This window comes from Massilia eurypsychrophila, assembly GCF_002760655.1.
GTDB lineage: Bacteria > Pseudomonadota > Gammaproteobacteria > Burkholderiales > Burkholderiaceae_D > JAFCUW01.
The window spans coordinates 1-56479 of the sequence record NZ_PDOC01000028.1 but is presented as its reverse complement, the minus strand read 5'-3'; the positions used below and the strand labels follow the sequence as shown (position 1 = coordinate 56479).

The 56479-nt window shown below is 61.6% G+C and carries 58 protein-coding genes, 1 tRNA gene and 1 other RNA gene (1 of these 60 cut by a window edge); 41 read left to right on the top strand and 19 right to left on the bottom strand.

Features of this window, described 5'->3' with window-relative positions; translation table 11 throughout:
• From CR105_RS24780 to CR105_RS28020, 5 genes are all read left to right on the top strand, one after another.
• Positions 1 to 1641 carry the 3' portion of a type VI secretion system Vgr family protein gene (locus CR105_RS24780; protein ID WP_229414112.1) on the top strand. Its footprint begins 510 nt before the window's first position, so the window shows 1641 of its 2151 coding nt (coding positions 511-2151); its start codon lies beyond the left edge, outside the window; its stop codon occupies positions 1639 to 1641.
• A 48-nt stretch (positions 1642 to 1689) separates the two neighbouring features.
• Positions 1690 to 2838: a DUF2169 family type VI secretion system accessory protein gene (locus CR105_RS24775; RefSeq protein WP_099793242.1), complete on the top strand. Its 1149-nt coding sequence runs from the start codon at positions 1690 to 1692 to the stop codon at positions 2836 to 2838.
• Entirely contained in the window at positions 2835 to 4121 is a 1287-nt protein-coding gene (locus CR105_RS28025; RefSeq protein ID WP_131021826.1) for a PAAR domain-containing protein, read from the top strand. Before CR105_RS24775 ends, CR105_RS28025 begins: the two co-directional genes overlap by 4 nt.
• Before the next feature lie 576 nt (positions 4122 to 4697).
• Complete coding sequence (locus CR105_RS24755; RefSeq protein WP_099793234.1) at positions 4698 to 5123, top strand: hypothetical protein; 426 nt, start codon at positions 4698 to 4700, stop codon at positions 5121 to 5123.
• Positions 5124 to 5224: 101 nt separating this feature from the next.
• Positions 5225 to 5605, top strand: a complete 381-nt coding sequence (locus CR105_RS28020) for a hypothetical protein (protein WP_143752812.1) — start codon at positions 5225 to 5227, stop codon at positions 5603 to 5605.
• Between the two features lie 88 nt (positions 5606 to 5693).
• Here CR105_RS28020 and CR105_RS24750 read toward each other — a convergent pair whose 3' ends face one another.
• From CR105_RS24750 to CR105_RS24705, 10 genes are all read right to left on the bottom strand, one after another.
• Entirely contained in the window at positions 5694 to 6581 is an 888-nt protein-coding gene (locus tag CR105_RS24750) for an MBL fold metallo-hydrolase (RefSeq protein ID WP_099793232.1), read from the bottom strand.
• A 160-nt stretch (positions 6582 to 6741) separates the two neighbouring features.
• On the bottom strand, positions 6742 to 8511 hold the full coding sequence (locus CR105_RS24745; RefSeq protein ID WP_099793230.1) for a PhoH family protein: 1770 nt from the start codon (positions 8509 to 8511) through the stop codon (positions 6742 to 6744).
• A gap of 237 nt (positions 8512 to 8748) precedes the next feature.
• Positions 8749 to 9219 (bottom strand): peroxiredoxin, encoded by a 471-nt coding sequence (locus tag CR105_RS24740; RefSeq protein ID WP_099793228.1) that lies wholly within the window; start codon positions 9217 to 9219, stop codon positions 8749 to 8751.
• A complete protein-coding gene (locus tag CR105_RS24735) occupies positions 9212 to 10198 on the bottom strand; it encodes a polysaccharide deacetylase family protein (RefSeq protein WP_229414111.1) in 987 nt (328 codons plus the stop codon). The genes CR105_RS24740 and CR105_RS24735 overlap by 8 nt, the downstream gene beginning before the upstream one ends.
• A 59-nt stretch (positions 10199 to 10257) precedes the next feature.
• Positions 10258 to 11169: a formyltransferase gene (locus CR105_RS24730; RefSeq protein WP_099793226.1), complete on the bottom strand. Its 912-nt coding sequence runs from the start codon at positions 11167 to 11169 to the stop codon at positions 10258 to 10260.
• Entirely contained in the window at positions 11169 to 12155 is a 987-nt protein-coding gene (locus tag CR105_RS24725) for a glycosyltransferase (protein ID WP_099793246.1), read from the bottom strand. The genes CR105_RS24730 and CR105_RS24725 overlap by 1 nt, the downstream gene beginning before the upstream one ends.
• Positions 12156 to 12172: 17 nt before the next feature.
• Complete coding sequence (locus tag CR105_RS24720) at positions 12173 to 13312, bottom strand: DegT/DnrJ/EryC1/StrS family aminotransferase (RefSeq protein WP_099793224.1); 1140 nt, start codon at positions 13310 to 13312, stop codon at positions 12173 to 12175.
• A gap of 108 nt (positions 13313 to 13420) precedes the next feature.
• Positions 13421 to 13795 carry an EamA family transporter gene (locus CR105_RS24715; RefSeq protein WP_099793222.1) on the bottom strand — a complete coding sequence of 125 codons (375 nt, stop codon included), beginning with the start codon at positions 13793 to 13795 and terminating at the stop codon, positions 13421 to 13423.
• Positions 13792 to 15453 (bottom strand): glycosyltransferase family 39 protein, encoded by a 1662-nt coding sequence (locus CR105_RS24710; protein ID WP_099793220.1) that lies wholly within the window; start codon positions 15451 to 15453, stop codon positions 13792 to 13794. Before CR105_RS24710 ends, CR105_RS24715 begins: the two co-directional genes overlap by 4 nt.
• Positions 15453 to 15836, bottom strand: a complete 384-nt coding sequence (locus CR105_RS24705) for an Mth938-like domain-containing protein (RefSeq protein WP_099793218.1) — start codon at positions 15834 to 15836, stop codon at positions 15453 to 15455. Before CR105_RS24705 ends, CR105_RS24710 begins: the two co-directional genes overlap by 1 nt.
• Before the next feature lie 248 nt (positions 15837 to 16084).
• On the opposite strand from CR105_RS24705, the gene CR105_RS24700 reads away from it, so the two are divergent.
• Together CR105_RS24700 and CR105_RS24695 are read left to right on the top strand one after the other, a co-directional pair.
• Positions 16085 to 17314 carry a pyridoxal phosphate-dependent aminotransferase gene (locus CR105_RS24700; protein ID WP_099793216.1) on the top strand — a complete coding sequence of 410 codons (1230 nt, stop codon included), beginning with the start codon at positions 16085 to 16087 and terminating at the stop codon, positions 17312 to 17314.
• Between the two features lie 21 nt (positions 17315 to 17335).
• Positions 17336 to 18658, top strand: coding sequence for a homoserine dehydrogenase (locus CR105_RS24695; protein ID WP_099793214.1), 1323 nt, complete (start codon positions 17336 to 17338; stop codon positions 18656 to 18658).
• A gap of 131 nt (positions 18659 to 18789) precedes the next feature.
• Here CR105_RS24695 and CR105_RS24690 read toward each other — a convergent pair whose 3' ends face one another.
• From CR105_RS24690 to CR105_RS24680, 3 genes are all read right to left on the bottom strand, one after another.
• Positions 18790 to 18975: a hypothetical protein gene (locus tag CR105_RS24690; protein ID WP_099793212.1), complete on the bottom strand. Its 186-nt coding sequence runs from the start codon at positions 18973 to 18975 to the stop codon at positions 18790 to 18792.
• A gap of 93 nt (positions 18976 to 19068) precedes the next feature.
• Entirely contained in the window at positions 19069 to 20532 is a 1464-nt protein-coding gene (locus CR105_RS24685; protein WP_099793210.1) for a sensor histidine kinase, read from the bottom strand.
• A gap of 1 nt (position 20533) precedes the next feature.
• Positions 20534 to 21226 (bottom strand): response regulator, encoded by a 693-nt coding sequence (locus CR105_RS24680; protein ID WP_099793208.1) that lies wholly within the window; start codon positions 21224 to 21226, stop codon positions 20534 to 20536.
• Between the two features lie 140 nt (positions 21227 to 21366).
• On the opposite strand from CR105_RS24680, the gene CR105_RS24675 reads away from it, so the two are divergent.
• From CR105_RS24675 to CR105_RS24645, 7 genes are all read left to right on the top strand, one after another.
• The gene (locus tag CR105_RS24675) at positions 21367 to 22431 is read left to right on the top strand and encodes a porin (RefSeq protein ID WP_099793206.1); all 1065 of its coding nucleotides are present in this window, start codon (positions 21367 to 21369) and stop codon (positions 22429 to 22431) included.
• Positions 22432 to 22470: 39 nt separating this feature from the next.
• On the top strand, positions 22471 to 23433 hold the full coding sequence (locus tag CR105_RS24670; protein ID WP_099793204.1) for a tripartite tricarboxylate transporter substrate binding protein: 963 nt from the start codon (positions 22471 to 22473) through the stop codon (positions 23431 to 23433).
• A gap of 37 nt (positions 23434 to 23470) precedes the next feature.
• The gene (locus CR105_RS24665) at positions 23471 to 24571 is read left to right on the top strand and encodes an ABC transporter substrate-binding protein (RefSeq protein ID WP_099793202.1); all 1101 of its coding nucleotides are present in this window, start codon (positions 23471 to 23473) and stop codon (positions 24569 to 24571) included.
• Between the two features lie 73 nt (positions 24572 to 24644).
• Positions 24645 to 26414 carry an ABC transporter permease gene (locus CR105_RS24660; RefSeq protein WP_099793199.1) on the top strand — a complete coding sequence of 590 codons (1770 nt, stop codon included), beginning with the start codon at positions 24645 to 24647 and terminating at the stop codon, positions 26412 to 26414.
• A gap of 19 nt (positions 26415 to 26433) precedes the next feature.
• Complete coding sequence (locus CR105_RS24655; RefSeq protein ID WP_099793197.1) at positions 26434 to 27498, top strand: ABC transporter ATP-binding protein; 1065 nt, start codon at positions 26434 to 26436, stop codon at positions 27496 to 27498.
• A complete protein-coding gene (locus tag CR105_RS24650) occupies positions 27495 to 28544 on the top strand; it encodes an AbrB family transcriptional regulator (RefSeq protein WP_229414110.1) in 1050 nt (349 codons plus the stop codon). The genes CR105_RS24655 and CR105_RS24650 overlap by 4 nt, the downstream gene beginning before the upstream one ends.
• Before the next feature lie 341 nt (positions 28545 to 28885).
• On the top strand, positions 28886 to 29731 hold the full coding sequence (locus CR105_RS24645) for a transposase (RefSeq protein ID WP_099793193.1): 846 nt from the start codon (positions 28886 to 28888) through the stop codon (positions 29729 to 29731).
• Between the two features lie 339 nt (positions 29732 to 30070).
• On the opposite strand, the gene CR105_RS24640 is transcribed toward CR105_RS24645, so the two are convergent.
• Positions 30071 to 30862 (bottom strand): DUF2145 domain-containing protein, encoded by a 792-nt coding sequence (locus CR105_RS24640; RefSeq protein ID WP_099793191.1) that lies wholly within the window; start codon positions 30860 to 30862, stop codon positions 30071 to 30073.
• 2 nt (positions 30863 to 30864) lie between these two features.
• Positions 30865 to 31284, bottom strand: coding sequence for a hypothetical protein (locus CR105_RS24635; protein ID WP_131021828.1), 420 nt, complete (start codon positions 31282 to 31284; stop codon positions 30865 to 30867).
• Between the two features lie 201 nt (positions 31285 to 31485).
• Between CR105_RS24635 and CR105_RS24630 the strand changes: the two genes are divergently transcribed.
• Positions 31486 to 33372 (top strand): MFS transporter, encoded by a 1887-nt coding sequence (locus CR105_RS24630; RefSeq protein ID WP_099793187.1) that lies wholly within the window; start codon positions 31486 to 31488, stop codon positions 33370 to 33372.
• 37 nt (positions 33373 to 33409) lie between these two features.
• Here CR105_RS24630 and CR105_RS24625 read toward each other — a convergent pair whose 3' ends face one another.
• Positions 33410 to 34942, bottom strand: coding sequence for a hybrid sensor histidine kinase/response regulator (locus tag CR105_RS24625; RefSeq protein WP_099793185.1), 1533 nt, complete (start codon positions 34940 to 34942; stop codon positions 33410 to 33412).
• A gap of 7 nt (positions 34943 to 34949) precedes the next feature.
• A complete protein-coding gene (locus CR105_RS24620; protein WP_099793183.1) occupies positions 34950 to 36446 on the bottom strand; it encodes an ATPase domain-containing protein in 1497 nt (498 codons plus the stop codon).
• Between the two features lie 244 nt (positions 36447 to 36690).
• Here CR105_RS24620 and CR105_RS24615 point away from each other — a divergent pair, with 244 nt between their 5' ends.
• The 6 genes from CR105_RS24615 to CR105_RS24590 all read left to right on the top strand — a co-directional run bounded on the left by CR105_RS24615 (position 36691) and on the right by CR105_RS24590 (position 43461).
• On the top strand, positions 36691 to 38928 hold the full coding sequence (locus tag CR105_RS24615; protein ID WP_099793181.1) for a TonB-dependent receptor plug domain-containing protein: 2238 nt from the start codon (positions 36691 to 36693) through the stop codon (positions 38926 to 38928).
• Between the two features lie 11 nt (positions 38929 to 38939).
• Positions 38940 to 40190 carry a sialidase family protein gene (locus CR105_RS24610; RefSeq protein ID WP_099793179.1) on the top strand — a complete coding sequence of 417 codons (1251 nt, stop codon included), beginning with the start codon at positions 38940 to 38942 and terminating at the stop codon, positions 40188 to 40190.
• The gene (locus CR105_RS24605; RefSeq protein ID WP_099793177.1) at positions 40187 to 40681 is read left to right on the top strand and encodes a thioredoxin domain-containing protein; all 495 of its coding nucleotides are present in this window, start codon (positions 40187 to 40189) and stop codon (positions 40679 to 40681) included. Before CR105_RS24610 ends, CR105_RS24605 begins: the two co-directional genes overlap by 4 nt.
• A 143-nt stretch (positions 40682 to 40824) precedes the next feature.
• A tRNA-Pro gene (locus tag CR105_RS24600) sits at positions 40825 to 40901 on the top strand.
• Between the two features lie 297 nt (positions 40902 to 41198).
• Positions 41199 to 41978, top strand: coding sequence for a DUF3800 domain-containing protein (locus CR105_RS24595; protein WP_099793175.1), 780 nt, complete (start codon positions 41199 to 41201; stop codon positions 41976 to 41978).
• Between the two features lie 847 nt (positions 41979 to 42825).
• The gene (locus tag CR105_RS24590) at positions 42826 to 43461 is read left to right on the top strand and encodes a hypothetical protein (protein WP_099793173.1); all 636 of its coding nucleotides are present in this window, start codon (positions 42826 to 42828) and stop codon (positions 43459 to 43461) included.
• A gap of 109 nt (positions 43462 to 43570) precedes the next feature.
• Here the strand turns inward: CR105_RS24590 and CR105_RS24585 are convergent, their stop codons facing one another.
• Positions 43571 to 44050 carry an Arc family DNA-binding protein gene (locus CR105_RS24585; RefSeq protein ID WP_229414109.1) on the bottom strand — a complete coding sequence of 160 codons (480 nt, stop codon included), beginning with the start codon at positions 44048 to 44050 and terminating at the stop codon, positions 43571 to 43573.
• Between the two features lie 295 nt (positions 44051 to 44345).
• On the opposite strand from CR105_RS24585, the gene CR105_RS24580 reads away from it, so the two are divergent.
• The 18 genes from CR105_RS24580 (at position 44346) to CR105_RS24500 (ending at position 55096) form a co-directional block, all read left to right on the top strand.
• Positions 44346 to 44984: a KilA-N domain-containing protein gene (locus tag CR105_RS24580; RefSeq protein WP_099793171.1), complete on the top strand. Its 639-nt coding sequence runs from the start codon at positions 44346 to 44348 to the stop codon at positions 44982 to 44984.
• 165 nt (positions 44985 to 45149) lie between these two features.
• Positions 45150 to 45443 (top strand): hypothetical protein, encoded by a 294-nt coding sequence (locus CR105_RS24575; RefSeq protein ID WP_131021829.1) that lies wholly within the window; start codon positions 45150 to 45152, stop codon positions 45441 to 45443.
• Positions 45440 to 45745 carry a hypothetical protein gene (locus tag CR105_RS24570; protein WP_099793167.1) on the top strand — a complete coding sequence of 102 codons (306 nt, stop codon included), beginning with the start codon at positions 45440 to 45442 and terminating at the stop codon, positions 45743 to 45745. The genes CR105_RS24575 and CR105_RS24570 overlap by 4 nt, the downstream gene beginning before the upstream one ends.
• Complete coding sequence (locus CR105_RS24565; RefSeq protein WP_099793165.1) at positions 45742 to 46356, top strand: hypothetical protein; 615 nt, start codon at positions 45742 to 45744, stop codon at positions 46354 to 46356. The genes CR105_RS24570 and CR105_RS24565 overlap by 4 nt, the downstream gene beginning before the upstream one ends.
• Positions 46353 to 46751 carry a hypothetical protein gene (locus CR105_RS24560; RefSeq protein WP_131021830.1) on the top strand — a complete coding sequence of 133 codons (399 nt, stop codon included), beginning with the start codon at positions 46353 to 46355 and terminating at the stop codon, positions 46749 to 46751. The genes CR105_RS24565 and CR105_RS24560 overlap by 4 nt, the downstream gene beginning before the upstream one ends.
• Positions 46752 to 47073: 322 nt before the next feature.
• Positions 47074 to 47379: a hypothetical protein gene (locus tag CR105_RS24555; RefSeq protein ID WP_131021831.1), complete on the top strand. Its 306-nt coding sequence runs from the start codon at positions 47074 to 47076 to the stop codon at positions 47377 to 47379.
• A gap of 100 nt (positions 47380 to 47479) precedes the next feature.
• Entirely contained in the window at positions 47480 to 48310 is an 831-nt protein-coding gene (locus CR105_RS24550) for a hypothetical protein (protein WP_099793159.1), read from the top strand.
• Between the two features lie 113 nt (positions 48311 to 48423).
• Complete coding sequence (locus CR105_RS24545; RefSeq protein WP_099793243.1) at positions 48424 to 48636, top strand: helix-turn-helix transcriptional regulator; 213 nt, start codon at positions 48424 to 48426, stop codon at positions 48634 to 48636.
• Positions 48637 to 48645: 9 nt separating this feature from the next.
• Positions 48646 to 49020: a hypothetical protein gene (locus tag CR105_RS24540; RefSeq protein ID WP_099793157.1), complete on the top strand. Its 375-nt coding sequence runs from the start codon at positions 48646 to 48648 to the stop codon at positions 49018 to 49020.
• A gap of 279 nt (positions 49021 to 49299) precedes the next feature.
• The gene (locus CR105_RS24530; protein ID WP_099793153.1) at positions 49300 to 50247 is read left to right on the top strand and encodes a ParB N-terminal domain-containing protein; all 948 of its coding nucleotides are present in this window, start codon (positions 49300 to 49302) and stop codon (positions 50245 to 50247) included.
• Positions 50244 to 51776 (top strand): DEAD/DEAH box helicase, encoded by a 1533-nt coding sequence (locus tag CR105_RS24525; RefSeq protein WP_099793151.1) that lies wholly within the window; start codon positions 50244 to 50246, stop codon positions 51774 to 51776. The genes CR105_RS24530 and CR105_RS24525 overlap by 4 nt, the downstream gene beginning before the upstream one ends.
• The gene (locus CR105_RS24520; RefSeq protein WP_099793149.1) at positions 51773 to 52720 is read left to right on the top strand and encodes a PriCT-2 domain-containing protein; all 948 of its coding nucleotides are present in this window, start codon (positions 51773 to 51775) and stop codon (positions 52718 to 52720) included. Before CR105_RS24525 ends, CR105_RS24520 begins: the two co-directional genes overlap by 4 nt.
• Entirely contained in the window at positions 52720 to 53097 is a 378-nt protein-coding gene (locus CR105_RS24515; protein ID WP_099793147.1) for a YdaU family protein, read from the top strand. Before CR105_RS24520 ends, CR105_RS24515 begins: the two co-directional genes overlap by 1 nt.
• A gap of 175 nt (positions 53098 to 53272) precedes the next feature.
• On the top strand, positions 53273 to 53644 hold the full coding sequence (locus CR105_RS24510; protein ID WP_099793144.1) for a hypothetical protein: 372 nt from the start codon (positions 53273 to 53275) through the stop codon (positions 53642 to 53644).
• 155 nt (positions 53645 to 53799) lie between these two features.
• Complete coding sequence (locus tag CR105_RS28550; protein ID WP_180288305.1) at positions 53800 to 53946, top strand: hypothetical protein; 147 nt, start codon at positions 53800 to 53802, stop codon at positions 53944 to 53946.
• A gap of 6 nt (positions 53947 to 53952) precedes the next feature.
• Entirely contained in the window at positions 53953 to 54084 is a 132-nt protein-coding gene (locus CR105_RS29295) for a hypothetical protein (protein WP_267873916.1), read from the top strand.
• A 213-nt stretch (positions 54085 to 54297) separates the two neighbouring features.
• Positions 54298 to 54666, top strand: a transfer-messenger RNA (tmRNA) gene (ssrA, locus tag CR105_RS24505).
• A gap of 178 nt (positions 54667 to 54844) precedes the next feature.
• Entirely contained in the window at positions 54845 to 55096 is a 252-nt protein-coding gene (locus CR105_RS24500; protein ID WP_099793142.1) for a hypothetical protein, read from the top strand.
• Positions 55097 to 55514: 418 nt separating this feature from the next.
• Here CR105_RS24500 and CR105_RS24495 read toward each other — a convergent pair whose 3' ends face one another.
• Positions 55515 to 55724, bottom strand: a complete 210-nt coding sequence (locus tag CR105_RS24495) for a hypothetical protein (RefSeq protein WP_099793140.1) — start codon at positions 55722 to 55724, stop codon at positions 55515 to 55517.
• A gap of 106 nt (positions 55725 to 55830) precedes the next feature.
• On the opposite strand from CR105_RS24495, the gene CR105_RS24490 reads away from it, so the two are divergent.
• Complete coding sequence (locus CR105_RS24490) at positions 55831 to 56019, top strand: hypothetical protein (protein ID WP_131021832.1); 189 nt, start codon at positions 55831 to 55833, stop codon at positions 56017 to 56019.
• Between the two features lie 9 nt (positions 56020 to 56028).
• The gene (locus CR105_RS24485) at positions 56029 to 56382 is read left to right on the top strand and encodes a hypothetical protein (protein WP_099793136.1); all 354 of its coding nucleotides are present in this window, start codon (positions 56029 to 56031) and stop codon (positions 56380 to 56382) included.
• Positions 56383 to 56479: the final 97 nt, after the last annotated feature.

Sequence of the window (56479 nt, the reverse complement as noted above, 5' to 3'; positions counted from 1 at the left end):
CCCATCGAGGGCAAAACGCCTGAAATGGCATTCCAGAGTGCCGCTGGCTCTCTTGAAGATGACGGAGTGCACCAGTGGAGCGCCATGCGGCGCATCGCCGCCGGAAGAGTCACGCTCGGCAGCTTCGACTTCAAGAATATACACCGCGAGCCATCCGTCTTCTTCCCATCGATCCAGAAGCATGGCGGCGATTACGATCTCGAGATATATGAAAACACTGGTGCGTACGGATTCAGTCATGAGTCCAGCAAGCGATTGGCATGCCTGCGTGCTGAGGAGATCGAGGCACGAGACCAGGATTTCGCTGCACAAGGAAACGATCGCACGGCGCAACCCGGCCGTTGGTTCAAGCTGGCTGGGCATTTCAGTGGCGGTTCGCGCAGACGCCAATCCGGTTCGGATCGGCAGCCCGATGACAGGTCGGAGCGGCCCTATCTGGTGCTGCGGGTTCATCACCGGGCGCGCAACAATTACCAAGATGGCCGCGACGCTTTGTCCAGCTACGAAAATAGTTTTCGCTGCATGCGTAAGACTATCCCGTGGCGCCCAACGCGGGGCTGGAACAGCGAGCCGACCAGGATCTTCGGCGTGCAGACGGCAACAGTAGTTGGCCCTCCCGGCGACGAGATTCACACCGACGAATATGGGCGCGTGCGGGTCCAGTTCCATTGGGACCGCAAAGGGGCCTTGGACGCGGCCAGTTCGCCATGGGTGAGGGTGGTCTCCAGTTGGGCCGGCGCCAATTTCGGTCAGATCAGCGTGCCCCGAATCGAGCAGGAAGTAGTGGTCCAGTTCCTTGACGGGAACTGCGACCGGCCGCTGATCATCGGCAGCGTCTACAACTCGCGCAACATGCCGCCGTGGGACCTGCCGGCTTGCAAGACGCAGAGCGGCATTCTCACGCGATCCACGGTGGGGGGTGGACCGGCTACCGCGAATGCACTGCGATTCGAGGACAAAAAGGGCGCCGAAGAAGTCTGGCTGCACGCCGAGAAGAACCTGCGAATCGAGGTCGAGCACGACGAATCTCACTCGGTCGGCAACGACAGAAAGAAGACTGTCGATCATGACGAAACGGTGGAAGTGAAGCATGACCGTACCGAAACGGTCGGCCACGACGAACGTATTTCAATAGGCGCCAATCGGACCGAATCGGTAGGTGCAAACGAATCAATCACCGTCGGTGGTAACCGAACCGAAAGAGTCGGCAAAAACGATGCCGTGCGCATCGACGGCAATCGAAATGAAACCGTGCTGATGGCGAAAAGTGAAACCGTCGGCCTGGCCAAGGCGCTTTCCATCGGCGCCCTTTACCAGACCACTGTCGGGGGCGCGATGAATACCAGTGTGGTGATGTCGAGCTCCGAGCAGGTTGGCCAGCACAAATCGGTGCAAGTCGGGAGCAAATATGGGGTCGACGCGAAAGAACAAATCACGCTCTCCGTCGGTAGCTCCCGAATAAGCATATTGCCGGACGCAATCTATATCGAGGCGAATAACGTCCACATCAAAGGTCACCAGAACATCCACGCTGACGCACCGGCGGATATTTACCTCAACACCGGCACAGCGAGCGACGCTCCGACCATCAGCTTTCCAGCGGATTCCGAAGTGGCCGATGACGGAACCGAATTGGGTTAAGCGCGAAGTGTTTGTCCGTGTCGAAGTAACTCGTCAAGGCGGGAGCGAATGGCCAATATCGAAAACCACACGGGTGTCCCCCATTTCTGGTTTGAGCAGACCGGTCCGGACGGCGAGCGGCTAGATGTGCTGGTGGTCCGTGCCACCTTCGATTTCGCTGCTGGCGGCGAATTGATGACGCTGGCGAGCGAGCAGCACCCGGTCGTGCTGGGAGACACTTTCTCGGGTCCGGTGGCGACGGATCCTCTTCGTGCTGTGGTCAAAGACGACGGCGACTTGCTGCCGTACAAGCCAGGGACAGACATCCTGGTGACCGGTCACGCTAACGCACCAGAAGGGCGAGCGCATATAAATTGGGTCGCTGGCATTCGGGTGGGGAAAGTACAAAAAATTATCCGCTTGCACGGTCCGCGGCAATTTCGTAAACAGTTTTTTGGATGGCGGTTAGGACCGACTGAACCAACGACCCATGTAGCACTCGACTACCGCCTGGCCTTTGGTGGGTGTATCGATATTCCGGCAGCGCTTACCTCGGACGGCGAGCAGGACACTGTTAAACATCCCGGTAATCCTGCTGGCTCTGGATGGCTGCCCAAATCGGCCGCATACGGCAAACTCGACAAGGCAGCCCGAGAGCACGTCGCCAAATGGGTGCGTAACCAAAAGGTAATCGCCGCGCCACAAATCGAAGATGCGCTAAAGCCGGTAGTGCACCCGTATCAATCCGCGGGGACAGATAGTCTTGGGCCGATCGCGAGGTGGTGGACACCACGGCGCGCCTTGCAGGGCGCCTATGACGAGAAGTGGCGCAACGATCGTTACCCGATGGTGCCTGAGGATTTCGACTCGCGCTTCTATCAGAGTGCGCACCCTGACCTTGTGGCCGTTCCCCATTTGACGGGCGACGAAAGCGTGACTCTGTCGGGCTTGCTGCCGCAGAAGCGGGACATGCGCTTGCCGGGTTGGCGCCTTATTGCGGTAGTCACACGGGCGAGCGGCGACAGCATTGTTAGTCTTCCGGTGCTGGACACCGTACGATTCGATCTGGACCGATGCCAGGCATCGCTTGTCTGGCGCGCGCACTACGCGGAGGCTGGCGACCCCGTCACCGAACTCCTGGTGGCGGCTACTACTGCCGTGATCGACTGCGATCAATCGTCAACGAGCGAGCTCTCGGCGCGTGGGGCGGATACGTGAGCGGCGGAAATGATGGTGCTAGCAAGCTGAAGCTATCCAATCCCAATGGCGCTGATGCGAAAGGCAACCTTGCCTTTGAACCGTATGCGGTTGAGGATCAGATAGCGCGTTCAAAGCAACTTGCGGAATACGAGAAGCGGATCCAGCACCTTGAACAGAACATCGCCAAACTCAAAAAGCATCTTGGAGAAGGCGAGAAAAAGGAACCGCAACCTAAATCGGGACGCCAAGGAAAAGCGCGCCATATCGCCCACGCTGAAGGGTGGCAAGCCGTTTGCACCACCCCGGATTTTTGCAAGGTCGGCAAGGATGTAATTGCCTTTAACAGCTTTGCGACACTTGATCATAAGCGTTCAGCCTCACCCAATGTAAAGGCACGCGGCACGGCGATTTACCGCCAAGGCGACGTTCTGCAAAATGTGCAGGCGGACGCTGGCAAGCACGTCGTGTCCGGAACTTCCCTTGGTAGCGGCCACGTCAAGATCTTGGACGGCCATGCTAACGTCAAAGTCAACGGTGTTCCTGTCGCCCGTCACGATAGTCGGTGTTTGATCAACTGCGACGCGTCCGGAGTTGGCGGCGCGCAGGGAAAGCTTGTCACTGAACAGAAGGCAGCGGGTGCGGCTCCTTCGCCGGTGGAATCGACGCTTCCCCCAGGTCAGCGCACAAGCGCAAAACTTGAGGTGCTTAAAAAAGCGCGCGAGGCAGTCGCGGCAGAAAGGCTCAACTTTGATGCGCTCGACGAGTACGTTAATTTTGAGCAGTTACACAAAGTGCTGGACGGGCTTATTCAGAAGATCAGCGCCAAGCCAGGCACCGTCGCTGATCTGGACGCTCAAGTTCGGCGAGGGTTGATCGGCTTTGCGAAGGACGCTGCTCTAGGTATTGGAGAATTGGCATACGAAGGTATAAAAGCTGTCCCGAAGTTCGTTCGACTCACGCGAACGGATGGTGGGAGGCTACATGCTGAACTCGACGCACAGATCCTCGCGGAAAACGTACGACTCGATAACATCACGGCGAGCTCAGTAGGCGAAAGTGCAGTCAATATCGGCAAGGCGATTCTGGTCCCTGTGACAGACCCTTGGGAGAAGGGGCAGCACGTGGAATCCGTTACTCGCGGTGCTGCGGAAGTATTTTCCTTGGCGCTGGGTTGGCTAAGGGGAAGTCGTGGGGTTGGGGTGTCGAAATCCACGGCCCCCCCGTACCATCGAAAATCGTTGGTTCTGCAACGTCTGGGATTGTCCACCCCGTGGTATCCCATTCATCCCATAGCAAGGTGAAAGTTGGCGTTCATGTACTAGCACCGACGAAGCCGAAGTTCAGCGGCAATTGGGATAACTATCAAACCCATGGGTTAAAGGTCAACCCAATGAAGTCGCCGGAAGGGCGAAAGATGGTAGCAGAATTTGAGAAGAAGGGACTCAGTCGAAAGGACGCAATTGCGGAATCGGAAACGCTTATGAAAACCGGTACGTCTATGCCTCTCGCTAACCCCGTTGAAGTAGGTGACAAGTTTTTTAAGGTCGTACCGGCCGATGGAACGGTGGGTCCTAATAGTGCATTCTGGGCCACCGAAAAGGACTTGGCAGGTCTGAAGGGCTTAAGGTACGATCAGATCGCGGATCGCCTCGGAATTCCGCTAGTCTCGCAGCAAGGGGTGAAGTTTGAGGTAGTGGAGATTACAGCGTTGCGCCCTGGCATGACGTTTACTTCGGTCATTGCTCCTACAACGGAGCTCGGCGCAAATGGCACAGTTTGGTCACAATCGGGGAAGGGGATACAGACTCTGCTAATAGACCGAAGTATCTTTACATCCCCCAAACTTACCGCGATGACGTTCCCTTAGGAATCATAAAATGTATAAGAAACTTGTTAGGTACGATCAATGGCACTTCGCAGAGGTGGATCCTGTTGCCCTACGCCGTACGGCAGCAAAGTTGCGTGACGAGATTGTTCGAAAGATTAGTGAGGCTGCGGATATTTATTCCTTCTATTCGGTTACATTGCCAATTTTGGACGCGGCCATTAGAGGCGACATAGTCAATTCCCTAGACTTAGATCAATTACATTTTGTGAGTGGAAATTATTACCATGATAAACAAGAGGGCACTTTGCCGCCTGAGTATGACGCCGAGTTTCAGTCGGCTGTATCGGGATTCACGGTCACGGCTGAAGCCTTGTCCCTAGAGGAAACCGAGGACGTCATTATTGACGGAATTACCTACGGATGGGTCGAATTTGAGGAGGAAGGTGATTGGCCTGACAAAGTTAAATATCCCTGAAATTGCGTGCGAGACGTACCTCAATGTGTTAGCCAAAGCATGACATAGGGCATATTGTGTTCATAAAATTAGTCAGATATGATGGATGGCATTTTTCTAAGGTGGATCCTGTTCGACTGAAAAGACAGGCGATCAGTCTGAAGGAGCAGATCGAATCGAAAATACATGTTGATGATGATCCGTATTGCTTCTACTCACGCACTATGCCGCTTGTTGAGGCTGCGATTCGTGGTGAAATATCGGCGTCAGTAAATGGCAGGGAAAGTCGATACATCAGCGGAAATTTCAATCACGATGAAAGCGAGGGAACTTTACCACCGCAGTACGACAGGGAATTCACGCGCGCTCTGGCCGGGTTTGATGTTACTGTCCAGGGGCTTTCGCTCGAGGAGACCGAAGATATTGTTATAAACGGCGAGGTCTACGGTAGACTGGAATTTGAAGAAGAAGGGGACTGGCCAGATAGAGTGAAACACCCTTGAATGCAGTCAGCCGATCTCGACGCCTCTCCTGCGACCGAGCACAATAAGCAACTCTTATCCATTCAGAGCTTCACCTTGTACCCGCGTCTCAGCAAAGCTCGACTTCCAACCCCTCATACGCCAGCACCACCTGTAGCGACGCAGGCAGCCGATGCCGCGCCAGCAAATCCGCAAACACCGCCTCCAGATCATCATCCGACCGGGTCGGCTCATGATGCGTCACGTACAGCACCTTCGCGCCAACCCGAACCGCCATCTCCAGCGCCGAGTCGAGCGTGCCGTGCCCCCAGCCCCGCTTGGCCGGGTATTCCAGCTGCGTGTACGAGCAGTCGACAATCAACGCATCCACGCCGCGCATTGCCTCGTCGATTTCCCGCTGGCGCTGCTCCATATACGCTTGATACTCCGCATGCTGCGCGTCCTCTTGCGGGTACAGGTTGTAGAACGGCTCATGGTCGCCGGTGAAGAACACCGACTTGCCGTTGCAGGTGATGCGATAGCCAAGATTGGTACACGGGTGATTCATCAGCACATTGTCGACAACGGCGTCGCCGACGGCGACCTGCTCGCCAAAGGTCAGCGTCTGGTATTCGATGGTCGCGTCCATCTGCGCTTCGCCGACCGGAAAGTAGCTGTTTTGCAGTTGCACGCCGAGCACGTGCTCGATGCCTTTGCCGGTGGCCGGATCGACGGCGCCGTGCAGCCGCACCAGGCTGCCGCGATTAAACAGCGGCGTGAAAAACGGCAAACCGTGAATGTGGTCCCAGTGGCTGTGGGTGATGAAGATGTGGGCGCGCACGGGCAGGCGCGCAACCAGCTGCTGCGCCAGCGCGAAGATGCCGGTGCCGGCGTCAAGAATGATGAGCGTGCCGTCATCCGTGCATACCTCGATGCAGGTGGTGTTGCCGCCGTAACGCGCGGTGCGAGGGCCAGGCGACGGGATCGATCCGCGCACCCCCCAAAATCGGAATTTCATGATGTCATTTCCCGTGGACCAATTGGCTTTTTAGTAACAGCTGCGCGTATTTTCGCGTTGCAATTGACTGGATGATATCCGGTTTTACCCCCAATGGCTCGACAATAAAAAAACCCTGCGCACCGTGAGGCACGCAGGGTTTCATAGGGAGAAACGTTGCTTAAAGTACTTCGCTGGCGTGATCGGCCAGGCGCGAACGCTCGCCGCGGGCTAACGTCACGTGGCCGCTGTGCGACCAGCCCTTGAAGCGGTCCACCACATAGGTCAGGCCGCTCGAACCTTCGGTCAGGTACGGCGTGTCGATCTGCGCGATGTTGCCCAGGCACAGGATCTTGGTGCCGGGACCAGCGCGCGTGACCAGCGTCTTGAGCTGCTTCGGCGTCAGGTTCTGCGCTTCGTCGATGATCAGGAACTTGTTGACGAAGGTGCGGCCGCGCATGAAGTTGAGCGACTTGATCTTGATGCGCGAACGAATCAGGTCCTGCGTCGCCGCGCGGCCCCACTCGCCGCCGTCCGAATCGGACTTGTTGAGCACCTCGAGGTTGTCGTCGAACGCGCCCATCCATGGCGACATCTTCTCTTCCTCGGTCCCTGGCAGAAAGCCGATGTCTTCGCCGACCGGCACCGTGACGCGGGTGACGATGATCTCGTTGTACAGCTTGGTCTCGAGCACCTGCGCCAGGCCGGCGGCGAGCGCCAGCAAGGTCTTGCCGGTGCCGGCCTGGCCGAGCAGCGTGACGAAATCGCAGTCCGGATTCATCAGCAGGTTCAGCGCGAAGTTCTGCTCGCGGTTGCGCGCGGTCACGCCCCACACGTTGTTCTTGGTGTGGCTAAAGTCGCGCAAGGTCTGCAGCACCGCGGTCTTGCCGTTGAGCTGCTTGACCTGGCCGTAGAACGGCGCCTCGCCATTCTTCGGCTCGAGGAACACGAACTGGTTCATCAGCAAGGTCGGAATGGTCGGGCCCGTCACGCGGTAGAAGGTGGAGGAGGAACCGCCCTTGTTTTCCTGCCAGGATTCCATGTCCTTGCCGTTCTTGTTCCAGAAATCATCCGGCAGCTGGACGATGCCTGAATACAGCAGGTCGGTGTCTTCCAGCACGTGGTCGTTAAAGTAATCCTCAGCCGGCAGGCCCAGCGCGCGCGCCTTGATGCGCATGTTGATGTCTTTCGACACCAGCACGATGGCGCGGCCCGGCAGTTCGCCCTCGAGGTTGCGCACCACGCCGAGGATCTGGTTGTCGGCCTTGCCGACCGGCAGCCCTTCCGGCAGGGTCGGGCCGTTTTGCAGGCGCGTCTGGAAGAACAGGCGGCCCTTGGCGTCCTTGTTGCCCAGCTTGGCGAGCGGGATGCCCGCCTCGATGGCGTCGTCGTCAATGTTGGCGATCAGCGCGTCGAGCGTGCGCGAAACCTGGCGTGCATTGCGCGCCACCTCCGACATGCCCTTCTTGTGGTCGTCGAGCTCTTCGAGCGTCATCATCGGCAGGTAGACGTCGTGCTCCTCGAAGCGGAACAGCGACGACGGGTCATGCATCAGCACGTTGGTGTCGAGCACGAACATCTTGGTGGTGCCGGCCTTGTCGGCCTGGCGGCTGGTCGATGACTTGATGATCGCCTCGACCGGCTTGTGCTTGACCGGGTGCGGCACGTCGCGTTCGTCGTCGCTCTGCTCCTTGGCGCGCGCGGCAGGGCGCGCAGCGGCCACCGGCAGCGGCGTCGCGGCAGGCGCGGGAGCAGCGGCCTTGGCGGTCTTGACGGCGCGGATCGCTTTCGGCGCCGGCACGGCCTTGCCGCTGATCAGGTCCTCGACCGGGTCGAGCGGCGCCGCGGCGGCCACCGCGCGTACCGCGCCCTTGGCGCCGCGTTCGGCTTTCGGGTAGTCTTTTGCCAGCAGCAGCGCAGCCGGCTTGGTAGGAAGTTTTGGCAGTGGCATCAGGGTCTCAATCTAAAAAAGTTCCGAAGGGCCGCGAGGCGAGGCGCACGCTGCGCCTGGCGCATCGCGTTCAGGGCCTGGTCGTATTGCAAGGGGGAGGCGCTGGTCAGGCACGGCATAGTGGCCGCGCCGGCAGGCCGCCAGATTGGGATGATGCAGGAAGAGAAAACGGTGACTCAAAATGGGCGGATGCAATCGATGTTCTACAGCAGGTTGATCAACGGGAAGCCATCCTTGCTAGGGCTGGCTTTTCACGAACTCCAGCACTTCATCGGCGTGATCTGCAACCTTCACGCCACGCCATTCTTTCACCATTCGGCCCTCAGCGTCAATTACAAACGTGCTACGTTCGACCCCTCGAACCTGCTTGCCGTACATATTCTTCATTTTCATGACGTTGAACTGCAGGCAGACCGCTTCTTCCGGATCGGAGATCAGTTCAAACGGCAGTCCCAGCTTCGACTTGAAGCCCTCGTGCGAGCGCAGCGAATCGCGGCTGATGCCGTAGATTTCGGTGCCGGCGGCAAGGAACTGGTCGTGCAGTTCGCGAAACGCGATGCTCTCGGTAGTGCAGCCCGGCGTGTTGTCTTTCGGGTAGAAGTACAGCACGGTATAGCGGGCCGGACGGCCGGCGAGCTCGAACGCCTTGTCGCCAGTCATGGCGGCGGAAAAATTGCTTACGGATGCTGGGGTTTGGCTGTCAGCCACGGGGCTCTCCTGGACGCGCTGCGGTCGGGTCGGCCACGATCAGTTCACCTGAACGGCCGGGCAATTCGCCCCAGCTTACCGGATAGTCGGGCAAGGGCGAGTCTTTCACTTTCTGGTAATAGTCCGCCATCGACGCCAGCTGGTAGCCTTGGGCTTTCCAAGCTGACAATAGCTGTTCGAATATGGGGCTGAGTTTTTGTCCTTCAAGCTCCGCGTGCAATGTATATACGTGATCGCGCCCGGCGCCGGCCGTCAGCTTCAGCAGGTGGGCGGCGATATTGGCCGTCGTGATGGTCACGCCGCCGATCGTGCGGCCCAGCAGCTCGTCCAGCGTCGGCAGAGTCGTCGGCAATTGCACGCAGTTGGTGCCGGCGATGCGGTGGGGGCCGCAGCGCGCGTCGAGCAGCGAGCCGTCGTCGCGCAGCATGGCGCGGCCGTCCGACGCGTAGGCGAAGCCGGCCGCGTCGTGCTCCTTGAAAGCGTGCGCGTTCATCTGCCAGCCGGCCGCGCCGTGGGTCAGCGACGGCTGGCCGAACACGGACCGGAAGCGATCCTCGGCACGGCGCATGATGCGCGAAGTCCAGCTGGCGCCGTGCTTGCGCACGCTGTCCTGCCAGCGGACGTGGTCCCAGGTGTGGATGCCGCATTCAAAGCCGGCGTACTGGGCGCTCAGCATCTGGTTGGCGCAGTCGCGGCCGATATCGGGCGCCGGCAGCAGCACGCCGTACAGCAGCGTCTTCAGCCCGTAGTGTTCCAGCACCGACGTGCGCGATACTTTCGAGAAAAAGCCCGGGCGAAATGCACGCTTCAATGCCCAGCCGGTGTGATCGGGGCCAAGCGAGAACAGGAACGTTGCGTGCGCATCGTGCGCGCGCAGCATGCGAACCAGGTTCGGCACGCCTTCACGCGTGCCGCGATAGGTGTCTACGTCGATCTTCAGCGTCAGCAGCGGGCCGGTGGTGCGGGTCTGGTCGGTCAAATCTTCAATCCATCAAGGCGTTGGCAACCTGGCGGCGGCAGGCTTCGGCGCCGCGCCAATCAGGCGCCGGCGCCGGCAAGGCGCTCTCGGAGCTGGGCCGGCGAGACGGGTTCGCCGTCGGCCAGCAGGCTGGAAATGGCGAGCACGCGGCCATCGCCGCACACGCCCACGATGCAATTATCCACCACAGCTAGTCCGGCAGGCAACTCGCTACGCTCGAGCGGCGACAACCTTGCTTTTTCGATAATGTAGCGCTGGCCGCCGGCATTGGTGAACGCGCCGGGGTAGGGCGGCGCCACCGCCCGGTGCAGGTTGTAGACTTCGCTGGCCGGCCGCGACCAGTCGATGCGGCCGTCTTCCGGCTTGCGCCCGCCAAAATAGCCGCCCTGCGCCAGGTCGTTGATCCGGCGCGGCGCGCTGCCGTCGAGCAGGGCCGGCAGCACTTGCCACAGCGCCTGCTCGGCCGCGACGGTGACCTTGCCGAACACCTCGTAGGCGGTGTCGTCGGGCAAGATCGGCACCGCGCTCTGGGCGACGATGGCGCCGGCGTCCGGCTTGACCGTCATTTCGTGCAAGGTGGCGCCGGTTTGCGTGGCGCCGTGCAGCACCGCCCAGTTGACCGGCGCGCGGCCGCGGAACTGCGGCAGCAGCGAGCCGTGCATATTAAACGCCGGCGCCACCGCCAGCAGCGACGCCGGCAGCATGTTGCGGTAGTAGAAGCTGAACATCAGGTCCGGTTGCGCCGCCTCTACCCGCGCCAGCAAGTCGGGCGAGCCGGCGTCGGCCGGCGTGACGAAGGCAATGCCTTCGGCCTGGCACAGCGAGATGACCGACTCGAACCAGATATTTTCGCCGGCGCTGTCCTCGTGCGTGACCACCAGCGCGACGTCGACGCCGCCGGCGAGCAACACCTTCAGGCAGCGTACCCCGACATTGTGATACGCGAACACAACCGCGCGGCGCGCCGCCATCAGCGTCCAACCTGGCGTTTTTCCACCGCCAGGTCGATCTGCTCGTCCTTGCCCGGCACATGCTGCAAGATGGTCTGCACCACGTAGCGCGGCCGCGCGCGCACCTGCTGGAAGATGCGGCCGATGTATTCACCGAGCAATCCGATGCCGAACAGGATCACGCCCATGAAGAAGAAGGCGATCGCAAACAGCGTGAACACGCCTTCGGCCTCGGCGCCCATGATGAAGCGGCGGATCAGCAGCATCACCACCAGCAGCGCCGACAGCAGCGACATGACCATGCCGAGCATCGAAAAGATCTGCAGCGGTACCAGCGAAAAGCCGGTCACCAGGTCGAAGTTCAGCCGGATCAGGCTGTAGAGCGAATACTTCGATTCGCCGGCCGCGCGTTCCTCGTGCTCGACGATGATCTCGGTCGGCTTGCGCGAAAACTTGTACGCCAGCGCCGGCACGAACGTGTTGACCTCGCCGCACTGGTTGACCAGGTCGATGACGTTGCGCCCGTAGGCGCGCAGCATGTTGCCCTGGTCGGTGATCTGAATATTGGTGATGCGGTAGCGCAGCCGGTTCATCATCTTCGAGGCGATCGTGCGCCACGCCGAATCCTGGCGCTTGCGGCGGATCGAGCCGACGTAGTCGTAGCCTTCGCGAATCTTCTCGACCAGCTTGTGGATTTCCTCGGGCGGGTTTTGCAGGTCGGCGTCGAGCGTGACGACGATTTCGCCGCGGGTGGCCTCGAAGCCGGCCAAGATCGCCATGTGCTGGCCGTAGTTGCCGTTAAACAGCACCACGCGGGTGACGTCCGGGCGCGTGCGGAACTGCTCGGCCAGGATCGACACCGAGTTGTCGCGGCTGCCGTCGTTGACGAACACGATCTCGTACGGGACGCCGATCTTGTCGAGCGCCGGATACAGGCGTTCGAACAGCGCGCCCAGGCCCGCTTCCTCGTTATAGATGGGAATGACGATCGACAGTTCGGGCTTCATGGCGGTGACGCTGGCGATCATTTGGCCAGCACCGATTTGACCGCGCCTACCGCGCGCTCGACGTCCGCTTCGGTCATCGCGTAGAACATCGGCAGCGTCACCGTCAGCCGGCCGATCCGCTCCGACTCGGGGAACATGCCTTCCTTGAAGCCCATCTCGCGGTACAAGGTGAACAGGTGGATCGGCGCATAGTGAAAGCCGGTGCCGACGTTGAACTCGGTTTTCATGCGCGTCATGAAATCGGCGCGCGTGGTCGGGCCGCGGTCCGGCAAGACGATCTGGAACAGGTGCCAGTTCGACGTGTCGAACGCCTGCTGCGGCAGCTGGGCACTGCTGTGCGCCTCGAATTCGGGGCCGAAGCTCTTGAAATAATGCGCCGCCAGCGCGCGGCGGTGCGCGTTGACCGCGTCGATCGTCTTCATCTGGCCAATGCCGATGGCCGCGGCGATGTCGGTCATGTTGTACTTCCCGCCCAGGACGTCGACGTCGATGCCGTCGACGCCGCTGCGGGTCACGCCCTGCAGCCTGAACTTGTCGGCCAGCGCCGCTTCCTCGGCCGTGTTCATCACCAGGCAGCCGCCTTCGCCGGTGGTCAGGTTCTTGTTGACCTGGAAGCTGAACGACGCGAAGTCGCCGAAGGCGCCGATGCGGCGGCCCTTCCAGGTCGAGCCGAAGGCTTGGGCGGCGTCTTCCACCACGCGCAGCTTGTGCTTGTCGGCGATCGCGTACAGGCGGTCCATGTCGACCGGCAGGCCGGCCAGGTAGACCGGGATGATGGCGCGGGTGCGCGGCGTGATCGCCGCTTCCAGTTTATCGAGGTCGATGTTGCGGGTGACCGGATCGATGTCGGCAAATACAGGCGTCGCGCCCACTTCGAGGATGACGTTGGCGGTGGCCACCCACGACACCGGCGTGGTGATGACTTCGTCGCCGGATCCCACGCCGGCGATGCGCAGCGCGATCTCCATCGTGCAGGTGCCGGAGTTGAAGGTGCGTACCGGGCGCCCGCCGAAATACGCCGACAGCTGCGCCTCGAACGCGGCCACCTGCGGGCCGCCGTTGGTCAGCCATCCGGAGCGCAGCACGTCGCCGACGGCGGCGATGGTCGCTTCGTCGATGGTCGGGCGGGAGAAGGGCAGGAAGGGCAGGGCGGTCATTGAATTCTCTTGTCTAAGTGTTCTTTTGGCGCTGCGCCGGACGCCGCCAAATGGGGCATTCTAGCAGCGTTCCAGGCGCCGATATATGTCAGATTCGGTCAGGTTCGGTCAGGTCCGGGCCAGCAGCGCCACGCCGATCATGATCACCCCGATGGCCAGCAGGCGCTGCATCGACACCGCTTCGCCGAGGAAGTACCAGGCCGCGGCGGCGCTGACGACGTAGCCGAGCGAGAGCATCGGATAGGCGATCGTCACGTCGGTGCGCGACAGGCCGATGATCCACACCACCAGCGAGATCGCGTAGCACACCAGGCCGGCCAGGATGGGCAGCTGGGTGATGACCTTGATGCCGGTGGCGAACCAGTTCTGCGCCGTCAGGTGGATGGCGCCGCCAAGGGCGTTGGTGCCGGCCTTGAGGAAGATCTGGGCGGCCGCATTGAGCAGCACCCCGGTGATAATGAAAGCGAAGGTAGACCAGGTCATTTGCGGATATCGTTGGCGATCACGGTGCGGCGCTCGTCGCGCGCCACCACGCGCATCGGCACGCCTTTCTGTTGGAGGTCCGTATAGATGTCGGCGCGGATGAAGGCGATGTCGCGCACGCCGGCGGCGGCGTCGCGGGTCCATTTTTCGACGAACGCGTCGACCGTCGGCATGCCCAGTTCAGGCTGCTGTTTCAGGCCAAACGAGAATTCATCGGTGTAGTTCACCAGCACCGTGGTGCGCTGCAGGTAGAACGTCATCGACTGTTCGTAGGTGCCGACCGAGAAGATGGTGCTTGTGGGCCGCAGCTCGGCCTGGATGGCCGGCAGCATCGCGGCGCCGGCGCGCGCGCGGCCGATCGGTTCGAACCCGGCCAGTATCAGGCCGGTGGTGGCAAAGCCGGTCACCGCCAGCACCACCACCATCAGGTCGCGCTGCATCTGGCGGGCGTAGACGACCGCCAGCGCGCCGCCGGCCAGCGCCACGAAGCCGGCCGCCAGCACCCACGGCTGGAACGCCTGGTACAGATGCGCCTCGCCGTGTTTCGACATCTTCGCCATGAACGGTACCGTTGCCATCAGCGCCACGCCGACCAGCGACATCGAGCCGGCCGTCAGCATGCGGCTGCGGCGCGTGCCCACTTCCAGGTAGTTCGCCGCCAGCAGCGCCAGCGCCGGGAAGATCGGCAGGATGTAGCCGGGCAGCTTGGAGTTCGACTTGGTGAAGAACAGCAGGATGAACACGGCCCAGACCAGCAGCATCAGGCGCGGGCGGAAGCGGCCCGCTTCCTTCTGTACGGCCAGGCGCAGGCTTTGCAGCAGCACGCCGACCCACGGCACCATGCCGATGGCGGTGAGCGTGAAGAAGATGTACCAGGACTGCTCGCGTTTGTGCTCCTTGAGGAAGAAGCGGTTCCAGTGTTCGTGTACGAAGAAGAAGTAGGGCTGCTCGGGATTGCGCATGCCGACCAGTACGAACCACGGCGCGGCGATGGCGAAAAACACCAGCAGCCCCTTGATCAGGTGCAGCCGGCCCCACAAATTCCAGTCGCGCGTGATCAGCGTGTAGAGCACCAGTATGGCGCCCGGCAGCACCAGGCCGATCAGCCCTTTCGACAGCACCGCCAGCGCCATCCCGGCCCAGCACACCAGCATCCAGTTGCGTTGTTCGGCAGCGCTGGCGTCGTCGCGCTGCGCCAGCAGCAGGGCGCACAGGGCGATCGTCATCATGCCCGACAAGCCCATGTCGAGCGAATCGATCTGGCTGCAGGCGACCCAGTAGAAGCACGAACCGAGCACCAGCGCGGCATAAAAGCCGGTGCGCTGGCCGAATACCTTGCTGCCGGCGTAGCCGGTCATCACCACGCCAAGGATGCCGCAGAGGCCCGTCCACAGGCGCGCCTGCCACTCGCCCAGGCCGAACAGGGTGAACGACAGCGCGTTCATCCAGGTCTGCAGCGGCGGCTTCTCGAAGTACTTGATGCCGTTTAAGCGGGTGGTGACCCAGTCGCCGCTGACGAACATCTCGCGCGCCATTTCGGCGTAGCGGCCTTCGTCGGGCGGCACCAGGGTACGCACGCCCAGCAGGTACAGCGTGGTGGCGACGAAAACGGCAAACAGGGTCCAGATGACGGGGCGCGACTTGTGCAGTTCGTTCATCAGACAGCCGGCGCTTGCAGGATCAGCGCCAGGGTGACCTTGCGGCCCTCGCCCATCAGGATGTTGTAGGTGCGGCAGGCGGCCTGGTTGTCCATGCACTCGACGCCGATGCGCCGGCCCGACAGGCTGGCGATCAGACGCGGATGGATGAAGCGCTGGCGTTCGCCCGTGCCGAGAATGACGACGTCGGGCGAAGTGGCGGCGATGGCCTCGAAATGGGTTTCGGTGAGCTCTTCGAAGGCGGCCACCGGCCACGGCTGGGGCGGCGTTTCCGGCATCACCGTCAGGCTGTGCTGGTACGGCGTGGCGTTGATTTCGACACCGCCGTCGAAGTAGCCGGTGACGGTCTGGTACTGCTGGGTTGAGCTGGAATGGAGCTTCATGGCATTGGCGTCTGGTGGGCAGGCGCGTGATTAGGGCTTGTCGGGCGGCTGTTCGCCGGGTGCGGGCGTTAGCATGCCACAAACTATATAAAAGCGCGAATTTCCGCGATCCTGCCGCCAATTCGGTGCGTTCATATTGTTTTCGACTTCAATTGACGGCCGTTGGCGGTTGATTAAATCGGGCGCTTTCGGCAGAATGGGTATTTTTCGCACTGCAACATGGCGCGCCACCTGGACAGGGAATTATTTTGCGACCGATTCTGAAATCGAACAAGCTCGATGATGTGTGCTACGAGATCCGCGGCCCGGCCATGGAAAAGGCCCGCCAGATGGAAGAGGACGGGCACAAGATCATCAAGCTCAATATTGGCAACCTGGCCGTATTCGGTTTCGATCCGCCCGACGAGATCGTGCGCGACATGATCATGAACATGCATGGCGCGGCCGGTTACACCGACTCGAAGGGCATGTTCGCGCCGCGCAAGGCGGTGATGCACTACACCCAGGGCAAAAAGATCAGCGGCGTGTCGATCGACGACATCTACCTCGGCAACGGCGCCTCCGAACTGATCGTCATGGCGATGAACGGCCTGCTCAACACCGGCGACGAAGTGCTGGTGCCGGCGCCGGACTATCCGCTGTGGACCGCGGCGGTCAGCCTGTCGGGCGGTAACCCGGTCCATTACGTCTGCGACGAGCAGGCCGGCTGGTTTCCCGACATCGACGACATGCGCCGCAAGATCACGCCCAACACCAAGGCGATCGTCGTCATCAATCCGAACAATCCGACCGGCGCGCTGTATCCGCGCGAGGTCCTGCTCGAAATCGTCGAGCTGGCGCGCCAGCATCAGCTGATCATCTACGCCGACGAAATCTACGACAAGACGCTGTACGACGCCAGCGAGCATGAGTCGATCGCCGCGCTGGCCGACGACGTCTTGTTCGTCACGCTCAACGGCCTGTCGAAGAACTACCGCTCGTGCGGCTACCGCGCCGGCTGGATGGTGGTGTCGGGCGAGAAGCGCCACGCCAAGGACTACATCGATGGCCTCAACATGCTCGCCTCGATGCGCCTGTGCGCCAATGCGCCGGGCCAGTTCGCAATCCAGACCGCGCTGGGCGGCTACCAGAGCATCGCCGACCTGGTCGGCCCCGGCGGGCGCTTGCTCAAGCAGCGCGACCTGGCGCACCAACTACTGACCGATATACCGGGCGTTACCTGCGTCAAGCCAAAAGCGGCGCTGTACATGTTCCCCCGCCTCGACCCCGTGATGTACCCGATCGCGGACGACCAGCAGTTCGCCTACGACCTGCTGTCCGAGGAAAAAGTCCTGATCGTGCAAGGCACCGGATTTAACTGGATCGCGCCGGATCACTTCCGCCTCGTGTTCCTGCCCAATTCGGACGACCTCACCGACGCATGCGGCCGCATCGCCCGCTTCCTCGACGGCTACCGTCGACGCCACGGACGCGGCTGAAAACCCTCACAGTAAAAGAATATGAAACCCATCAAAGTAGGCTTGTTAGGCATCGGCACTGTCGGTGAAGGGACGTTCAACGTCCTCAAACGCAACCAGGAAGAGATCCGCCGCCGCGCCGGCCGCGGCATCGAGATCACCATGGTCGCGGCCCGCAATACCGAGCGCGCCGCGCGCCTGGTGGGCGGCGAGTGCGAAGTGGTCAGCGATCCGTTCGCCGTCGTCGACCATCCCGACATCGACATCGTCATCGAACTGATTGGCGGCTACGAGCTGCCGCGCGAACTGGTGATGCGAGCCATCGCCAACGGCAAGCACGTCGTCACGGCCAACAAGGCGCTGCTGGCGCTGCATGGCAACGAGATCTTCGCCGCCGCCCAGGAGAAGGGCGTCATGGTCGCCTTCGAAGCGGCTGTCGCCGGCGGCATCCCGATCATCAAGGCGCTGCGCGAAGGCCTGACCGCGAACCGGATCGAATCGGTGGCCGGCATCATCAACGGCACCACCAACTTCATCCTCTCGGAGATGCGCGACAAGGGGCTCGACTTTTCCACCGCGCTGGCGCAGGCGCAGGGGCTGGGTTACGCCGAAGCCGATCCGACCTTCGACATCGAAGGCGTCGACGCCGCCCACAAGCTCACCATCATGTCGGCGATCGCGTTCGGCATCCCGGTGCAGTTCGACAAAGCCCACATCGAGGGCATCAGCAAGCTGGAGGCGGTCGACATCCGCTACGCCGAGCAGCTCGGCTACCGCATCAAGCTGCTCGGCATCACGCGCCGCACCGTGATCGACGGCGTCGAAGGGATCGAATTGCGCGTGCACCCGACCTTGATTCCGACCAAGCGCCTGATTGCCAACGTCGAAGGCGCGATGAACGCTGTGCTGGTGCAGGCCGACGCTGTCGGCGCCACGCTTTACTACGGCAAGGGCGCCGGCGCCGAGCCGACCGCTTCGTCGGTGATCGCCGACCTGGTCGACATCACGCGCCTGGCCACGGCCGATCCGGAGTACCGCGTGCCGCACCTGGCGTTCCAGCCGAACCAGATGACCGACGTGGCGATCTGGCCGATGTCCGAGATCAACACCAGCTACTACCTGCGGGTCTATGTGAAGAACCGGCTTGGCGTGATGGCGGACCTGACGCGCATCCTGGCCGACGCCCGCATCTCGATCGACGCGGTGCTGCAGAAGGAGCCGGCCGAAGGCGCCACGCGCCTCGACATCATCATGCTGACGCACCAGACGCGCGAAAAGAACATCGACGCGGCGATCGCCAAGATCGAGGCGCTCGACACGGTGGTGGGCAACGTGACGCGGATCCGCCTTGAGAGCCTGAGCTGACTTCAGCCACATAAACCACCAACGTCATCCTAACGCAGCGCGGACCCATACGCCGCCGGCAGGGGTCCCGCTGCGCGAGGATGACGATGTTTCAGGCCGGCGCTGATTGCTTGCGCCTTGCCGCTACCCGATCACCCCGCCGGCTTCGGCCCTTTCGGCGCCTGCATCAAAAACTCATCCGAAAACTCATCGACAGTTTGCTGCCCAGGCGGCCCGTCCTCGTCGAGGTCCACGGTAATTAGTGCGCGAAGATCATGGTCTTCGTCATCCGGCCCGAGCGTATCGAGCGCAATTGTCTTGGCATTTGGCGTTTTCATCCGTCGATTTTACGCGCGCCAGGGCGCCGCAAAACGCCTGGCCCGACGCCTCGTTTGCGAGCGCTCAATCGCGCTCCGATTTGCACATTGGGTTTATAGCGCCCCGGCATTTTGTTGCTGCGCAGCGGGAAACGAGATGCTTACCTTCAAGCCGCGGCCCGCGCTTTCCGACAGCGCAACTGTCGCTCGGTGCAGCACGGCGATGTCGTGCACGATCGCCAGCCCGAGTCCGGTGCCGCCCTGGTTCATCTCCATCGACGAGGTCGAGCGGTAAAACGGCTTGAACACCTTTTCGCGCTCGGCCGCGGCGATCCCGACCCCGCTGTCTTCCACCTCCAGCACGACGGTCGCATCGAACGCCAGCACGCGCAGCGTGACCTGGCCGCCGGCCGGCGTGTAGCGGATCGCATTGTCGACCAGGTTCGTGACCAGCTCATGGAGCAGCAGTGCCTGGCCGTCGATGACGGCATCCTGCGCCGCCTCCAGCGACAGGTCGATGCGCTTTTGTACCGCCGGAAGCGCCAGCGCCAGGCCAACCTGGCGTACCACCTCCGGCAGCGCTACCGGCGACATGTTGGCCGCCTCTCCGCCATGCTCGATCCGCGCCAGCGTCAGCAGCCGGTTGGCCAGGTGGACGGTCGAGTCGGTGGTGACGGCGATCGACTCGACGATCGCGCGCATGGCGCCGGCGTCGTTCTCGCGCAGGGCCAGTTCGGCCTGCGTCTTGAGCACCGTCAGCGGCGTGCGCAGCTGGTGTGAGGCGTCGGCGATGAATCGGCGCTGGCTGGCGATCAGGTTCTGCATGCGCGCCATGCTGTCGTTCATCGCCGCCACCAGCGGGCGCACTTCCTTGTGCACCAGCGCCTGGTCGACGTCCGACAGGTCGCCGAGCGCGCGGTTTTCGACTTCGTTTTTCAGCCGCATCAGCGGGCGCAGTACCAGCCGCACGGCGAACCACACCAGCGTGCCGACCGCCAGCAGCATCACTGCCTGGCGCAGCCAGGTGTCGAACAGGATCTTGCGCGTCAGGCCGCGCCGCGCGTCGAGCGTCTCGCCGACCTGGATCAGGGCGATGCCGCGCATCGAGTCGTCGTACACCGGCTGCAGCAGCGCGGCGATGCGCACCTGGTCGCCGTTGTAGTCGGCGTGGTAGAAGCGCACCAGCGCCGGATACGCTTCCGAGCGCGGCACGTTGGCCGGCACCGCCGGCAGGTCGTCGAAGCCGGACACTGTCTCGCCGCGGATACCGGTGACCTTGTAGTAGATGCGGCCCAGCGTGTCGGTCTCGAAGCTGTCGAGCGCGACGTAGGGCACGTCGGCGACCACCTTGCCTTCGCGGATGGAGACGCGTTCGGCCAGCGCCCGCGTCGACGCCAGCAGCGAGCGGTCGTACGCCAGGTCGGCTGCCTCAAGCGCGTTGCGGTACACCGACACCGAATTGGCCGCCACCAGCAGCACCAGTGGGATCAGCAGCCAGCGCAGCAGCTGGTTGCGCAGGCTGCCCAGCGGCGCGGCGGCGCCGAAGCGCTGCTGCAAGCGCGTGAGCAGCGGCCCCATGTCAGGCGGCGTCGCGCGGCTGCAACAGGTAGCCGATGCCGCGCAAGGTGGTGATGGCGGCGCCGTTGCTGCCGGCGCGCTCTAGCTTTTTGCGAACCCGGTGGATGTACAGTTCGATCGCGTCGAGGTTGGCGTCGTCGGCCAGCGCGAATACTTCATCGAACAGCTTTTCCTTCGATACCGCGCGTCCCGGCCTGGTGATGAGCGCTTCGAGCACCGCGTGTTCGCGCGGGGTCAGCCCGAGCGGCGCGCCATCGTAGGCAAACATGCGCGTGACGGTATCGAAGCTGAGCGAGCCACACTGGTGCACCAGTGCCTCGTTGCCCTGGCTGCGGCGCAGCAGCGCCTTGACGCGCGCTTCCAGTTCGGCCAGCTCGAACGGCTTTGCCAGGTAGTCGTCGGCGCCCAGGTTCAGGCCTTGCACCCTTTCTTCAAGGCCGCCGCGCGCGGTCAGGATCATCACCGGCGTCTTGGCGCGCGGCCCGCCGCGGCCGCGCAGGCGCTTGAGCACCTCGAGGCCATCCATCTTCGGCAACGTCAGGTCGAGGATCACCAGCGCGTAATCCTGGGTGTGGAGCAGGGCGTCGGCATCGGCGCCGTTGTGGGCGGTTTCGACCGTCAGGTTGGCTTCGCGCAGGGCCTTGGCGAGCCAGTGGGACAGTTCGAGATGGTCTTCAACTAAAAGTATTCGCATGGCGAGAGTGTAAGCCCAAGCACGCCGCCAGGCCAACCGAGATCTTTTCGAGCGCCGAAAGCGAATTGAAAGGATCACTCTCATATAGTGCGACTCGAACCACCGTAATTAAAACTAAAACCATAAATCAGGAGACATGTATGAAAAAATCAGTGCTTTCGCTCGCCCTTTTTGCGGCCTTCGCCATCGGCGGCGCCGCCCATGCGCAGTCCAACGTCCAGGTCTATGGACTGATCGACGCCGGCGTCGAAACCCTGAACCACGCCAACGCCAATCAGAACAGCGTGACAAAGGTCATCTCGGGCGGGAAGAACACCTCGCGCTGGGGCTTCCGCGGCAATGAAGACCTCGGCGGCGGCCTGAAAGCCGTATTCGGTTTAGAGGGCGGCATCCTGCTCGACACCGGCGCGGCCGACGGTCCGCTGTTCAAGCGCCAGGCCTTCGTCGGCCTCGACGGCAGCTTTGGCCGCATCGTCATCGGCCGTTCGTTCACCACCACCTACGACTTCGTCATCGGCTTCGATCCGCTCGGCTACGCGCCGAACTACTCGTGGGCGACGTCGACCAACGCCAGCGGCCCGTCAAAGTACGGCATGACCACCGCGTTCGACAACCTGATCAAGTACTCCGGCACCACCGGCAAATTCAAGTACGGCGCCACCATTGGCCTGGGCGAGCAGGCCGGCAGCGCCGCCGACAGCCGCAAGTACTCGGTCGCCGGATCGTGGACCCACGCGGGCCTCGGCGTGATGGCAGCCTACGAGCAAATCAACGGCAACCCGGTGGCGGTCACCTTCAGACGCGACGAAACGAGCGCCTTCCACATCGCCGCCGACTACAAGACAGGCGACTGGCGCCTGACTGCCGGCATGCGTGGCTACAAGCTCGAAGCCGGCCGCGCCAATACTGCCGACGTGCGCGGCGACACCTACTGGGGCGGCGTGAGCTACTTCATCAAGCCGGCCATTACGCTGACCGGCGCCGTCTACCACGTCAACGTCAAGAACGTCGCTGCCGGCCAGGATGCCGATCCGACCATGTACGTCGTACGTGGCCTGTACGCGCTGTCCAAGCGCACCGACCTGTACGCAGCCGCGGCCTACGCCAAGTCGAAGAACGGCAAGCTGGTGAGCCTGTCGCGCGATGACCCGGGCTTCAGCACCTCGCAGACCGGCATCACCGCCGGCATCCAGCACCGCTTCTGATAGCTGGGGCGGACGTATCGGGACTATCATGGCCGGAATATGAAGAAAATCCTGCACCTGATCGCTGGCCTCGCGTTGTGCGGCGCCGCCAGCGCGGCGCCAGCGGCCGACGCCGAATGCATCGTGCCCTCCAAGCCGGGCGGCGCGATGGACCTGACGTGCAAGCTGGCGCTAAAGGCGTTGCAGGGGCAGCCCGGCGGCGGCACCATGCGCCTGTCCTATCTGCCCGGCGGAATCGGCGCGGTGGCCTGGCATTCGCTGGTGTCGCAGCGCAGCGGTGAAGCCAATACCCTGGTGGCGTTTTCGGGCGGTTCACTGCTCAATCTGGCGCAAGGTAAATTCGGCAAGGCCACCGCCGGCGACGTGCGCTGGGTGGCGGCACTTGGCGCCGACTACGGCATGATCGCGGTGCGCTCCGACTCGCAGTACAAGACGCTGGCCGACCTGCTCGACGCGCTCAAGCGCCATCCGCAGAAAGTGCTGATCGGCGTGTCCGGCACCATCGGCAGCCAGGACTGGCTGAAGATGGCACTGCTGGCCAAGCTGGCAGGCATCGACCCGAAAGTGCTGCGCTTCGTGGCGCTCGAAGGCGGCGGTGAAGCCTTCACCGCGATGGACGCTAATTTCGTACAGGTGGTGCCGGGCGACGCGTCGGAAGCGACGCTGTATTCGGCCGCCGGCAAGGTCAGGGTGCTGGCGGTGCTGTCGGAAAAACGCCTGCCTGGCGTGCTGGCGAATGCGCCGACCGCGCGCGAGCAGGGCATCGACCTGGTGTGGCCGATCATTCGCGGCGTGTGGATGGGACCGAAGGTGCCGGAGGCCGACTACCAGCGCTGGGTGCACGCCTTCGAACAGATGGAAGCGACGCCGGAATTTGCGCAGATGCGCGCGGCCTACGGCCTCTACCCGTTCAGCATGACCGGCGCGGCCCTGACCGGATACGTAAAAAAAGCAGTCGACGACTACCACCGGCAAGCCACTCAGTTCAAGCTGGTTCGCTAAGACAATACAAAACTACAACGATCAAACAGGAGACAACATGAACCTTACCAAGACCTTGATGACCGCTGCAATCGCAGCCACCCTGGCCGGCGCCGCGACGGGCGCATTCGCCCAGGTACCTGCCGGCTATCCGGCCGACTATCAGAAGATTGTTGACGGCGCCAAAAAGGAAGGCAAGCTGGTGGTCTACGGCGCCACCGACAGCAAGGCGACCCAGCCGCTGATCAAGGACTTTTCCGCCCTGTATCCAGGCATTACGGTTGAATACAACGACATGAATTCCACCGAAGTGTACAACCGCTTCATCTCCGAGGCGGCGGCAGGCGGCAACACCGCCGACGTGGTCTGGTCGTCGGCCATGGATCTGCAGATGAAGCTCGCGTCGGACGGTTACGCGATGACGTACAAGTCGGTCGAGGCGTCGAAGATCCCTGGCTGGGCGATGTGGAACGATATGGCCTACGGCACCACGTTCGAGCCGGCGGCAATCGTCTACAACAAGCGGCTGGTGGACGCTAAAGAAGTGCCGCAGACGCACGCCGATTTCGCCAAGCTGATAACTGCCGAAAAATTCAAGGACAAGGTCACCACCTACGACATCGAAAAATCGGGCGTCGGCTTCATGTTCATGACCCAGGACGCGCGCGAGTATGCGCAGTTCGCGGCGCTCGAACAGGCCTTTGGCGCGGCGCGCGTGCGGGTGCAATCGTCGACCGGCACCATGCTCGAGCGGATTTCGTCGGGCGAGAACCTGATCGGCTACAACGTGCTCGGTTCGTACGCACTGGTGCGCGCCAAGACCGATCTGTCGCTCGGCGTGGTGCTGCCGAAGGATTACACCCTGATCCTGTCGCGCGTTCTGTTCATCAACAAGGCCGCCAAGAACGTCAACGCGGCAAAGCTGTGGACTGACTACATGCTGTCGCAGCGCGGCCAGACCGTCATTGCGAACGAATCGAAGCTGTATGCAATCCGCGCCGACGTGAAGGGCGAGACCACGTCGGCCGACCTGATCAAACTGGTCGGCGAGAAGAATATCAAGCCGGTTCCGGTGCATCCGATCGTGCTGCAATACCTGGCGCCGGCCAAGCGCATGGCTTTCCTCAAGCAGTGGAAAGAAACCGCCGGTAAAAAGTAGTGAAATGACGGCGGGCCGCCAGTCGTCCCGCCGTCCTGTCTGTCGCCGCACCCATCCTTCACCGGAAATTCTCATGTCTACTTTTACCCTGCCCGGCCCACGCCGCCTTAACTGGCCGCGCGGACTGGTGGTGACGCTCACCTGCATCGCCGTCTTCCTGCCGCTGTTCCTTATTTTCTACCAGAGCTTCCTGTCGGCGCCGTTCTTCATGCCGGCCAGGACGCTCAGCTTCGAAGCGTTCCAGTTCATCTTCGACGATCCGGACTTCTGGATGGCCGCCAAAAACGGCCTGATCATGGCGACCGGACTGGCGGCGATCGCCGTGCCGCTCGGAGGCATGCTGGCGTTCCTGATGATCCGCACCGACCTGCCGGGCCGCAGCTGGATTGCGCCACTGCTGCTGGTGCCGATCTTCGTGTCGCCGATGGTAATGGGCTTTGGCTACGTCGTTTCGATGGGGCCGGTCGGCTTCTACTCGACCTGGGCCAAGGAGCTGCTCGGCTTCGTGCCGTGGAATATCTACTCGTTTACCAGCATCGTCATCATCGCCGGCCTGACCCACGTGCCGCACGTGTACCTGTACGCGTCGTCCGCGCTGAAGAGCCTCGGCTCCGACGTCGAAGAGGCAGCCCGCGTGGCTGGGGCCGCGCCGCTGCAGGTGATGATGAACGTGTCGCTGCCGATGATCATGCCGGCGCTGGCGTATGCCGGAGTGCTTGTGTTCTTCCTCGGCTTCGAAGTGTTCGGCCTGGTGCTGGTGCTGGGCGACCCGGAAGGCCACCTGGTGCTGGCGACCTACCTGTACAAGCTGACCAACAAGCTGGGGACGCCGTCGTACCACCTGATGGCGGCGGTCGCGGTGTGCCTGGTGATGGTGACGATGCCGCTGGTGATGGCGCAGCGCTGGCTGCTCAAATCGGCCAACAAGTACGTCTCCATCAAAGGCAAGGGCGCGCGCCAAAAGGCGATGCCCCTGGGCCGCTGGAAGTGGCTGGCGTTCGCGATGCTGGCGGGCTGGCTGATATTTACCATCGTGCTGCCGATCACCGGTATCGTGCTGCGTTCGTTCGTGCAGTACTGGGGCGAGGGTGTGCGGCTGGCGGACGTGCTGACGCTGCAGCACTTCCGCGACATTCTGGAGCAGCATTCGCTGATGCGCGGGATTCTCAACACGGTGCTGATCGGCGTCATCGGCGGCGCCCTGGCGGTCGTGTGCTACTGCGCCATTGCGCTGGCGATGCACCGCAAGCCGGACGGCATCACCCGCCTGCTCGATTACAGCGTGCTGGTACCGCGGGCAGTGCCAGGGCTGCTCGCCGGCCTGGCGTTCCTGTGGGTGTTCCTGTTCGTGCCGAGCTGGCTCGATGGCTTCCTCAAGATGAGCGATAGTGGCATTGCGGTCTGGCTCAGTGAAAACGTGATCCCGGCGCTGCGCGCGGTGCGTTCCACCATTTTCGCCTTGTGGCTGGCGTATTCGGTGGTGTGGCTGGCCTACGGCATGCGCCTGATTTCGACGGCGCTGCTGCAAGTCGGACCAGAACTCGAAGAAGCGGCGCGCGCCGTTGGCGCCAGCCGCGGCCAGGTCACGCGCGACGTCACGCTGCCGCTGATCAAATACGGCCTGCTTGGCGCCTGGCTGATGGTGTTCCTCATTTTCGAGCGCGAGTATTCGACCGGCGTGTACCTGCTATCGCCCGGCACCGAAGTGATCGGCGCCATGCTGGTGTCGCTGTGGGCCGGCGGCTCGACCGACCTGGTGGCGGCGCTCTCGTTTATCAACATCACGCTGGTGGCGATCGGCCTTGGCATCGCGCTGCGCTTCGGCGTCAAGCTGCACAACTAATATAAGATAGAGACCAATCATGAACGAATTATCCGTCACCGACCTGCACCTCGACTACGGCACCGGCGCGCACGCCAACCCGATCCTGAAGGGCGTCTCGATGCACCTCAAGCGCGGCGAGGTGGTCGCGCTGCTGGGCCCTTCCGGCAGCGGCAAGACCACGCTGCTGCGCGCCGTGGCTGGCCTCGAAACGCCGAAGGCCGGCGCCATCGACATCGGTGAACGCCGCGTATTCGACGGCGCCAAGGGCTACGAGATGCCGGCCGAGGCGCGCAGCCTGGGGTTGGTGTTCCAGTCGTACGCGCTGTGGCCGCACAAGACCGTGTTCGACAACGTCGCCTACGGGCTCAAGCTGCGCAAGATGGGGAAGGCCGACATCGCCGCCAAGGTCAAGGAAGTGCTGACCCAGCTGGGCCTCGGCAGCCTCGGCGAACGCTATCCGCACCAGCTGTCCGGCGGCCAGCAGCAGCGCGTGGCGATTGCGCGCGCGCTGGTGTACAACCCGCCCGTGATTTTGCTCGACGAGCCGCTGTCGAACCTCGACGCCAAGCTGCGCGAGGAAGCGCGCGCCTTCCTGCGCGAACTGATCGTGCGGCTCGGGCTTTCGGCGCTGATGGTCACCCACGACCAGGCCGAGGCGATGGCCATCTCCGACCGCATCCTGCTGCTCAATAACGGCAAGATCGAACAGCAGGGCACCCCGCAAAGCATGTACGAGACGCCCGATACGCTGTTCACCGCCGAATTCATGGGCAGTAACAACCGCTTGCCGGGCAAGGTCGTCAGCCGCAACGGCGCCAGCGTGCAGCTGCACGTCGAGGGCGTGACGATGCACGGCACCGCGCGCGGCGCCAACACTGGCAGCGACGTGCAGCCGCTGATCCGGGTCGAAGAGGTGCGCATCAGCGCGACCCGTGTCGACAACGCGATCGAACTGCCGCTGCTGCACTGCATGTACCTGGGCGATCGATGGGAGTGCCTGTTCGTGCGCGGCGAGTTCAGTCTGCGCGCCTATTCGAAGCACCGCCTCGACGCCGGCAGCTACTGGCTGCAGATGCCGGCCGAGAAGCTCTGGGTGTTTTGAAGCCGCAGCCGCGCGTAGCTTTGATCGGCGCGCTGCTGCTGGCGCTGGCCGGCGCCCAGTTGTGCGTGTGGCTCGACACGCCGCTGCCATGGATGATCGGGCCGCTGTTTGCCACCGCGATCGCCTGCATGTTTGGCGCGCCGCTGCGCGCGCCGCTCGGCATACGCGCTAGCGGCCAGTGGGTCATCGGCACCACGCTCGGCCTGTATTTCACGGCCCCGGTGGTGGCCGCGCTGGTGTCGTACTCCGGCTGGATCGCAGTGGGGATCGTGTTTGCCCTCTTGCTGGGATTTGGCGCCGGCGTGCTGCTGCACGGCCTGTCCGGCACCGACCGTTGCACCGCGTTCTTCGCGATGGCTGTTGGCGGCGCGGCCGAAATGGCGACCCAAGGCGAGCGTCACGGTGCCGCGGTCGACCGGGTCGCCGCCTCGCACAGCCTGCGCTTGATGATGGTGGTCGGGACCATTCCCTTTTTGGTGCGCTGGTGGACCGGCCATGGGCACGGTCCGGGTCTCGACCTGTTTGTTCCTGGCGCGACGGCGGTAAGTTACGGCGCGCTGCTGGTGCTCATTTGCCTGACCGGCCTGGGTGGGCTGGCGTGCTTGCGCCTCGACGTCCCGAATGCGTGGGTGATCGGACCGCTGTTCGTCGCCATCGGGCTCACCGTCGGCGGCGTGCACCTGAGCCGCCTGCCGGAGTGGATGGTCGCCGGCGGCCAGCTATGCATCGGCATTTCGCTCGGCACCCGTTTCACGCCTGGCTTCGTGCACACGGCGCCGCGCTTCCTGGTCGCCTGCGCCGCCTGCACGTTGGTGATGATGCTGCTGGGCGCCGGCTTTGGCGCCACGCTGGCCGCGCTGGGCGGCATCAACCCCGGCACCGCGATCCTTGCCACGTCGCCCGGCGGCATCGCCGAAATGTCGCTGACGGCGCGCAACCTACACTTGGGCGTGCCGATCGTCACAGCCTTTCACGTCTCGCGCATGGTCGCGGTAGTGCTGCTGATCGGGCCACTCTATCGCCTGTCGACTAAATTCCAGCGCTAAAACACGTTCAACTCCAACGCAACTTCCACGGGGTCAGTGCCGACAATCGGACACGAGCTGAGCATTAGTAAATTGCATCGCCAAACTACAGTTGGGTCACAACCAGGGTCGGTCAAAACCGGGGTCAGTGCCGACAATCGGACACGAGCTAAACATTAGCGGGCCACAATCGGGGCCACAACCGGGGTCAGTGCCGACAATCGGACCCGAGCTAAACACTAGCGCGACAGCCGTGTGCAGCGGCGGTGGCAGAAGAGCTCGGCGTGAGCGGCTCGACGTTTAGATCTGCGGGCATGCGCTTGCTCATGCCTGCGCGCGCGTGTCGGTGATAGAGTCTTTTGATGACTCGACCGCTCAGAATTGAACTCCCCGGCGCTCTTTACCATATTACTTCGCGCGGCAATCGACTCAATCCCATCTATCGTGATGATACCGATCGTCATATTTGGCTCGAGGTGCTTGCGCTCGTTTGCGATAGATTTCATTTTGTGGTGCATGCGTATTGCCAAATGACGAATCACTATCACGTAATGCTCGAGACGGTAGAGGGCAACCTCGCCCAAGGCATGCGCCAATTGAACGGCATATATTCCCAGCGATTTAACCGCCGCCACGTGCAGGTCGGGCATGTCTTCCAAGGGCGCTACCACGCTGTGCTGGTCCAAAAGGAATCACATCTACTCGAACTGGCGCGCTATGTAGCACTAAATCCCGTGCGCGCCGGGATTGTCGGACGCCCCGACGAGTGGCGGTGGAGCAGCTACCATTCGATGCTCGATAGCAGTCGTGCACCGATCTGGCTTGAGACCGCATGGCTGCTTGGACAGTTCGGACATGGCAAGGAAGCTGCGGATGCATTTGCGCACTTTGTCTTTGCGGGCGTGGGAGTTGAGAGTCCTTTGCGGCGCACGCGGTTCCAGCTGCTGCTTGGCGACGATGACTTTTCTGCCAGCCATCGCGAGCCTCGCTCCCGGGCGGCACTCGTAGCGGTGTCGAAGCCCCAGCGCAGAATCACCGCGCTGACGCTGGCGCAATACGAGGCCAAGTTTCCGCTCCGCGACGCGGCAATGGCCCGTGCATACCGATCTACGGCATTTACGATGGCCGAGATCGGGGTCCACTTCGGGGTTTCTGCAAAAACCGTCAGCCGCGCTGTTCGCCTATTTGAAGGTGCGCGACAAGAGTAAGCACTCCCGTCGGGATGCATTCGCCGCATCCGAGTCGCTCCATTGGGCGCCTCTCGGCGGTCGCGCATGAGCATTCTGTGCGCGATCGGCGGCGCTGTTTCGGGCGGCGACTAGCGATCATTCCGCATCCGATTGCCGGTACTGTCGCTGCCTTTTCAATGAACCGAAATAACCGTCTATTCATGAGACCGTGTCCGAATGTCGGCACTGACCCCGGTGGAGGAGTATGCGCATGCTTTTTAGTAGCGATTCGATCGACCTGGTCTCGCTGCATTATGGTCGAGGCCGTGTCCGAATGTCGGCACTGACCCCGGTTGAGGAAGGGTAGCGCCACGCCGATCAGCGCGGCAGCATGACGATGATCTCCCACGCTTGCGGGTCGCGCTGGTGCACGAAGCGCAGCACCGAGTCGACCGTCACGGTATCGATCTTGCCGGCCATGCGCCGCTCGAGCGGATGGTCGTCGAACGAGACGTTGGCGCGGAACATGCGCGCCCCTAAGCGCGCCATGGCCGGGATGTCGAGCGTGATCGGCTCGTAGGCCGCCAGCTTGAGCCAGGCCTGCGCCTGCGCGCGCCCGTCGATCGGCATGTCCGACACGCTCGCCGCATACGTCTCGAGCAGCCACTGGTTCGAGTTTTGATAGTCGGTCGAATACGCGAAGGCGACCATGTTATAGCGGCCATCATGCAGCCGCAGCGGCGTGGTCGACGCCAGCATCGCGACGATGCGTGCCTGCGCGGCGGCGCCGGGCACGACGATGCGCGTTTCGTAGGCGTGCATATCGTCGAGGAAGAAATTGCCGAGGCCTTCGTCGAACAGCGCCGAGCGCGCACTGCCGCACTGGTTCAGTTCATGCACCACCAGCCAGCGTCCCTGCGGATGGTCGCGCCACACATAGCCCATGTGCGAATAACGCAGGCCGTACTTCGACAGGTCCTGGCCGGCGCGCGCAATCAGCGCCACCTGGGCGCCCGATTTGTCGAGCGCCGTCATGGTGCGCTCGGCCAGCTTCATCGCCTTGATGAAGCTGGTGACGTCGGCCTTCTTCGGTTCGCACGGTGTGCCGGCGTTAACTGCGCCGGCGGCCAGCGCGGCCGTCAGCATCCATACCATCAGCAGACGCTCCATACTCAGCCCCTGGTCGCGACGCGCGAGTGGTGCAGCAGCGCCTTGCCCAGTTCATTCGGAATGAAGGCGATTACTTTGCCGGCGCCGACCAGCAGGTAGCCGGTCGATGTGGCCACAACGCCCACCGAGGCGCCCACCGCCAGCGACGCGCCGCGCGCGACTTGCCCGCTCAGGCGCAGCGCCGCCTGCGTGGCATCGGACGCGCCGGCCAGCACCACCACGCTGGCGTCGCCGGCCGCCTCGACGCTTGCGACGACGACCGCGCCGGAAGCGGCCACCGCCGACAGCGACCCGTACACCACCAGCGCCGACCCCTCGGCCGCCAGCTCGGAGGCGTTCGACAGGTCGGTGCTGCCTTGCTGGCCGGCGGCGCCGGCGTGGCCGGAAAGGCACAGCAGCAGCATCACGAGGATCGGTTTCATGGTCGCACTTTCTTCAGTCATGCCGGGTTGGCAAAAGCATCATTCGCGCTTTCGCAGCGTTATTCAAGCGCTAACCGCCAGGTATCGAAGGGCGCTACCGCGCGTATCGGCTTGCGCACCCGCATAACTGTGGGAAACTTTATTTGTCTATGCCGGCGTTGTGAGTTACTTTACGGTCTTATCTTCCACGAGCGCCCCAGCATGAGCCAGCCGAACCAGTTTTCCCTGTTGTCGCAGCGCCGTTTCGCGCCGTTCTTCTGGACCCAGTTTTTTGGCGCCTTCAACGACAACCTGTTCAAGACGGCGCTGCTGGTGATGCTTACATTCGAAGCGCTCAGCTGGACCTCGGTCAGCCCGGCCACGCTCAACATCGTGCTGCCTGCGCTGTTCATCCTGCCGTTCGTGGTGTTCTCGGCCACCGCCGGCCAGATCGCCGACAAGGTCGAAAAGTCGCGCCTGGCGCGTGCCGTCAAATGGTTCGAAGTGGCGATCATGCTGGTGGCCGGCATCGGCTGGATGAGCCACTCGCTATGGATACTGGTGGTGGCGCTGGTTGGCATGGGCATCCATTCGACCCTGTTCGGCCCCGTCAAGTACGCCTACCTGCCGCAAAACCTCAAGCCCGAAGAACTCGTCGGCGGCAATGGCGTCATCGAGATGGGTACCTTTGTCGGCATCCTGCTCGGCGAAGTGGTCGGCGCACTGCTGGTGTCGCAAAAGCCTTACGGCATCGAGCTTGTCGCCGCCAGCACGCTGCTGGTAGCGGTGATCGGGCTCGTTGCCAGCTACCGCATTCCGCTGTCGCCGGCGCCGGCGCCCTCGCTCAAGATCAGCCGCAACCCGTTCGCCGAATCGCTGCGCAACCTGTCGTTCTCGCGCCAGAACCGCACCGTGTTCCTGTCGATGCTGGGCAATTCGTGGTTCTGGTTTTACGGCGCGCTGATGCTGTCGCAGTTTCCGGTGTACGCCAAGGATTATCTGCACGGCGACCATAGCGTGTTCGTGCTGCTGCTGACGGTGTTCTCGCTGGGGATCGGCACCGGCTCGCTGCTGTGCGAGCGCCTGTCCGGGGGCAAGGTCGAAATCGGCCTGGTACCTTTTGGCTCGATCGGCCTGTCGGTGTTCGGCATCGACCTGTACCTGGCCAGCCTCGGTTACACCAATACAGCGGCCGTCGACATCGCCGGCGTGCTGGCGCAGCCAGGCATCTGGCGCATCCTGGCCGACATCGTCATGATCGGCGTATTCGGCGGCTTTTTCATCGTGCCGCTGTTCGCCCTGATCCAGACGCGCTGCGACCCGGCCCACGTCTCGCGCACCATCGCCGGCATGAACATCATGAACGCGTTGTTCATGGTCGCTTCCGCGCTGATGGCGATGGTGCTGCTGAAGATGGGCGCGACGATCCCGCAAATGTTCCTGGCCACCGCCATCCTCAACGCGCTGGTGGCGGTCTACATCTTCTCGCTGGTGCCGGAATTCTTGATGCGCTTCCTGGCCTGGCTGCTGATCCACACGATTCACCGCGTGAAGATCGTCGACGTCGACCGCATCCCGGACGAGGGCGCGGCGGTCCTGGTATGCAATCACGTCAGCTATGTCGATGCGATCGTCATCGGTGCAGCCAGCCCGCGGCCGATCCGTTTCGTGATGGACCACAACATCTTCAAGATGCCGGTGCTCGGCTGGATTTTTCGCACCGCGAAAGCGATCCCGATCGCGCCGGCCAAGGAAGACCCGTGGCTGATGGAGAAGGCGTACATCGATATCGCACAGGCGCTGCACGAGGGCGACCTGGTGTGCATTTTCCCGGAGGGGAAGCTGACGCGCGACGGCGAGATGAACGAGTTCCGCGGCGGGATCGTCAAGATCATCGAGCGCAGCAAGGTGCCGGTCATTCCGATGGCGCTGCGCGGCTTGTGGGGCAGCCTGCTGACGCGCGATCCGGGCAACCTGTTCGAGCGCTCATTTACGCGCGGGCCGCGTTCGAGGCTGGCGCTGGCCGTCGGCGCGCCGGTGGCGCCCCAGCAAGCGACGCCGGAGTACCTGCACCAGCAGGTCAAGGATCTGCGCGGCGAGTGGAAGTAACGACGGTCAGCTACGCGGCCACCTGACGGCCATGAGCCTACGAGGCGCGGCGCAGCTGCTGGCGCTTGAGCAGCTGGGCGTTGGCGAGCTGCTTGATTTCGTTGAAGTCGACCGGTTTGATCAGGTGGTGATCGAAGCCCGCTTCCATGGTGCGCTGGCGCGCGTCGCTCTGGCCCCAGCCGGTCACGGCGATCATCAGCACTTCCTTGGAACCGGGCTGGCAGCGGATGCGGCGCGCCGCCTCGTAGCCGTCCATGCGCGGCATGCCCAGGTCCATGACGATCAGGTCGGGCATCGCCTGCCGTGCAGCGAACACCGCTTCCTGTCCATCGTAAGCGGTAGCGACCTGGCAGTTCTCCATTTCGAACAACACCTGCAGCGATTCGCAGGCGTCGCGGTTGTCGTCGACCACCAGCACTTTAGGGCGCGACGACTCGATGTGGATCTCGGCGCCGTTGGTGCGAACCGCGGCGACCCGCTGGGCCTCCAGCGCCGGCAGCGTCACCACGAATTCGCTGCCTTTGCCGAGGCCTTCGCTGCGCGCATACACGCTGCCGCCATGCATTTCGGCTAACTGGCGCGACAGCGACAGGCCGATGCCAAGGCCGCTGGCGATCTGGCCCGACGGCGGCCGGCTTTGCTCGAACATGGCGAAGATGGTCTCCAGCGCCTTCGGGTCGAGGCCGATGCCGGTGTCCTTGATATGGATCTTCAGGGCGCAGTCGATGACTTCGGCGCGCACCGTGATGACGCCGTCGCGCGGCGTGAACTTGATCGCGTTCGACAGGATGTTGGAGACGATCTGCACCACGCGCGCATAGTCGGCGAACAGCGCGACATGCTCGGACGGCAGGTGCTGCTCGATCGTGATGCGCTTCGCGGCAGCGGCCGCCGTGCATAGCTCGATGACGTGGCCGATGATGGCCTCGAAGCTGGTGTCGGCGCGCTGCAGTTCGATCTTGCCGCTGTTGATGCGGGCGACGTCGAGCAGGTCGTCGACCAGGCGCGTCAGGTGGGTGACCTGGCGTTCCACCACTTCGCTCACTTTGCGGATCGGCGCCTGGTCCGGATACATGTGCGTCAGTACGCCCATCGACGTGCGGATCGGCGCCAGCGGGTTGCGCAGCTCGTGGCCCAGGCTGGCGAGAAATTCGTCCTTGCGACGGTCGGTCTCGCGCACCTGGTACTGCTTGGCGCGCGCCCGCAGCACCGACTGCAGGGAGGTAATCAAGGTCAGGGTGCGCACCGGCCGTTCGAGCAGGGTGACGTTGCCCAGCACCGTGATGGCCTGGCGTACGGTGAGCGAATCCGGGCCGCGATTGGTGAGCAGGACGATCGGCACATCCGACCAGGCAGGCTGCGACTGCACGAATTCGCCAATGGCTTTGAGGCCGCCGTTCGACAGCGCTTCCTCCACCGTCAGCACGGCGCCGACGCCGCGCCTGAGCTCCTCGGCTAGCGCTGCCGCGGTGGGCGTCACGAGGCAATCGACGTCGGCGAGCGTCAGCATCTTACAAGCTAGCACCGCATCCTGGCCGGAAGGGGCGTAAATGAGGATGCGGTTTTCCATGCGCGGCCTATTCGTCGTCGCTAAAACTGAACACGGCTTCATCGAACGTCGGGACGCCGGTCAGGATGCCGTGGAAATTGGTGAGCACCTCGCCGACGCGGATGCCGCGCGCGCTGCTCATGCTGAACAGGCGAATGGTGCGTTCGTGCGTGCCGACCCGTTTCTTGAAAACCGAAATCGCCTGCCGTACTTTGCCGCGCGCTTCGAAGTAACGAAGCATGATCACGCTGTCGGCGATATAGCTCGCATCGACGTTGGTCGACATGGCGCCGCCGATGAGGCCCGCCTGCACACCGACCAGGATGGTGACGACGCCGCGCTGTCCCAGGTATGTCAGCAGCTCGTGCAGGTGGGTGGCGAGGAAGCGCTCATCGGGCATGGCGTTCAGGTAGCCGTTCAGGCTATCGATGACGATCACGCGCGCGCCCTTCGCTTCGGCGTCGGTCACCTTCTGGATAAATTCGCCGGGAGCCATTTCCGCCGGATCGATCTGCTGGATCTCGAGCATGCCGCTGTCGCAGGCGCCGCGCAGATCCAGGCCGAGGCCAGTGGAGCGCAGCAGCATGTTGTTGGCCGCTTCCTCGAACAGGAACATGGCCGCCTTCTGGCCGCGCTGGGTGGCCGCGTAGGCGTACTGCGAGCAAAGCGACGACTTGCCGGTGCCCGGCGGGCCGGCGATGAGGGTGCTGGTTCCTTCGTCGAGGCCACCGCCGGTGAGCGCGTCCAGCTCCGGCAGGCCGCTCGAGAGCTGCTTGCGCTCGATGACCACGCGGGTCTGCGCCGCGATCAGTCGCGGGTACACCACCAGGCCGCCATTGACGATCTTGTAGTCGTGCGAGCCGCCGCGAAAAGCGATGCCGCGGTACTTCACCACGCGCACGCGGCGCCGTTCGGAGCCGTAATCCTGGTTGATCAGTTCGAGCGTGATGACGCCGTGCGCCACGCTGCGCACCTGCAGGTCGCCCGACAGCGCGGTGCGGTCGTCGAGGAACATGGTGGTGCAGCCTTTGCCGGACAGGTACTGTTTGAGGGCGAGCACCTGGCGGCGATAGCGCAGCGGGCTTTCGGCCAGCAGCTGCAGTTCCGACAGCGAGTCGAGCACCACGCGTGTCGGCTTGTACTTTTCGATCGTATCGAGGATGCGCTGGGTGGTCATGCCCATCTCGATTTCAGACGGGTGGAAGATGGTGAATTGCTGATCCGGATGGAGGATGTTCTCGTCCGGGATGATGTCTTCGACGTGAATGCCGTCCATCGACCAGCCGTGCGACGACGCCACCGACGTGAGCTCGACGCGCGTTTCGGCCAGCGTGATGTAGACCACCGATTCGCCCCGGCGCACGCCCTCGTAGAGGAACTGCAGCGCCAGCGTGGTCTTGCCGGTACCGGGCTCCCCTTCAATGAGGTACAGCCGGTCGCTGGTGAGGCCGCCCCCGAGGATTGTGTCCAGTCCGGGTACCCCGGTAGAGAGGAAGCGCGTGGTGTCGCTGTTTTGATTTTCCATCGTAAGGGCAATCTGTCGTTTCAGGTTTCAGCTGTAATAGTGACAAGTAATTTTCTAGAATAAATGGTACATGATTGCCTTTCGGTTTGGCGTTCGCTTGGATCGCCCGACGGCAGCTGCGTCCGTTGTCACGGCAGCGCGTGGCCAAATTGATGAGATCCGTGGATTTTGACCCGCGTCAAGGAATTAAGTTGAGCTGCAAGGGATCATGCTAGCAATAATTCTTGATTAAAAACAAAGTCCAATGGAAAACAATAAAACGCCAGTCGTTCATCGCCGCGCCCGCGGCGCCATCGTCAAGGCGATGCCGTTGCTGTTGCTCGGCGCATGGGCAAACCCTGTCCTTTCGCAGCAGTCGACGGCGGAAGACATGCCCACCGTGTACGTCGCCGCCAGCCGAAGCCAGACCCGGGTCGAGCAGATGCCCCTGCATACGACCATCGTCTCGCAGGAACAGATCCGCAGTTCTCCTGCGCAAACCGTCGACCAGCTGTTGCGCGATATTCCGGGCATGAATTTCACCGCCGTTCCGGCCGGCTCGTCCGATCCGACCGGTCACCAGACCAAGATGCGCGGTCTGGGCAACGCCAAGGTCCTGATGCTGCTCGACGGCGTGCCGATGCACGATCCGTTTTACCTGACGACGCAGTGGTTCAAGGTGCCGATGGCCAACATTGAACGCATTGAGATCCTGCGAGGCGGCAACTCCAGCCTGTGGGGCAACATGGCAGTGGCGGGCGTCGTCAATATTGTGACGAAGCGTCCGCGCGCCAGCGCCGGCGAGGTCCAGGTCAGCGCCGGCACCCAGGGCACGTGGAACGTGGCAATGAGCCGCGACTTCGTGCTGTCCGACAGCGTGCGCATGAACCTGTCGGCCGACCGGTATCACACGGACGGCTACCAGGCGACGCCGGCGGCCTACCTGTACCGGTTTCCGCAGAAACGCGCAACCAGCGCCGACAACCGCAACGTGTCGCTGACGGTGCATGTGCAGCCCAATGAGGCCTTGCGCGGCTACGTGCGCCTCGGCTACCACGAGCAGGATCAGCAGATCGGCTACCAGCATGGCCAAAACCTGCAGAAAAGCCCGGACATCGCCCTGCATGTCGAGAAGAAGCTGGCTGGCCGGACCAACCTGGCGGCCAGTGCCTGGTCGCAGTACGTCGCCTTCGACAAGCTGAACGGCAACAGCTGCTACCACCAGGGCGGCAGCAGCTGCCTGACCAGCAGCAGCGCGGCATTGACCCCGGCCAGGGTGAACGACAACGTCGTGCAGTTTTACTCGCAGCAGGGCACGCTTCGCTACCGCGAGAGCGGCAGTTCGCTGATCTATTCGACGCGCCTGAGTCCGACCTGGTATGCGCTGACGATGGGCGCCGACTACCGCCGGCTCTCGGCCAGCGACACGGAAGTGTTTTTCAACACGCCGACGTCGCCATCGGCGCCGCAAGGCAATCGTGACAGCGCCACGGCGGGCGAGGGCGTGCAGAGCTTTTATGGTCTGTTCGGGCAACTCAAGGCCGCGCCAGTGAACGCACTCGACATCACCTTCAGTGCCCGATTCGACCGCTATGCGCTTGACCATCGGAGCAATCGCCGCATCCTGGCCAGCGGTGCGGCCAGTGGCGGCGCGCTGCCGGCGACGAGCAAGTCGGCGCTCGACCCAAGCATTGCCGCCCGCTATGAACTGAACGAGACGCTGTCGCTGCGCGGCGCCGTCTACAAGGCGTTTCGCGCACCGGGATTTAACAACCTGACGCGCACCTTCGGCACCGGCACCAACACCACGATCGCCAATCCGGACCTGGCGCCGGAAACGCTGCGCGGCATGGAGGCGGGCGCCGACTATCGCGCTGGCGCAATCACGGCCGGCGTCACTTACTTTCGTTACAACATCTCCGACATGATCGCCGTGTTCACCGCCCGTGCCAACGCTGCGCCACAGCAGGTCCAGCTGATCTGCGGCGGCGCTGCGCTGCCGACCTGCGGCGGCGCGGCGCGCTACTACACCAACGACCAGGATGGCACTTCCCGTGGCCTCGAAGCGACCGTCGGCTGGCGCTATTCGAAGCAACTCAAGGTCGAGGCCGTGGCGACCCGGACCGATACGTACCTGACGCGCCGCGGCGCCGTGGTGACCGATCCGCTCGAGGTCCAGCTGGCCGGCGTGCCGAGGAATGTCGCCACGCTGGCGCTGAGCTGGGCGCCCACCGACGCCTGGCGCGCGCGCATCCAGGGCCGCTATACCGGCCCGATGTTGCTCGATACCACCAGCGTCGCCGGCATTCGCTTCGGCCAGGGCGGCAACAGTGTGTGGGATATGAGCAGCGAATACCGCTGGGACGCCGTCGCGCTGTTCGTTCGCGCCACCAACGTATTCGACCGCCGCTATGGCGAGAGCACCTATGCCCAGGCCCAGCCGTACAATCAAACGATGTCGCCGCCGCGGGCCGTGTCTGGCGGCGTGCGCGTCACCTTTTAAGGAGCACGGACATGGACAACTCGCGTCGCGACATGTTGGCAACGCTGGCAGCGCTGGCCGCCTGCGCCGCACTGCCGGCATGGGCGCACGATGGCGCCAGCCACACGGCCGCTGCCGGCAGCGGCGCAGTGCGCGCGCCGTCGCGCGTCTCGCTTGGTACGGCGGCGGCGGTCGACGCCGAAGGCAGGCTGTGGGTGGCGCAGCTGGAAGAGGCGGCGCCGGCCGCCCCTGGCCGGCCGGCGCGTTTTAACATCGTGCTGGCGTGGTCAGCCGACGACGGCCAGAAATGGACAACCTTGGGGCCGGCGCTGCGGGTGCCGGAACCGGTAGAGGCGAACGGCGAAGGACGGCCAAAGCTGGCGTTCGGACCTGGCGGCCAGATCTATCTGGCCTTCACCAGCCCGCTGGACAAGCCGCACACCGGTCACATACGTTTTGTGCGCTCCATCGACGGCGGGCGAACTTTCTCCGCCGCCGTCACTGTCCAGCGCGACCTGGCCGGTACCGGCCACCGCTTCGACAGCATCATGGTCGACCGCGAGGGCCGCGTCTTCATTGCATGGATCGACAAGCGCGACGGCGATGCGGCGCGGGCCGGCAAGCGCGCCTATCGCGGCGCCGCGGTCTATTGCGCCGTCTCGACCGATAACGGCGCCAGCTTCGGCGCGGACGTCAAGATCGCCGACCATTGTTGCGAGTGCTGCCGCATTGCGCTGTCGCTCAACGCGCAAGGGCAGGTGGTGGCGATGTGGCGCCACATATTCGAGCCGAACGTGCGCGATCACGCCATGGCGGTCCTGTCGCCAACGGGCAAGGCCGGCGCCATCGCGCGCGTCAGTTTTGACGACTGGCGCATCGACGCCTGCCCGCATCACGGCCCCGCGCTCGCTTACGATGGCGCCGGGGCGCGCCACCAGGTCTGGTTCAGCGGCGCCGCCGAGCGCGGCGGCCTGTTCTACGTTGCGGTATCTCCGGACGGGCTCTCTGGCGAGCCGGTACGCCTGGGCGGCAGGCGCGCCGAACATGGTGAAGTGCTGGCGGCAGGGCGCACCATCGCCGTGGCGTGGGAAGAGTTTGACGGAAAAACCTCGATCGTGACGGCGCGCATCTCGCATGACGGCGGGACGACGTGGGAGCAGCGCTCGGTTGCCGCGAGCGGCGGTGCTTCGGACCACCCGCACCTGGTCGGCGGGGCGGGCGCCATCCGCCTCGTGTGGCGCACCCAGGATGACGGACTCATCGTGCGCGGGGTTGCATCATGAACATGCGTGCCGCGTATCGGATTGCCGCCCTGATGGCGGCGCTGCTGGTGTCCTCGGCCGGGCTGGCGCAATCGATCAAGCCCTTCGGTCCGCAGAGCCTGGAGCAGATTCAGGCCGCCCATCGTGGCAAGCCTTTCGTGCTGCTGGTATGGTCGATGGATTGCGAATTCTGCCAGGCCAGCCTGGAAGTGTTGTCGAAGGCGCGGGCTGCCCATCCCGGGCTCGACCTCGTCACCGTCACCACCGACCCGATCGCCGACCAGGTTCTGACGGGCCAGGTGCGCAAGCGCTTAGGCTCACTCAAGCTTCTCAACGATACGTGGAGCTTCGGCGGCGACGCCCCCGAGCGCCTGCGTTTTGTGCTCGATCCGGACTGGCATGGCGAAAAGCCACGCAGTTACTGGTATGACGCAAAGGGGCAGCGCACGGCCTATTCCGGGCTCATCAAGGCAGATATGCTGGCGCAATGGAAGCGGCGCGTCGCCGATTGACGCGTGCAGCGTCAAGTGATGCGCTTGCTGGCGGGTCGGCGGAGCTGACGCGGACAGCCCGGTCGGCTGTTGATCTTGGCGCGGCGGCAAGCGCCGCGATGTTGGCAAAAACTGCACACTGTCTGATATAATTTCTAGCTCGTCGGGGCGTAGCGCAGCCTGGTAGCGTACTTGCATGGGGTGCAAGGGGTCGAGTGTTCGAATCACTCCGTCCCGACCAACAAAATCAATGACTTAGGCCAGCCTCACCGCTGGCCTTTTTCATGATCAGGCTAACATTACCTTAAATTTTCCTTAGAAAATATCGAACATCTGCGAACTAATGCGAATTGGATTGAACATCGACATCAGATTTGCGTAGACTAGCGGCAACGCATTCGGGAGCAACTGGCTGGGGCGCAGCGGCACGCCAGGATGCCGAGGGTTGCGGCAGACGCGGACCGAAACTTACAGATCACTGCTACAGCCTGCGAGGTATGCGGGATTGTGGTTGAGGCAACATGATTGGATGTGAAGGGTGACAAAACCTGAATTTGTGGTCTATATCGATGAAGCTGGGGATGAGGGCTTCAAATTTTTACCTGGCGAACTGGGAAGCTCCCGCTGGTTCGTCCTTTCGGCAATGGTTGTGCGCAAGTCAAATGACCTTAAAATCGTCAGTGCCATGAGGGATGCCCGCACCCTCCTTGGAAAGCCGGACAAGTACGTCCTTCACTTTCGCAATATTAAGCACGAGCAACGAATCCCTTTAGTCAGGATCATCGGCGCCACCCCAGTCAAGACTGTCAGTATTTTGTTCCACAAGCCATCCATTCGGAACCCCGAGACGTTTCAGCAGGAGGCGCACAAGTTATATCGCTACTGCACACGGCTGCTTCTAGAGCGCGTAAGTTGGCTGTGCCGCGACCACGCAAATGGCGGTGGCTGCGCTGCTGATTTAGTGTTCTCGAACAGGTCGGCCATGTCCTATGATGACCTGCGTGAATACCTCGATGTTTTGCTCCAGCAGTCGGCAATGTCAACCAACATCAATATCCACTGGCCAGCGATCAACTCGGCGAATGTGCGCGCGGTGAACCATGACCAACTTGCTGGACTGCAAGCGGTTGATGCTGTAGCGTCGAGCATTTTTTTTGCAGTGAATAAATCTCAGTACGGGGAGGTCGAAGAAAGGTACTTCCGGCTGCTTAGGTCTACCGTGTACAGGAATAAGGGGCGCGCAGACGGGTATGGGATGAAGCTATGGTGCGATGACGCGGCAGAAAAACAAAGGCTCACCGATATGATGAGCCTTTGAAATTAGGAGCAGACCCCAGGTTCGAGGATTCCACCCATTCGGGCTGCCACCTTTCGGCGACCTCTACAATTCCTGCGCTTGTCTGCCACTGAATGGTAGTCAAATTTGAACATTTAAGCAACCTAAATTTTATCAGGCGCGAATACAAATTGCCGTATGGAATTGCAACCCTAGCCCGCCCCGAGCGGGCTATTTTACGATACTCGGCGCCACCGCTTTGAACAACTCGAGCACCGGCAGCAGGCCGGCCCAAGTCATTGATTCTATAATAAATCTCGGACGAACCTGCATCGCAGAAGGCCGCCCCACCCCCGGCTTCGTTGGAAGTTCAGCGCCACCGTATCGCACTCGCCCGCTAGCTGCGGCCTTCCTCTGCCCGAAATGGGCTACTCCCACGGCAGGGCGACAGCGCCAACCGCTTCCACGAATTCCTTTGCCTGCCGCGACCATTGCGAATTTTTCGGCTGGCAGTGCTGCGAGGCGCTGGGCGCGCATTGAGACTTTCTTGTCGATGCCAATGTCTGCGAGGGTGGGGGCGCAATTCCTTGTTAGCAGTTCCACTTTGGAACTGCTAATAACATCGCCCGTGGGCTGCCCTTTTGAGCCTGGATTTTTTGGCATATCCCGCAGCATCTCGCCAAGCCTGCGCTCGGCCTGCCGGCTAACGCCACTCCTGCTGCTATCCAGCTGACTGTCGACTCGCTGATGCCAGGCTCTGCTGCCTGTTCAGTGCGGTCATGCTTTCCCTTGCAAATTATTCTGTGAAATGACTCCATAGTGGCATCACTTTACAGACGGATCGATTTGATAACGTTACTATCCGACATTTTTGTTTTGGAGTCGGAGCATGCTAAAACGTTTTTCCGCTTTCGTAAAAAACGCAACTTCTAGATTTCGTCGCATCGCAAGCAGCATAGGAGGCAACCTCACCCCCAAAGATCTGCATGGTGAGGCTTGGCTCGCGGCAGAGGATATCTCCCAAAAACGAGGGCACAGCATAGACTTTGCCGACACGGCCGACCAAGAGCTGGTTTTGAATCGAGTTTATTGGAGTGCCAAAGGTGAACGAGACTGGCGTCTAGTAAGCGCGTATTCCATCGATGACGATCGTGAAGGCGCCACGCCTTGGGCGGACCGTCTGGCGGCGCCCATTTCGGCCACGCCGCTCGAAATATTGATGCAGCGCGAAGCCACAGAAAGATCCGATTCTGCTATCGCTGCAAGCTACTCGCAAGCGGCGGCCTACAATGTCGCGCTCACCAATTTCAACAACGACCGCCCAAGTCTTTGCGTCCATCTCCTCATAACGGGAGGCACCCTGGACCATCGAATGAATAGGGCGTTCGAAGTGGTGCGGGCGCAGGAATCGTTGTTCCACGGTCACGCAGTCATCGATCGCGACTTCACGCCCTTGGCGGGTCAACACCGAGTGCCAATAGCGGTCGTGCATCTAGAATCCGGTCAGGCTGAACTGCAGTTCTGATAGGGGGGGGGCTGGAGGTGAGCGCGCCAAGATCTATCGCTTGATAGTCAGCAAAATTTCAGCAGCATCACGCATTCTTTGGGCAAAGATTTGCCCACCTGATTCGATATCAAGTACCTGCTTTCGGGGTTTTCTTTTTCGTACTTCGACCGGGCTCGGAAACTATGGTGGCGACATCAGAGATAATTCCCTTCGCAGCCTCAAGAACCGCGCGAACGTCTTGGACCGTGGCGCCAGGCTGTACTGAAATATACAAAACTTCCGGGGCGTCCTTATGCATGCCAGCTGCGAAAATCCGCGCCGTCATCTCCTGAATCGACGCACCTTCTGTCGCTGCGCGGTCAGCGATTTCCATGGTCATGAGCCGTGGCAGCACCGCATAACCAGCAGATTCAAGCTCTGCGTTCAGTTCTTCACTAGAGCTCAGCGTGATAGCTAGTCGCTGAACGATCTCGGCATTCATGCTTCGATTCGACTCCTTCGCCGCAGCCGCGATGCGATCGCGCATGCCTTCCGGGAGCCGGACAATGTACTTATCGGCGGCCTGAGGTGTGCGCGTTGGCTTTTCATTGGTCATAGGCGCCAGCATACTGGCTCAGCGTCATTTTAAAAATACTGGCTCTGAGCCATATATTTACCTTGCGCCAAGCTAACTCATCAATTATATTTGATGCTGGCATTGAGCCATATCAAGGAGAAATAATGCATTCGCCATCGCGTAGAGCCCAGGCCGGAGAAAAATACATAGTGCGATTCGACTCGGGCCAGAAGGCAGCGCTAAAGGCGCTGGCGGCGCAGAATCGACGGTCAATGAATGCTGAGATTCTGCTCCTTATCGAGTGCGGGCTCGCTGCGGCGAACGCACAGTCTGAACGGACGGCTAAATGACTGCCCTGGTCACTGCCGAGTATCAAGGCGTCGCGTTCAGCTTCCAGGATGACGGCTGGTTCAATGCGACGGCCGCAGCGAAGCGCTACGGCAAGGAGGCTGGCGAGTGGTTGCGCCTTCCGACGACTGTCGAATACTTGGGCGCGATCGCGCGCAAACACGGGAAAATCCCGCATTTGAAGACGAAGCGCGGCCGGCCTGATCTTGGCGGCGGAACGTGGCTACATCCGAAATTAGCTGTCATGTTTGCGCGCTGGCTCGACGTCGACTTCGCGCTCTGGTGCGATGATCAGATTGAGCATCTCTTGCGTGGCGAGCCACTGGACGGCGAACTTGCGGACGAACTGAGCACGGTCGCGGAGCGCATGCCGTTGTATCTCGCCGCGGCCCACGCGCTGCGCAGATTCCGGCTCGCTTTCCCGGTCAGCTATCGCGCCTTCAATGCGGCCGCCGGATCAACCAACTTCCGCTTCATGACCAAGGGTCAGGCCAGCCGTGTCGTGCCGGTGGCCGCGCGCATCGCCAGCGGCACCGACACGCTTGACGACTGGCGCTTGCTGCACGCTACTGGGCAGTTGTCGACTACAGGCGCGGGCCAGCTTCCATTATCTGGATTTGAGGAGGTGGCCGACTAGCCAGCAGATCAGGAGACAAACAGACCCTGACGTGAAAAGGGGCGCCCGGCAAGGCGCCCCTCTAAGTCAGTACCAACCGGCCTAGCGGAACTAGGGGTTGTGGCCACAGGGATGATTGAGACATTCCGGGCCGCGTGGATCATTTCGCCCTTTTGGAAGACAAAAATGACTAACGAAAATAAGAGTAACGCAAACAAATCAAACGTGCAACAGAAAATTGTATTGAGCGCAGAATACGGGTATCTCCATGTCAGTCCTGTCGACTTGGAAGATCACGCTGCGATGCGCGCCGATCAGCTTTCTGCAATCCTACTAATGATCGGCGGCGACGGCGAAGAGAATTTCGCCGCATTGAACGAGAACTCGCGGCAGAGCTATTTGGCGCTCGCGTGGCAATTCGCCACCGAAATCAAAGAAATTCTTCCATTTATGACCGTTCGTTCGGGAGCAGCAGCATGACCGCCCGCGCAACGGCGCCGGCCGGAAACGAGAAGGGCTCCGCGCTGGACGTCGCTCACGATGCCATGAACGCTTCCGACCTTGGCATGAGCATTCTCGACGAGATGCACACGATCTTCAAAACAATCGAAGCCTCGGCGCAAGTGAGCGACCTCAGCCAGGATCAGATGCTTGCGCGGCTTCGCACAATCGAACGCTTCGCACGTCTCGCGGCGCACTTCGCTGACGAACGGATGGAGACATTTAGCTTTTATCGCGACCAGGCGCATGAGGTCGTCGCTGCGCTGAGGGCTGCATCATGAGCGCCGCCGTACTCACCAGGCTGGACGGCTACATGGCCGCGGCCCATTTTCACGCTGACCATCCATGGCGCTCGGAGATTGCGGCGGCGCTTGCCGCTCCGGCGCCCACTCCAGCCCAATTTCCGATAGATATTGCGACGTCTGCAGTCGAAGCTATTGACCTCGGCATTTGCATCGCTGATGAAATAGCTTCGATGGTCGCGGGCATTCACGCCATGGCCGAACTTCCGCTCGACGGCCTGACGCTCGCGAAGCTGAAGAAGCGCATGACGTCACTGAACCGCCTGGCTCTGCTCACTGTTCGCTTTGCGGACGGCCGCAGCGACATCCTCTGCGATACCCGCGTCGACCTGCAAGGCGCACTCGGTGTGCTCAAGGCGGCACCATCGGAGTGCTGGATTTCGGTAGCGTCGGTTGCGAGGCCCCCGATTGAAGAGCCTGTTGTTGTTTGGGACGACTCGCGCGGGCAGCCTCGGGTTGCCTGCCTCGATTGTGCCGTCGATTGCTGGTACTCACCGATTGATGGCGGCACCTTTGCCGAAGGCGCTGTGACGCATTGGCGGAACTGCAACCCACCGGATGGCATCAGCGGCGAAGGAGCAGCATCGTGAAAATCGACTCCAGCGAACCTCGTGCTCGTGCAATCGCTCGGGCCAGTATGCGCGTCCTTGGCGAGAAGGCTGGAAGAGACGCCCTCGAAAACCTGGTGGGCGGTTCCGATCCTGCCGATGCATTCGAGAAGCGTCGCGCGCACCGGCGTGCCGATCTAGTCGAGGAGTCCAGCGATCACGCGGATGTCGCCGGTATGGTCACCGCCTGGGAGCTGGGCTTCGACTCTGTTCAGCCGCTCGGCTTAACGTCAAGAGAGATGGCAGTGTTAAAGGCCTTCCGCCTAGCCGACCAACGGGGGCGCGCGTCAATCCATGACTACGCGCTGGGCCAGGCCGAAGATTGGCCGCGCTATGCGTTCGATGCGCCGGGTGCAGAAAGTGGAGGTGGTGCATGAGCGATTCTAAGAAACCGCCACGATCGCTCGCGCGAGCCGCAGGGGCGACCGCGCCTCCCGACTTAACGCAGCAAGAGATGTCCGTGCTCAGGGCGTTTCGCGCTATGGATGACCGCAGCCAGGCGTTCATCGAGCGGGTGACGGCAGGTCAAGCAGTGCACTGCCCACGTCGGGCCGCACCATCGCTGCGCCTGGTCGAAACGAGGAAGGAATAGCGGCGTGAGCGGTGGGCCCAATCGCCTGCAGAAATGGCGATTGGGCGGAACCGGGAATTTATCGTACATTATCGGGTACCTAAGTCTATTACACGCGAGGAATTCGAATGAGTTCAATTGATGGAGTTCCTGCAGTGTCCGAGATGCTGGCGCTGAAATGGCAAATCACTGTCCTGGAAGAGCAGGCGCAGATTCGCGAGCATAAGCTGTCGTTGGCGGTTACCTACGATGCGGCGAAAATTGCTCGGATCAAGCAGCTTGAAGCAGAGCTGGTTGACTGGCGCAAACTGCGCGACCCGCAGTACCTGGTCAGCCAATTAAAGGAGGGCATACCGGCCCGCTTAGACGTGCGGCATTTTCAGTACTTGCTTGTCACGGCGGAGTTGGCGGCCGAGGGCGCGAGCGAAGAGTAAGCAGCACAAGTTTACGCCAGCCCTCAGGCTGATCCCCGAAAACCCGCTTCCCTGGCGGGCTGGGCTGGCACCTTTTTTCAGGGGCATCGAAAGGGATGCTATGCGCGAATCAGTATTTGTGAATTTCGACGTCGACGGAAGCATAAAGCCGGGGTGTTTCCGGGAACACGAAGATCAAAATGTAGTTGAGAATCTAGGCTCCCTCATCGTGGAAGCATTTGACCTATCTCATGGCATAGAACTCCATGGCCTAGGCTCAAGCAATCGCTCGGGTGGGCACGCTTTCAAGGAGGTTGGTGAGGGCTGGACGCAAAATCTCAAGAACGAAATTTATAGACTTGCAGCGGTCGGACGCGAAAATTGGAGTGACCAGGCTCCCATGCGGCATGCCGATCCAGAGGAGAGAGCGATTGCGTTTTGGGCCATACATGGTCTAGATAATTCCGAGACACCAAATGTCGAGAGCCAGATTTTGCCAATGCAAATTTGGGGATTTACGTCGTTGCTCATCATCGACAAAGCGCTAGGCGACCTTTCCAGTGCCGGTCTCACGATGAAGTTTGTCGGCGATCTTCTACATGCCGCTAAGCAGTTGCTATGGGCGAATATTGAGCATCGTGACGATTCGATTGACTACTTAAATGAACTTTCTGATTCTTCCATCGAAACTGGGGTTGCTCGGAAATTGCGCGAGTCAGCCATCGAAAAAGCAAAGATTCGCTATGCGGAAGACCCAAAGCAAAAAGAAAAATCGTTTGTAAAAGAGTGCTGGCGCGGCTGGCAGGCCGGCCGAGTGTTTTATAAGGGGAAGGCGGCGTTTGCTCGCGACATGCTGGAAAAATGTGAAGAGCTGGAAAGCACAAAGGTAATCGAGGATTGGTGCCGAATCTGGGAAAAAGAAGCGGAAGTTGGAACCCTGCCAGCACCATGAGTAGTTTGCAGGCATAGTGCGCATGTTGCGAGCACAAGGGTTTCGCGACAAGTTCATATTGCCTAACCTTGCTTCCATCGGCCAAGTGCGGTCACTTACGAATGGATGCAATCATGAGCAAACTTCCTGAAACCGGATTTCTTCGACTTCCCCAGATCATCGGCAATCCGAAAGCGGTGCCGCCAGTCCCCGCACTCATTCCTATCGGCCGCACCGCTTGGTGGTGCGGCATCAAGTCAGGCATCTACCCGGCAGGATTCAAACTCTCCCCAGGTGTCACCGTCTGGAAAGTGGAAGACATCCGCAAGCTGATCGCCTCGGTCTAGGAGCGCCCCATGGAAACCACACGCAACGCCGCCGGGCAACCGGCCGGCGCAGGGACTCCCCACGTCTCTGCTTCTCAAATCGCCCTGCTAATCGAAGTGGCTGTGCTTGCGATACGGGACCACCGCCAGCAGCTCGCTGTCAACGAGGCGCATCGGAAGTACATCGAGGCGCTGAACTCCTACGAGGGGAAGCACGGTCCCGTCGAAGGCAGGCTCGATCCATGCAATCCGGATCACGCCCCAATCATCGCCGCCACAAAGGGCAAGTACGACAAGCATCGGGCCGAGAAACGGAAGGCCTACAACCTGCGACGCCGTCTGCAAACGGCTTGCAGCAAGGCGAGGCACTTGAACGCGGATCGTGCTGCAGGAGCCATCCAATGAACGGCCACGAACGTAACGTTCCTCTGACAGAGATTGTCAGATCCGCCACCGCGGCAGCTGAATCCGGCGCCCAGGCCATCTGCCCATACGCACGTGGGTCGGCGGCGGCCTGGTGCTGGATGCACATGTTTTCGGCTGCCCTGGCCACTGCGACTATCGAGACCATGGAGTCCGCATGAAGCGCGCAATTAAGCAGGCGACGATGTGGCTTCACAACCATGGCGTGATCTCGTCGAGTGCGACCGGGTGGATGTTCAGCACCTTCGATTTGGGGGCCGCATGATCCACGAAATCGACACCATCCCGCTCGACGCCGTTCGTATCAATGGCGGTACTCAATCCCGCGTCGAGCTTAACCAGGTCACGATTGCCGAATACGCTGAGGCGATCCGCGCTGCCGTCGACCTGCCGCCAGTCGTCACGTTCTTTGACGGCGTGACATTCTGGCTCGCTGACGGATTCCATCGATACAACGCACACCGTGACGCCGGCGCAATGGAGATCGCCGCCGAGATCCGCACCGGAACGCAGCGGGACGCAATCCTTTTCTCGGTCGGCGCGAACGCATCGCACGGCCTGCGTCGCACGAACGAGGACAAGCGCCGTGCTGTCGAAACGCTTCTGAATGATCCTGAGTGGCGCACATGGACCCAGGCTCGCATTGCCGAGACGTGCGGTGTCAGTCGTGAATTTGTCTCCCGCCTCTCGTCCGCGCAGGAGCCATCTTGTGATCGATCACAAGATACAGTTCGGGTGGTCGAGCGCAACGGCAAGACCTACGAGCAGAACACTGCCAACATCGGAAAGTCGAAGTCAGAGCAGGGTGGCGCCGAAACCGCTACAAAACCCGCCGAGACCCGCATGGATGATCACTTCGGCCCCGGCGCCGAACATGACGTCAGTGCTCAATCTGGCCAGGTATCAAATGCTGCTGCGGCGGGCCCGGTTCAAGAGGTGGGATCGGAGCTGGTCGACGACTTCGGCCCATCGCCGGAGGAAATCGCGGCCGCTGTTCGTGCCGAGGCCGAGCAGCTTGAGTACATCAAGAATCTGCTCGCATCGGACGATGATCCTCTGGCGCTGGCGCTGGCCGACTTGAAACAGAAGGGCTTGGACATATCGGCACTGAGGTCGCAAAACGCCGGCCACCAAAATACGATCAACGACCAGATCCGCATGATCAAGTCGCTGCGCTCGAAACTGGCGAAGCTGGAGCGTACCGTATGAGCGCGACCCTATTCGAGCAAGATGCTCCCTGCTACGCCAGCACTTCATTTCCGGTGCCGCGCCCGTTCCAGTCGACGGCACACGACGCGCTGCGTCAGGGCCTCAAGGCGGGACACAAGAACCAATTGATCATGGCGCCAACCGGTGCGGGCAAGTCGTACCTGGGGCTGCGTATCGCGCACGAAGCGCTGCTAAAAGGTCGTCGTGTGATTTTCATGTGTGACCGGACCACGCTGATCAACCAGACCAGTGAGGCGGCTGACAAATACGGCCTGTCGGCACATGGCATCATCCAGGCGAGTCACTGGCGCTTCAATCCCGAGGTGCCGTTCCAGATTGCCAGCGCGCAGACGTTGAAGAACCGCGGGTGGCCAGATGCCGACGTCATCATCATCGACGAGGCACATACTCAGCTGAGCGTGTGGACCGAACATATCAAGACGTGCAGAGCTGCGGTGGTGGGGTTGTCGGCGACCCCGTTCTCGGATGGCCTGGGCAAGCTGTTCAGCAATCTTATCAACGCGACGACAATGCACGAGCTGACGCAATCCGGCGTGCTGGTGCCGATGAAGGTCTTCAGCTGCACCAAGACCAACATGGACGGCGCGGCGACGGCCGGCGGTGAGTGGACCGACAAGGCGGCAGAGCAGCGCGGCATGGACATCGTGGGCGACGTCGTTGTCGAATGGGTCAAGTACGCGGAGGGGCGAAAGACCATCGTATTCGGCGCCACGATCGCGCACTGCGAAGAGATCTGCCGCCAGTTCAATGAAGCCGGGATCATGGCTGCAGTGTTCACGTCGAAGACAGACGCGATCGAGCGCGAGCAGCTACTCGCCGAATACCGAAAAGACGATTCAGCACTGAAGGTTCTGATCAGCGTGGAAGCGCTGGCCAAAGGATTCGACGTGCCGACGGTCGGCTGCGTGGTCGACTGCCGCCCGCTGCGCAAGTCCCTGTCGACCGCAATTCAGATGTGGGGTAGAGGCTTGCGCAGCTCTCCGGAGACCGGCAAGACAGGCTGTATTTTGCTGGACCATTCCGGGAACATCCTGCGGTTCATGGAGGACTACAGCGACATCTACTACAACGGTCTGGAAGCGCTCGATGCCGGCGACAAGTTGGATAAGGCGATCCGGCGCGACGACAAGGAAAAGGAAGCCACCGGTTGCCCGTCGTGCGGCTTCTTCCCGTTCGCGAAACGCTGCATCGCGTGTGGGCACGAGTCGAAATCTGCATCGATGGTGCAGGTCGAGTCGGGCGAAATGCGCGAGGTCATGTTGGGCAAGAAGAAGTTGGCCGACGACACCCGCCATCTGTGGGACCAGCTTTGCACGTACGCCGTCGGTAACAGTTCGCCCGGCAAGCAGCGAGGCCGCGCTTGGCACCTCTACAAGGAAATGACCGGTACCGAGCCGCCCGCAAATTACACCTTCGATGCGAACGCAAACACGCCGATCACTAAGAATGTCATGAACAAGATCCGGTCGAAGAACATCGCGTTCTCGCGGGGAAGGGCGGCGCCATGAGTCTCGATAGAGCGACGTCGGCACTCTCCTTCGTTCCACCGCACGACCGCGATTTATGGATACGAATGGGCATGGCCATCAAATCGGAATTTGCGGAAGATGGATTCGACGCGTGGGACGTGTGGAGCCAGGGCGCTGAATCGTATGACGCAAGGTCAGCGAAGTCGGTGTGGCGCAGCATCAGCGCGGCGGGAAAGGTCGGACTAGGGACGCTGTTTCACGAGGCCGCTGCAAACGGCTGGCGCGACAACGGTGAGCACCGCGGGCCGCTGACGGAGCAGGAGCAGGCTGAGAAGCGCCGGGCGCGAGCTGCTCGTGATGCCGCGACGATTGCCGAGGAGGCGCGCAAGCAGCGCGCCTATCGGGCCGCCGCCGACGCATCGCAAAAGGTGATCGAGCAGTGCGAACTGAAAACGCACTTCTACCTGAACTCGAAGGGCTTGCCCAGTGTAGTTGCCCTGGTCAACGAGTCGACGCTCATCGTCCCAATGCGTAACCTCGAAACCAACCAGGTGCAGGGAATCCAAACCATCGATTGGATAGCCGGCGAGCGGCGATGGGAAAAGAAGATGGCATCCGGTATGCGGGCCAAGGGCGCAGTGCTCAGGCTGGGCAATCAGAGGGCGCAGGAGACGTTCTTGGTTGAAGGGTATGCCACCGGCCTATCCATTGAGCTTGCGCTGCGCAGGCTGCGTTTAAACGCGTCTGTGTTGGTCTGCTTCAGTGACTCGAACCTTGCTCATGTGGCCACCATGGTCAAGGGCCGGGCGTTCGTCTTCGCAGATAACGACCTATCCCTCGCCGGCGAGAAGGCGGCAAAGAAGACCGGCCTGCCTTACTGCATGAGCGATGTGGTCGGCGAGGACGCCAACGACCTTCATCAACGCGCCGGCATGGTAGCGCTGTGCAAACTGATTATTGATGTTCGAAGGAGGGCGCCTTAATGGTAGCCACAAGAAAAAAGAAGGCCGACATCTGGATGCCACTCTATGTCTCCGACTATCTGGCTGCGACTATGCACTTGAGCGCGGAACAGCACGGCGCGTACCTGTTGCTGCTGATGGTCGCCTGGAAGTCGGAGGGGCGACTCCCAAACGACCCCGTGCAGCTTCAAGCCATTTCGAGACTGAACCCTGTCCGATGGAAGGCGAACGAGGCTGCGCTGAAAGCGTTCTTCTTCGTGACGTCGGAGTATTGGATCAACAACCGTCTGCGCGAGGAGCTTGCAAAGGCGAACAGGATCACAGAGGCAAAAGCAAGGTCAGGCCGGAAAGGGGCGGCGGCGCGGTGGCAAATCGATGGCGAACGCATGCCAAATTGAATGGCAAACGCATGGCAAACGCATTAGCGAATCGATGACGTCTTAATGCACCGTCACCTAACTATACCTAACGGTAGTTATAGAACCAACTGCAAAGGCGCTCCATGAAGCAAGTTCAGAATCAAAAACAAGAGCAACAGCAACAGCAACCCCAAGTCAAAATCGTGGAGAACACATGAACCATCCAGCGACACGAAACTCCGCAATCGATTCAATCAAAACACTGCTGCATGAGTGGGCCGGCTGGCACATCGACCGCCGGACAGGGTGGCCGACGCAAGTGGCATTCGCGACCGAACGCGTGCAAAGCTCCAATCGCAGCGCGGACACGTATAGCGAAATGCCCGAAGAGATCACTCGCCTCAACATCGAAATCGAGCGCCTGGCGCCCCCGTTTAAGCGCGTCGTCAGCCTCGAATACTTCGATCGGCGCCCGCAGAAGACGAAGGCAGAAGTGCTAAAAATTCCGCGGCAAGTCTTCAGTCAGCGATTGCTCTGGATTCACGAGCAACTTGCCTTTGCAATGTTCGGGGAGGCAGTGTCATGACAACTCAGCAGTATGCAGATTGTCATGCACGATGTATGATGATTTCGCTACTCTGATACCTGTATGGGGATTCAGAACTTGTTACGCTACAGATAGTACCGAACATACCAAGCCCGCCCCGAAAGGATCGCGGGCTTTTTCATTTGGAGATCCGAATGGTAAAAACTTACGAGCAAGCGCAGCGTATCCAAGCCAAGCGCCGCGACGCTGGCAAGATGGGTGTTGCGGACGCGGTGAGGCGTTTCATCAAGCGTACCGGCACTCCGATGGATTGCGGATTGGCGCCGATCTACAACGGCTGACCCCACATGCGCTACCAGCCCCGCAGCAGCACCGAGCCTGAGCCGTGCCGCCTTGCGCGCTGGCTTGCGGTTGCCGTCGTCGCCCTGGTGGCGTGCGAGCTGGCGTATTTCACTGGGCGCACGCTGGGTTGTAACTAAGAATTCCCCGTTGGGGATGTAGCGGCGGTCGGGCGATCTCGGCTGCAAGTGCCTGCTGGCGTTCCGGCGGGCCAGCGAAAAAGTCCTCGTGAGAGGCCTCCGGATCGCTCCGCAGGGTTCGCCCTGGTCTTTCCGGCGACAGTAGTTCACATAGCAAATTGAGCGGTGGTCTTAACCACACAGTCGAGCGCAGCCACAAGTTGCGTGCTGCCGCAAGGCGAACGACCCCCACGCTGTAACGGGATGATCACAAGAATTGTCGTAATCCCATCCATGTGATGGCGTGTTGGACGCGGGTTCGAATCCCGCCAGCTCCACCAGGAGCGCACTAAGCAACAGTTGGCACGGCGCATAGTCCATGACGCGAAAGCGGTAGCCGAAATTAGTGCTCTCCCCCTGGGGCTGTATCGGTCTCGACAGCGCGCAGCAGCGGAAGATGGCGGCACGGTAGGCGACGACCGTAAATCGAGCAAAAGCAGAAATGCAAACGACGCAGAATTCAAGGTCGCGGCTTACGCCTAAGACTTTGTGAGGAAAGGCCCGCGCCTTATCACCGAATGGCGGGCCACCAATTCGCAGTTACCGAACGCGGAAGGCCGCGTAAGCCGGAACGGAAACCGGCGCCAACCTCAACATCGGGCAGCCCATGCGATACCGAAAGCCGACAGGAGTTAGCGACGCGATTGCCCGGCTCCGCAGGGAAGAGGGCTGGAACTGGCTCAAGCGCAAACTCAGCCTGACCAAGAATTAGGAGCCATCCATGTTCGCCAAGCTCGCCCTGATCGCGCTGCTGATCGCCACACCAGCCCTCGCACAAGACGCCATCCCCGACACGCTCGCACTCAGCGACGAGGATGCGCAAACGTGCAAGGTCAAAGGCTGCCGCACGATCACCGATGCGGCCTACCAGGCGATTGCCGAACGATTGCAGCGAGCCGAGTACATCGAGGCAATGGCGCAACGGCTGGCGCGCGAACTGGCGAAGAAGCCTGATCCGAAGTTTTGTTTGTAATGGCCTAGCAAGGCCGCACAAGAATGCCGATTGTGGTGAGTCGGACAGATCGTCGTTACCCGGTCGGCAGTCGGCATCCTTGTGGTGAATGCGCAGTGCTGATGGCGCACGTATGTATTCGAAGGTGAGCGGGCTGTCGGGCGAAGGCCTTGACTGCGTAAGTCTCTCCAAGCCGGAGATCAGCGCCGGCCACCACAACCAATCTCCGCTCAAATTCCCCTTGAGCTTCGCGCCGACCGCAGCAATGCGACGGCGCTTTTTTATTTGAGGTTCCCGATGAGCGATCCGATCACAAAGACTTCGCAATTGAGCGCTGATGATACGGACTCGATAGCGCTCTCACTCGCCAGGGAGTGGGTGGCTGAAGTGGACTTGGGAAAGGATGCTTACGGCATGGTGCCGCGCTGCGCTAGCTCGTTTATTTCGGAGATGACCAGGCTTCTAAGAGAGCAATGACATGCTTAACCGAACGCTTGTGCAACTCGAGCATCTTCACTTCGTCATCGCGGTCTAGAGTGACGGTGAACGTTATTGAGTCTCCGCTTTTGAATTTGATCTCCCGCGTGATGGTTGGCTGCATGCCGCTAATCTTGATGTCAAATGTTGTGCTTGCGAGCGTCGCGTCCATATTTGTCTCCGGTGTAATTGTTGTGTGGAAATGACAAGATAACACGATCTCAGCCGTCTGGATGAAGTTGACTATTGCTGCAAGCAAGATGCAAGGATTATCTAGCATGAACTCACACGCATGGGCGCTCGAAATCATTCGCGCTGCAGCCGATCCTGACGGCGACAAGATGGCAGCCATGGCCGCGCAACTAGCCGCCTGCGAGTCGGCCAAGACCATGCTGCGCTCCGGCGGGTATGGCGAGCTTGGCGACGGTGTTGACGCCATGGTGCGGAACATCCTCGAAGGCAAGTAAGGGTAGAACATGGCAATCATGAGTCATCAGATCGGCAAGGCGCTGTGTGACGCGCTCCAGTTGCCGAAGCAAACGCGCTCGTTCGTTCTGCGGGTCGAGACGGGGAATATCGTCAGCGTGGAGTGCGAATACTACCCAGAGGGCAGTTTTGTCGCGGCGCTGGCCGAATATGAATTAGTGCGTAAGCCAGAAGTCAAGACGGCGCCGGCGGAAATGAACTTCGACGCTTGGATGCGCGACCGCATCGATGCGGCGCATGCGGCTTACATGGCGCGGCACAAGAGGGGCGGGCAGGCATACCCGCAGAACTCGATAGTTGAATTGGCACGCTATTTCAGCGTGCCGCTCGAAGGCATCCGATGACCTGTGTAGTGGCAATCAAGCATAACGGCTCCGTCTACATGGGTGCCGATAGCGCAGGCAGCGACCTGTACACAATCCGCACGCGCATCGATCCGAA

Coding starts and splice junctions, on each gene's coding strand:
- CR105_RS24775 (WP_099793242.1), top strand. CDS start 1,690: ATGGCCAATATCGAAAACCACACGGGTGTCCCCCATTTCTGGTTTGAG.
- CR105_RS24755 (WP_099793234.1), top strand. CDS start 4,698: ATGTATAAGAAACTTGTTAGGTACGATCAATGGCACTTCGCAGAGGTG.
- CR105_RS24750 (WP_099793232.1), bottom strand. CDS start 6,581: ATGAAATTCCGATTTTGGGGGGTGCGCGGATCGATCCCGTCGCCTGGC.
- CR105_RS24745 (WP_099793230.1), bottom strand. CDS start 8,511: ATGCCACTGCCAAAACTTCCTACCAAGCCGGCTGCGCTGCTGCTGGCA.
- CR105_RS24730 (WP_099793226.1), bottom strand. CDS start 11,169: ATGGCGGCGCGCCGCGCGGTTGTGTTCGCGTATCACAATGTCGGGGTA.
- CR105_RS24725 (WP_099793246.1), bottom strand. CDS start 12,155: ATGAAGCCCGAACTGTCGATCGTCATTCCCATCTATAACGAGGAAGCG.
- CR105_RS24720 (WP_099793224.1), bottom strand. CDS start 13,312: ATGACCGCCCTGCCCTTCCTGCCCTTCTCCCGCCCGACCATCGACGAA.
- CR105_RS24715 (WP_099793222.1), bottom strand. CDS start 13,795: ATGACCTGGTCTACCTTCGCTTTCATTATCACCGGGGTGCTGCTCAAT.
- CR105_RS24710 (WP_099793220.1), bottom strand. CDS start 15,453: ATGAACGAACTGCACAAGTCGCGCCCCGTCATCTGGACCCTGTTTGCC.
- CR105_RS24705 (WP_099793218.1), bottom strand. CDS start 15,836: ATGAAGCTCCATTCCAGCTCAACCCAGCAGTACCAGACCGTCACCGGC.
- CR105_RS24695 (WP_099793214.1), top strand. CDS start 17,336: ATGAAACCCATCAAAGTAGGCTTGTTAGGCATCGGCACTGTCGGTGAA.
- CR105_RS24690 (WP_099793212.1), bottom strand. CDS start 18,975: ATGAAAACGCCAAATGCCAAGACAATTGCGCTCGATACGCTCGGGCCG.
- CR105_RS24685 (WP_099793210.1), bottom strand. CDS start 20,532: ATGGGGCCGCTGCTCACGCGCTTGCAGCAGCGCTTCGGCGCCGCCGCG.
- CR105_RS24680 (WP_099793208.1), bottom strand. CDS start 21,226: ATGCGAATACTTTTAGTTGAAGACCATCTCGAACTGTCCCACTGGCTC.
- CR105_RS24675 (WP_099793206.1), top strand. CDS start 21,367: ATGAAAAAATCAGTGCTTTCGCTCGCCCTTTTTGCGGCCTTCGCCATC.
- CR105_RS24670 (WP_099793204.1), top strand. CDS start 22,471: ATGAAGAAAATCCTGCACCTGATCGCTGGCCTCGCGTTGTGCGGCGCC.
- CR105_RS24665 (WP_099793202.1), top strand. CDS start 23,471: ATGAACCTTACCAAGACCTTGATGACCGCTGCAATCGCAGCCACCCTG.
- CR105_RS24660 (WP_099793199.1), top strand. CDS start 24,645: ATGTCTACTTTTACCCTGCCCGGCCCACGCCGCCTTAACTGGCCGCGC.
- CR105_RS24655 (WP_099793197.1), top strand. CDS start 26,434: ATGAACGAATTATCCGTCACCGACCTGCACCTCGACTACGGCACCGGC.
- CR105_RS24645 (WP_099793193.1), top strand. CDS start 28,886: ATGACTCGACCGCTCAGAATTGAACTCCCCGGCGCTCTTTACCATATT.
- CR105_RS24640 (WP_099793191.1), bottom strand. CDS start 30,862: ATGGAGCGTCTGCTGATGGTATGGATGCTGACGGCCGCGCTGGCCGCC.
- CR105_RS24635 (WP_131021828.1), bottom strand. CDS start 31,284: ATGAAACCGATCCTCGTGATGCTGCTGCTGTGCCTTTCCGGCCACGCC.
- CR105_RS24630 (WP_099793187.1), top strand. CDS start 31,486: ATGAGCCAGCCGAACCAGTTTTCCCTGTTGTCGCAGCGCCGTTTCGCG.
- CR105_RS24625 (WP_099793185.1), bottom strand. CDS start 34,942: ATGGAAAACCGCATCCTCATTTACGCCCCTTCCGGCCAGGATGCGGTG.
- CR105_RS24620 (WP_099793183.1), bottom strand. CDS start 36,446: ATGGAAAATCAAAACAGCGACACCACGCGCTTCCTCTCTACCGGGGTA.
- CR105_RS24615 (WP_099793181.1), top strand. CDS start 36,691: ATGGAAAACAATAAAACGCCAGTCGTTCATCGCCGCGCCCGCGGCGCC.
- CR105_RS24610 (WP_099793179.1), top strand. CDS start 38,940: ATGGACAACTCGCGTCGCGACATGTTGGCAACGCTGGCAGCGCTGGCC.
- CR105_RS24605 (WP_099793177.1), top strand. CDS start 40,187: ATGAACATGCGTGCCGCGTATCGGATTGCCGCCCTGATGGCGGCGCTG.
- CR105_RS24590 (WP_099793173.1), top strand. CDS start 42,826: ATGCTAAAACGTTTTTCCGCTTTCGTAAAAAACGCAACTTCTAGATTT.
- CR105_RS24585 (WP_229414109.1), bottom strand. CDS start 44,050: ATGCTGGCGCCTATGACCAATGAAAAGCCAACGCGCACACCTCAGGCC.
- CR105_RS24580 (WP_099793171.1), top strand. CDS start 44,346: ATGACTGCCCTGGTCACTGCCGAGTATCAAGGCGTCGCGTTCAGCTTC.
- CR105_RS24575 (WP_131021829.1), top strand. CDS start 45,150: ATGACTAACGAAAATAAGAGTAACGCAAACAAATCAAACGTGCAACAG.
- CR105_RS24570 (WP_099793167.1), top strand. CDS start 45,440: ATGACCGCCCGCGCAACGGCGCCGGCCGGAAACGAGAAGGGCTCCGCG.
- CR105_RS24565 (WP_099793165.1), top strand. CDS start 45,742: ATGAGCGCCGCCGTACTCACCAGGCTGGACGGCTACATGGCCGCGGCC.
- CR105_RS24555 (WP_131021831.1), top strand. CDS start 47,074: ATGAGTTCAATTGATGGAGTTCCTGCAGTGTCCGAGATGCTGGCGCTG.
- CR105_RS24550 (WP_099793159.1), top strand. CDS start 47,480: ATGCGCGAATCAGTATTTGTGAATTTCGACGTCGACGGAAGCATAAAG.
- CR105_RS24545 (WP_099793243.1), top strand. CDS start 48,424: ATGAGCAAACTTCCTGAAACCGGATTTCTTCGACTTCCCCAGATCATC.
- CR105_RS24540 (WP_099793157.1), top strand. CDS start 48,646: ATGGAAACCACACGCAACGCCGCCGGGCAACCGGCCGGCGCAGGGACT.
- CR105_RS24530 (WP_099793153.1), top strand. CDS start 49,300: ATGATCCACGAAATCGACACCATCCCGCTCGACGCCGTTCGTATCAAT.
- CR105_RS24525 (WP_099793151.1), top strand. CDS start 50,244: ATGAGCGCGACCCTATTCGAGCAAGATGCTCCCTGCTACGCCAGCACT.
- CR105_RS24520 (WP_099793149.1), top strand. CDS start 51,773: ATGAGTCTCGATAGAGCGACGTCGGCACTCTCCTTCGTTCCACCGCAC.
- CR105_RS24515 (WP_099793147.1), top strand. CDS start 52,720: ATGGTAGCCACAAGAAAAAAGAAGGCCGACATCTGGATGCCACTCTAT.
- CR105_RS24510 (WP_099793144.1), top strand. CDS start 53,273: ATGAACCATCCAGCGACACGAAACTCCGCAATCGATTCAATCAAAACA.
- CR105_RS28550 (WP_180288305.1), top strand. CDS start 53,800: ATGGTAAAAACTTACGAGCAAGCGCAGCGTATCCAAGCCAAGCGCCGC.
- CR105_RS29295 (WP_267873916.1), top strand. CDS start 53,953: ATGCGCTACCAGCCCCGCAGCAGCACCGAGCCTGAGCCGTGCCGCCTT.
- CR105_RS24500 (WP_099793142.1), top strand. CDS start 54,845: ATGTTCGCCAAGCTCGCCCTGATCGCGCTGCTGATCGCCACACCAGCC.
- CR105_RS24495 (WP_099793140.1), bottom strand. CDS start 55,724: ATGGACGCGACGCTCGCAAGCACAACATTTGACATCAAGATTAGCGGC.
- CR105_RS24490 (WP_131021832.1), top strand. CDS start 55,831: ATGAACTCACACGCATGGGCGCTCGAAATCATTCGCGCTGCAGCCGAT.
- CR105_RS24485 (WP_099793136.1), top strand. CDS start 56,029: ATGGCAATCATGAGTCATCAGATCGGCAAGGCGCTGTGTGACGCGCTC.